This is a genomic window from Pseudomonas zhanjiangensis (genome assembly GCF_041027545.1).
Lineage (GTDB): Bacteria > Pseudomonadota > Gammaproteobacteria > Pseudomonadales > Pseudomonadaceae > Aquipseudomonas > Aquipseudomonas zhanjiangensis.
The window spans coordinates 1-57671 of record NZ_JBFTEG010000018.1 but is presented as its reverse complement, the minus strand read 5'-3'; the positions used below and the strand labels follow the sequence as shown (position 1 = coordinate 57671).

General features: G+C 67.4%; 43 protein-coding genes and 1 pseudogene (1 of these 44 running past the window's edge). 30 read left to right on the top strand and 14 right to left on the bottom strand.

All coding sequences use genetic code 11. The features are described from left to right. The 12 genes from AB5S05_RS18375 to AB5S05_RS18320 form a co-directional block, all read left to right on the top strand. Positions 1-2867 carry the 3' portion of an MdtB/MuxB family multidrug efflux RND transporter permease subunit gene (locus AB5S05_RS18375; RefSeq protein WP_369288974.1) on the top strand. Its footprint begins 232 nt before the window's first position, so 2867 of the gene's 3099 nt are visible here — the last part of the coding sequence; the start codon falls outside the window, past its left edge; it ends in the stop codon at positions 2865-2867. Beyond that, on the top strand, positions 2864-5971 hold the full coding sequence (locus AB5S05_RS18370) for an efflux RND transporter permease subunit (RefSeq protein WP_369288973.1): 3108 nt from the start codon (positions 2864-2866) through the stop codon (positions 5969-5971). Before AB5S05_RS18375 ends, AB5S05_RS18370 begins: the two co-directional genes overlap by 4 nt. 8 nt (positions 5972-5979) lie before the next feature. Further along, entirely contained in the window at positions 5980-7413 is a 1434-nt protein-coding gene (locus AB5S05_RS18365; RefSeq protein WP_369288972.1) for an efflux transporter outer membrane subunit, read from the top strand. Between the two features lie 105 nt (positions 7414-7518). After that, positions 7519-7998 carry a chemotaxis protein CheW gene (locus tag AB5S05_RS18360; RefSeq protein WP_369288971.1) on the top strand — a complete coding sequence of 160 codons (480 nt, stop codon included), beginning with the start codon at positions 7519-7521 and terminating at the stop codon, positions 7996-7998. Continuing rightward, complete coding sequence (locus AB5S05_RS18355) at positions 7982-9553, top strand: CheR family methyltransferase (RefSeq protein ID WP_369288970.1); 1572 nt, start codon at positions 7982-7984, stop codon at positions 9551-9553. Before AB5S05_RS18360 ends, AB5S05_RS18355 begins: the two co-directional genes overlap by 17 nt. Next, a complete protein-coding gene (locus AB5S05_RS18350; protein WP_369288969.1) occupies positions 9538-10146 on the top strand; it encodes a chemotaxis protein CheW in 609 nt (202 codons plus the stop codon). Before AB5S05_RS18355 ends, AB5S05_RS18350 begins: the two co-directional genes overlap by 16 nt. Positions 10147-10163: 17 nt before the next feature. After that, positions 10164-11819 carry a methyl-accepting chemotaxis protein gene (locus AB5S05_RS18345; RefSeq protein WP_369288968.1) on the top strand — a complete coding sequence of 552 codons (1656 nt, stop codon included), beginning with the start codon at positions 10164-10166 and terminating at the stop codon, positions 11817-11819. Between the two features lie 22 nt (positions 11820-11841). Next, positions 11842-13743, top strand: coding sequence for a methyl-accepting chemotaxis protein (locus tag AB5S05_RS18340; protein WP_369288967.1), 1902 nt, complete (start codon positions 11842-11844; stop codon positions 13741-13743). Between the two features lie 57 nt (positions 13744-13800). Continuing rightward, positions 13801-15561 carry a methyl-accepting chemotaxis protein gene (locus AB5S05_RS18335; RefSeq protein WP_369288966.1) on the top strand — a complete coding sequence of 587 codons (1761 nt, stop codon included), beginning with the start codon at positions 13801-13803 and terminating at the stop codon, positions 15559-15561. A 7-nt stretch (positions 15562-15568) separates the two neighbouring features. Beyond that, positions 15569-17767 carry a hybrid sensor histidine kinase/response regulator gene (locus AB5S05_RS18330; RefSeq protein ID WP_369288965.1) on the top strand — a complete coding sequence of 733 codons (2199 nt, stop codon included), beginning with the start codon at positions 15569-15571 and terminating at the stop codon, positions 17765-17767. Positions 17768-17777: 10 nt separating this feature from the next. Next, positions 17778-18830: a chemotaxis protein CheB gene (locus tag AB5S05_RS18325; RefSeq protein ID WP_369288964.1), complete on the top strand. Its 1053-nt coding sequence runs from the start codon at positions 17778-17780 to the stop codon at positions 18828-18830. Between the two features lie 2 nt (positions 18831-18832). Further along, positions 18833-22408 (top strand): EAL domain-containing protein, encoded by a 3576-nt coding sequence (locus AB5S05_RS18320; protein WP_369288963.1) that lies wholly within the window; start codon positions 18833-18835, stop codon positions 22406-22408. 136 nt (positions 22409-22544) lie between these two features. Here AB5S05_RS18320 and AB5S05_RS18315 read toward each other — a convergent pair whose 3' ends face one another. Further along, positions 22545-23552: a TRAP transporter substrate-binding protein gene (locus AB5S05_RS18315; protein ID WP_369288962.1), complete on the bottom strand. Its 1008-nt coding sequence runs from the start codon at positions 23550-23552 to the stop codon at positions 22545-22547. A gap of 410 nt (positions 23553-23962) precedes the next feature. Between AB5S05_RS18315 and AB5S05_RS18310 the strand changes: the two genes are divergently transcribed. Both AB5S05_RS18310 and AB5S05_RS18305 read left to right on the top strand, forming a co-directional pair. Beyond that, positions 23963-24697, top strand: a complete 735-nt coding sequence (locus tag AB5S05_RS18310) for an SDR family oxidoreductase (protein ID WP_369288961.1) — start codon at positions 23963-23965, stop codon at positions 24695-24697. A gap of 47 nt (positions 24698-24744) precedes the next feature. Beyond that, positions 24745-25500 (top strand): substrate-binding periplasmic protein, encoded by a 756-nt coding sequence (locus AB5S05_RS18305; protein ID WP_369288960.1) that lies wholly within the window; start codon positions 24745-24747, stop codon positions 25498-25500. 134 nt (positions 25501-25634) lie between these two features. On the opposite strand, the gene AB5S05_RS18300 is transcribed toward AB5S05_RS18305, so the two are convergent. The 4 genes from AB5S05_RS18300 to AB5S05_RS18285 form a co-directional block, all read right to left on the bottom strand. Further along, positions 25635-27080, bottom strand: coding sequence for an efflux transporter outer membrane subunit (locus tag AB5S05_RS18300; protein WP_369288959.1), 1446 nt, complete (start codon positions 27078-27080; stop codon positions 25635-25637). Further along, positions 27077-30256, bottom strand: coding sequence for an efflux RND transporter permease subunit (locus AB5S05_RS18295; protein ID WP_369288958.1), 3180 nt, complete (start codon positions 30254-30256; stop codon positions 27077-27079). Before AB5S05_RS18295 ends, AB5S05_RS18300 begins: the two co-directional genes overlap by 4 nt. A 13-nt stretch (positions 30257-30269) precedes the next feature. Then, positions 30270-31511: a multidrug efflux RND transporter periplasmic adaptor subunit MexE gene (mexE, locus tag AB5S05_RS18290; protein WP_369288957.1), complete on the bottom strand. Its 1242-nt coding sequence runs from the start codon at positions 31509-31511 to the stop codon at positions 30270-30272. A 160-nt stretch (positions 31512-31671) separates the two neighbouring features. Continuing rightward, entirely contained in the window at positions 31672-32586 is a 915-nt protein-coding gene (locus AB5S05_RS18285) for a LysR family transcriptional regulator (protein WP_369288956.1), read from the bottom strand. A 213-nt stretch (positions 32587-32799) separates the two neighbouring features. Between AB5S05_RS18285 and AB5S05_RS18280 the strand changes: the two genes are divergently transcribed. From AB5S05_RS18280 to AB5S05_RS18260, 5 genes are all read left to right on the top strand, one after another. Beyond that, a complete protein-coding gene (locus AB5S05_RS18280; protein WP_369288955.1) occupies positions 32800-33816 on the top strand; it encodes a zinc-dependent alcohol dehydrogenase family protein in 1017 nt (338 codons plus the stop codon). 276 nt (positions 33817-34092) lie between these two features. Continuing rightward, positions 34093-34431: a hypothetical protein gene (locus AB5S05_RS18275; RefSeq protein WP_369288954.1), complete on the top strand. Its 339-nt coding sequence runs from the start codon at positions 34093-34095 to the stop codon at positions 34429-34431. Between the two features lie 99 nt (positions 34432-34530). Beyond that, complete coding sequence (locus tag AB5S05_RS18270) at positions 34531-35781, top strand: TolC family protein (protein WP_369288953.1); 1251 nt, start codon at positions 34531-34533, stop codon at positions 35779-35781. After that, on the top strand, positions 35778-37259 hold the full coding sequence (locus AB5S05_RS18265) for an efflux RND transporter periplasmic adaptor subunit (RefSeq protein WP_369288952.1): 1482 nt from the start codon (positions 35778-35780) through the stop codon (positions 37257-37259). The genes AB5S05_RS18270 and AB5S05_RS18265 overlap by 4 nt, the downstream gene beginning before the upstream one ends. Next, the gene (locus AB5S05_RS18260; RefSeq protein WP_369288951.1) at positions 37256-40423 is read left to right on the top strand and encodes an efflux RND transporter permease subunit; all 3168 of its coding nucleotides are present in this window, start codon (positions 37256-37258) and stop codon (positions 40421-40423) included. Before AB5S05_RS18265 ends, AB5S05_RS18260 begins: the two co-directional genes overlap by 4 nt. Positions 40424-40601: 178 nt before the next feature. Here the strand turns inward: AB5S05_RS18260 and ytfE are convergent, their stop codons facing one another. Continuing rightward, on the bottom strand, positions 40602-41270 hold the full coding sequence (gene ytfE, locus AB5S05_RS18255; protein ID WP_369288950.1) for an iron-sulfur cluster repair protein YtfE: 669 nt from the start codon (positions 41268-41270) through the stop codon (positions 40602-40604). A 153-nt stretch (positions 41271-41423) separates the two neighbouring features. On the opposite strand from ytfE, the gene norR reads away from it, so the two are divergent. From norR to AB5S05_RS22240, 9 genes and pseudogenes are all read left to right on the top strand, one after another. Further along, positions 41424-42953: a nitric oxide reductase transcriptional regulator NorR gene (gene norR, locus AB5S05_RS18250; RefSeq protein ID WP_369288949.1), complete on the top strand. Its 1530-nt coding sequence runs from the start codon at positions 41424-41426 to the stop codon at positions 42951-42953. Positions 42954-43052: 99 nt separating this feature from the next. After that, a complete protein-coding gene (locus AB5S05_RS18245; RefSeq protein ID WP_369288948.1) occupies positions 43053-44387 on the top strand; it encodes a radical SAM protein in 1335 nt (444 codons plus the stop codon). A gap of 173 nt (positions 44388-44560) precedes the next feature. Next, complete coding sequence (moaB, locus tag AB5S05_RS18240) at positions 44561-45115, top strand: molybdenum cofactor biosynthesis protein B (protein ID WP_369288947.1); 555 nt, start codon at positions 44561-44563, stop codon at positions 45113-45115. Beyond that, positions 45112-46344, top strand: a complete 1233-nt coding sequence (locus AB5S05_RS18235; protein ID WP_369288946.1) for a molybdopterin molybdotransferase MoeA — start codon at positions 45112-45114, stop codon at positions 46342-46344. The genes moaB and AB5S05_RS18235 overlap by 4 nt, the downstream gene beginning before the upstream one ends. Before the next feature lie 82 nt (positions 46345-46426). Then, on the top strand, positions 46427-47422 hold the full coding sequence (ubiU, locus tag AB5S05_RS18230; RefSeq protein ID WP_369288945.1) for a ubiquinone anaerobic biosynthesis protein UbiU: 996 nt from the start codon (positions 46427-46429) through the stop codon (positions 47420-47422). Positions 47423-47432: 10 nt separating this feature from the next. Further along, on the top strand, positions 47433-48320 hold the full coding sequence (locus AB5S05_RS18225; RefSeq protein WP_369288944.1) for a U32 family peptidase: 888 nt from the start codon (positions 47433-47435) through the stop codon (positions 48318-48320). After that, positions 48317-48817: a ubiquinone anaerobic biosynthesis accessory factor UbiT gene (ubiT, locus tag AB5S05_RS18220; protein ID WP_369288943.1), complete on the top strand. Its 501-nt coding sequence runs from the start codon at positions 48317-48319 to the stop codon at positions 48815-48817. Before AB5S05_RS18225 ends, ubiT begins: the two co-directional genes overlap by 4 nt. Positions 48818-48896: 79 nt before the next feature. Continuing rightward, positions 48897-49616: pseudogene (locus AB5S05_RS22245) on the top strand (type IV pili methyl-accepting chemotaxis transducer N-terminal domain-containing protein); the annotation flags it as partial. 21 nt (positions 49617-49637) lie between these two features. Continuing rightward, positions 49638-50486, top strand: coding sequence for a methyl-accepting chemotaxis protein (locus AB5S05_RS22240; protein ID WP_438943595.1), 849 nt, complete (start codon positions 49638-49640; stop codon positions 50484-50486). A gap of 48 nt (positions 50487-50534) precedes the next feature. Here AB5S05_RS22240 and AB5S05_RS18210 read toward each other — a convergent pair whose 3' ends face one another. The 3 genes from AB5S05_RS18210 to AB5S05_RS18200 form a co-directional block, all read right to left on the bottom strand. After that, positions 50535-50954, bottom strand: coding sequence for a putative zinc-binding protein (locus AB5S05_RS18210; protein ID WP_369288941.1), 420 nt, complete (start codon positions 50952-50954; stop codon positions 50535-50537). A 42-nt stretch (positions 50955-50996) separates the two neighbouring features. After that, the gene (locus AB5S05_RS18205) at positions 50997-51674 is read right to left on the bottom strand and encodes a Crp/Fnr family transcriptional regulator (RefSeq protein ID WP_369288940.1); all 678 of its coding nucleotides are present in this window, start codon (positions 51672-51674) and stop codon (positions 50997-50999) included. A 108-nt stretch (positions 51675-51782) separates the two neighbouring features. After that, entirely contained in the window at positions 51783-53006 is a 1224-nt protein-coding gene (locus AB5S05_RS18200; RefSeq protein ID WP_369288939.1) for an alginate export family protein, read from the bottom strand. Between the two features lie 203 nt (positions 53007-53209). Between AB5S05_RS18200 and can the strand changes: the two genes are divergently transcribed. Further along, positions 53210-53836 carry a carbonate dehydratase gene (gene can / locus AB5S05_RS18195; protein WP_369288938.1) on the top strand — a complete coding sequence of 209 codons (627 nt, stop codon included), beginning with the start codon at positions 53210-53212 and terminating at the stop codon, positions 53834-53836. A gap of 28 nt (positions 53837-53864) precedes the next feature. On the opposite strand, the gene AB5S05_RS18190 is transcribed toward can, so the two are convergent. From AB5S05_RS18190 to AB5S05_RS18170, 5 genes are all read right to left on the bottom strand, one after another. Continuing rightward, a complete protein-coding gene (locus AB5S05_RS18190; protein ID WP_369288937.1) occupies positions 53865-54566 on the bottom strand; it encodes an SOS response-associated peptidase in 702 nt (233 codons plus the stop codon). 83 nt (positions 54567-54649) lie between these two features. Beyond that, positions 54650-55045: an MAPEG family protein gene (locus AB5S05_RS18185; protein WP_369288936.1), complete on the bottom strand. Its 396-nt coding sequence runs from the start codon at positions 55043-55045 to the stop codon at positions 54650-54652. Between the two features lie 127 nt (positions 55046-55172). Next, on the bottom strand, positions 55173-55466 hold the full coding sequence (locus AB5S05_RS18180; RefSeq protein WP_369288935.1) for a putative quinol monooxygenase: 294 nt from the start codon (positions 55464-55466) through the stop codon (positions 55173-55175). Positions 55467-55621: 155 nt separating this feature from the next. Then, on the bottom strand, positions 55622-56026 hold the full coding sequence (locus tag AB5S05_RS18175; protein ID WP_369288934.1) for a hypothetical protein: 405 nt from the start codon (positions 56024-56026) through the stop codon (positions 55622-55624). A 94-nt stretch (positions 56027-56120) separates the two neighbouring features. Then, positions 56121-56726 carry a hypothetical protein gene (locus AB5S05_RS18170; protein WP_369288933.1) on the bottom strand — a complete coding sequence of 202 codons (606 nt, stop codon included), beginning with the start codon at positions 56724-56726 and terminating at the stop codon, positions 56121-56123. A 158-nt stretch (positions 56727-56884) separates the two neighbouring features. On the opposite strand from AB5S05_RS18170, the gene AB5S05_RS18165 reads away from it, so the two are divergent. After that, the coding region (locus tag AB5S05_RS18165; RefSeq protein WP_369288932.1) for an IS110 family RNA-guided transposase at positions 56885-57671 on the top strand (787 nt) is incomplete at its 3' end.

Here is a 57671-nt window from a genome sequence, read left to right as displayed (position 1 = left end):
AGCAGATGTCCTCGACCAGTTCCGGTGGCGCCTCGGTGATCACCCTGCGTTTCAACCTGGAGGTGGAGCTGGACGTCGCCGAGCAGGAGGTGCAGGCGGCGATCAATGGCGCAAGCAACCTGCTGCCCGGCGACCTGCCGGCGCCGCCGGTGTACAACAAGGTCAACCCGGCGGACACCCCGGTGCTGACCCTGGCGGTCAGCTCCGCCAGCCTGCCGCTGCCGCAGGTCTACGACCTAGTCGACACCCGCCTGGCGCAGAAGCTGGCGCAGACCACCGGCGTCGGCCTGGTCACCCTGGCCGGCGGCCAGCGCCCGGCGATCCGCATCCGGGTCAATCCCGAGGCCCTGGCCGCCTACGGCCTCAACCTGAGCGACGTGCGCAGGCTAATCACCGCGAGCAACGTCAACCAGCCCAAGGGCAACTTCGACGGCCCGACCCGGGTCTCGCAGCTCGACGCCAACGACCAGTTGACGTCGCCGCAGGAATACCGCGAGCTGATCCTCAGCTACCAGGACGGCGCGGCCCTGCGCCTGGGTAATGTCGCCGAGATCAATGATGGCGCCGAGAACCTGCGCCTGGCGGCCTGGGCCGACCGCAGCGAGACGGTGCTGGTCAACGTCCAGCGCCAGCCGGGCGCCAACGTGATCGAGGTGGTCGAGCGCATCCAGGCCCTGCTGCCGAGCCTCACCGAGGGCCTGCCGGCCAGCATCGAGGTGCGCCTGCTGACCGACCGCACCCAGACCATCCGCGCCGCGGTGAAGGACGTGCAGCACGAGCTGCTGCTGGCCATCGCCCTGGTGGTGCTGGTGACCTTCCTGTTCCTGCGCAAGCTCTCGGCCACCCTGATCCCCTCGATCGTGGTGCCGCTGTCGCTGATCGGCACCTTCGCTGTCATGTACCTGGCCGGCTTCACCCTCAACAACCTGACCCTGATGGCCCTGACTATCGCCACCGGCTTCGTGGTGGACGATGCCATCGTCATGCTGGAGAACATCGCCCGCCACCTCGAGCAGGGCGAGACGCCACTCAACGCCGCGCTCAAGGGCGCCAGGCAGATCGGCTTCACCCTGATCTCGCTGACCCTGTCGCTGATCGCCGTGCTGATCCCGCTGCTGTTCATGGCCGACGTGGTCGGCCGGCTGTTCCGCGAATTCGCCATCACCCTGGCGGTGGCCATCCTGATCTCGCTGCTGATTTCCCTGAGCCTGACGCCGATGATGTGCGCGCGCCTGCTCAAGGCCGAGCAGGGCGAGGGCGAAGGGCGTTTCTACCGGGCCAGCGGCGCCTTCATCGACGGCCTGATCGCGCGCTATGGGACCTGCCTGAAGTGGGTGCTGGCACGCCAGGGCCTGACCCTGCTGGTGGCCATCGCCACCCTGGGCCTGACCGTGGTGCTGTACCTGGCCGTGCCCAAGGGCTTCTTCCCGGTGCAGGACACCGGCGTGATCCAGGGCATCTCCGAGGCGCCGCAGGCGATCTCCTTCCGCGCCATGAGCGAACGCCAGCAGCGCCTGGCCGAGGTCATCCTGCAGGACCCGGCGGTGGCCAGCCTGTCGTCCTACATCGGCGTGGACGGCGACAACCCGACCCTCAACAGCGGCCGCCTGCTGATCAACCTCAAGCCCCATGCCGAACGGGACCTGAGCGCCAGCCAGGTGATCGAGCGCTTGCGCCCGCACCTGGCGCGCCTGCCTGGCATCGAGCTGTATTTGCAGCCGGTGCAGGACCTGACCATCGAGGACCGGGTCAGCCGCACCCAGTTCCAGTTCAGCCTGGAGTCCCCGGACCTGGCCCTGCTCGAACAGTGGGTGCCCAGGCTGGTCGATGCCCTGGCCCGCGAGCCGGTGCTCAGCGACGTCGCCAGCGATCTGCAGAACCGCGGCCTGCAGGTCTACCTGGCGATCGACCGCGACGCCGCCGCGCGCCTCGGGGTGAGCATCGCCGACATCGACGACGCGCTCTACGACGCCTTCGGCCAGCGCCAGATCAGCACCCTCTACACCCAGGCCAGCCAGTACCGGGTGGTGCTGCAGAGCCAGAACGCCGGCAGCATTGGCCCGGCGGCGCTGCGCCAGATCCACGTGGCCGGCGCCGACGGCAGCCAGATCCCGCTGTCGTCGCTGGCACGGGTCAAGGAGCGCGCGGCCAGCCTGCTGGTCAACCACATCGGCCAATTCCCTGCGGCCACGCTGTCGTTCAACCTGGCCCCGGACGTCTCGCTCGGCGAGGCGGTGGCGGCGATCGAGCGGGTGCAGCACGAGATCGGCCTGCCGGCCGGCATCCAGACCCGCTTCCAGGGCGCGGCCCAGGCGTTCCGCGCCTCGCTGTCGAGCACATTGCTGCTGATCCTGGCGGCCATCGTCACCATGTACATCGTCCTCGGCGTGCTCTACGAGAGCTACATCCACCCGATCACCATCCTCTCGACCCTGCCGTCGGCCGGCGTCGGCGCCTTGCTTGCGCTGCTGCTGACCGGCAACGACCTGGGCCTGATCGCCATCATCGGCATCATCCTGCTGATCGGCATCGTCAAGAAGAACGCGATCATGATGATCGACTTCGCCCTGGAGGCCGAACGCCAGCAGGGCATGGACCCGGAAGAGGCAATTTACCGCGCTGCGCTGTTGCGTTTCCGCCCGATCCTGATGACCACCCTGGCCGCGCTGTTCGGCGCCGTGCCGCTGATGCTGGCCAGCGGTTCCGGCGCCGAGCTGCGCCAGCCGCTGGGTCTGGTGATGGTCGGCGGGCTGCTGCTCAGCCAGCTGCTGACCCTGTTCACCACGCCGGTGATCTACCTGTACTTCGATCGCCTGGCGCGGCGCCTGAGCGGGCGCAGCGCGGCGGGCCTGGTCGTCGAGCGATGAACCTGTCCGCGCCCTTCATCCGCCGGCCGGTGGCGACCCTGCTGTTGAGCCTGGCCATCCTCCTGGTCGGCGGCGTCAGCTTCGGCCTGCTGGCGGTGGCGCCGCTGCCGGCGATGGACTTTCCGACCATCACCGTGCAGGCCAGCCTGCCCGGCGCCAGCCCGCAGATCATGGCCTCCAGCGTGGCCACGCCGCTGGAACGCTCGCTCGGCACCATCGCCGGGATCAGCCAGATGAACAGCCGCAGCAGCCAGGGCAGCACGCGGATCATGATCCAGTTCGACCTGGACCGAGACATCAACGCCGCGGCGCGGGAGGTGCAGGCGGCGATCAACGCGGCGCGCGAACTGCTGCCCAGCGGCATGCGCAGCATGCCGAGCTACCGCAAGATGAACCCGTCGCAGGCGCCGATCATGGTGCTGTCGCTGACCAGCGAGGTGCTGGGCAAAGGCCAGCTGTACGACGTCGCCTCGACCATCCTGGCGCAGAAGCTGGCGCAGGTCGGCGGGGTCGGCGAGGTGTCGATCGGCGGCAGCTCGCTGCCGGCGGTGCGCGTGGCGCTGGAGCCGCGCCTGCTCGACCAGTACGGCATCGCCCTGGACGAGGTGCGCCAGGCCATAGTCGCGGCCAACGTGCAGCGGCCCAAGGGCGCGGTGGAGGACGCCCAGCGCCACTGGCAGCTGCAGGCCAGCGACCAGCTGGAGCAGGCCGCCGACTACCTGCCCATGATCATCCGCTACCAGGACGGCGCGGCGGTGCGCCTGGGCGACGTGGCGACGGTCACGGACAGCGTGGAGGATCGCTACAACAGCGGCTTCTTCAACGACCAGCAGGCCGTGCTGCTGGTGATCAACCGGCAGAGCGGGGCCAATATCATCGAGACCATCGCCGGCATCCGCGAGCAGCTGCCGGCGCTGCGCGCGGTGATCCCGGCCAGCGTCGACCTGCAGGTGGCGATGGACCGCTCGCCGGTGATCCGTGCCACCCTGCACGAGGCCGAACGCACCCTGCTGATCGCCGTGGCCCTGGTGATCCTGGTGGTGTTCGCCTTCCTCGGCCGCTGGCGGGCGGCGCTGATCCCGGCGCTGGCGGTGCCGGTGTCGCTGGTCGGTACCTTCGCCGCCATGTACCTGCTGGGCTTTTCCCTCAACAACCTGTCGCTGATGGCGCTGATCATCGCCACCGGCCTGGTGGTGGACGACGCCATCGTGGTGCTGGAGAACATCTCGCGGCACATCGAGGCCGGCGAGACGCCCATGGTCGCGGCCTTCAAGGGCGCCCGCGAGGTGGGCTTCACCCTGCTGGCGATGAACCTGTCGCTGGTCGCGGTGTTCGTCTCCATCCTGTTCATGGGCGGCATCGTCGAGCGGCTGTTCCGCGAGTTCTCCATCACCCTGGCGGTGGCCATCGTCATCTCCCTGCTGGTCTCGCTGACCCTGACGCCGATGCTCTGCGCCCGCTGGCTGCGCGGCGCCCGGGCCGAGCAGCAGCCGGGCCGCTGGCAAGCCCTGGGTGCGCGGCTGCAGGCGCGGGTGCTGGGCGCCTACCAGCGCAGCCTGGACTGGGCCTTGAACCACTCGTTGCTGATGCTGCTCAGCCTGCTGGCGACCATCGCCCTGAACCTCTTTCTGTTCGTCAGCGTGCCCAAGACCTTCATGCCGCAGCAGGACACCGGCCAGCTGATCGGCTTCGTGCGCGGCGACGACGGCCTGTCGTTCCAGGTCATGCAGCCGAAGATGGAAACCTTCCGCCGCGCACTGCTGGCGGACCCTGCGGTGGACAGCGTGGCCGGCTTCATCGGCGGCATCGGCGGGATCAACAATGCCTTCGTGCTGGTGCGACTCAAGCCGGTGGCCGAGCGCCAGCTGTCGGCCCAGGAGGTGATCCTGCGCCTGCGCAAGACCCTGCCCAAGGTGGCGGGCGGGCGGCTGTTCCTGATGCCCGACCAGGACCTGCAGATCGGCGGGCGCGAGGGGCGCAGCTCGGAGAACGAGTTCATGCTGCTGTCGGCCGATCTCGACCTGCTGCGCCAGTGGCTGCCCAGGGTGCGCGAGGTCCTGCGCGCGCTGCCCGAGCTGACCGATATCGACGCCCAGGAAACCGAGGGTGCCCAGCAGATCCGCCTGCAGGTCGACCGCGCCCAGGCCCAACGCCTGGGCGTCGACATGGCCATGGTCACCGGCGTGCTCAACAACGCCTTCAGCCAGCGCCAGGTGTCGACCATCTACTCCAGCCTCAACCAGTACAGCGTGGTGCTGGAGATCAACCCGCAGTACGCCCAGCACCCCGAGGCGCTGGGCCAGATCCAGCTGATCACCGCCGCCGGCGAGCGCGTGCCGCTGTCGAGCTTCGCCCACTGGGAGCGCAGCATCGAGGAGGATAGGGTCAACCACCAGGGCCAGTTCGCCGCCGAGAACATCGGCTTCGCCGTGGCCGAAGGGGTCAGCCTGGAGCAGGCGACCCAGGCGATCGAGCGGGCGGTGGCGCGGCTCAATCTGCCCAGCGAGGTGCAGGGCGTGCTGGGCGGCACCGGCGGCGCCTTCCAGCAGACCCAGCAGAACCAGCCGTGGATGATCCTGCTGGCCCTGGTGGTGGTGTATATCGTCCTCGGGGTGCTCTACGAGAGCTATATCCACCCGCTGACCATCCTCTCCACACTGCCCTCGGCCGGGGTCGGCGCCTTGCTCGCCCTGCAGCTGCTGCATACCGAGTTCAGCCTGATCTCACTGCTCGGGCTGTTCCTGCTGATCGGCATCGTCAAGAAGAACGCCATCCTGATGATCGACCTGGCCCTGCAGCTCGAACGCGGCGAGCGCCTCAGCCCGCAGGAATCGATTCGCCGCGCCTGCCTGCTGCGCTTCCGGCCGATCATGATGACCACCCTGGCGGCGCTGCTGGGCGCCTTGCCGCTGATGCTGAGCAGCGCCGAGGGCGCCGAGATGCGCCAGCCGCTGGGCATCACCATCGTCGGCGGGCTGATCCTCAGCCAGCTGCTGACCCTCTACACCACCCCGGTGGTCTACCTCTACCTCGACCGCCTGCGCCACCGGGTCAACCGCTGGCGCGGCGTGCGCAGCGATGCCGCCCTGGAAACCCCGCTATGAAGCCTGTGATGCCCACCCGACGTTCCCTGGGCCTGATCGCCCTGAGCCTGCTGTTGGCCGGCTGTAACCTGGGTCCGGACTACCGGCGCCCGGACCTGAACACGCCGGCGCAGTTCAAGCCGGTCGCGGGCTGGACCCAGGCCGCGCCCGCCGATGCCCTGGCGCGCGGCGCCTGGTGGGAGCTGTATGGCGATGCCGAACTCAACGCGCTGGTCGCCCGCCTGAACCTGGACAACCAGAACCTCGCCGCCAGCGCCGCCCAGTACCGCCAGGCCCGAGCCCTGGTGCGCGGCGCCCGGGCCGCCTTCGCGCCGACCCTGGCGGCCAGCGCTGCGGCAAGCCGGGGCGGGCAGGGCGCCGGCAGCAGCTCGAGCGACAACGCCGGCGGCGTCGCCAACGGCTACGAGCTGGGCCTGAATGCCGCCTGGGAGCTGGATGTCTGGGGCATGTTGCGCCGCTCGCTGGAATCGAGCCAGGCCGGCTTCGAGGCCAGCGCCGCCGACTTCGCCGCGCTGCGCCTCAGCCTGCAGGCCGAGCTGGTGCAGAACTACCTGCAGCTGCGCGTGCTCGACGAGCAGCGGCGCCTGCTTGACGCCACGGTATCGGCCTATGCCCGTGCGCTGCGCCTGACCGAGAACCAGTACCGCGCCGGCATAGTGCCAAGGTCGGATGTCACCCAGGCACTGACCCAGCTGCGCGGCACCGAGGCCGAGGCCATCGACCTCGAGTGGCAGCGCGCGCAGCTGGAGCATGCGATCGCCGTGCTGGCCGGCGTGCCGCCCAGCGAGCTGAGCATCACCGCCGTCGAGCAGTTGCCGGCGCTGCCCAGTGTCCCGCTGGCCGTGCCCTCGCAGCTGCTGGAACGCCGCCCCGACGTGGCCGCTGCGGAACGCCGGGTGATCGCCGCCAACGCCGAGATCGGCGTGGCCGAGGCCGCCTGGTACCCGGACCTGAGCCTGTCGGCCAGCGGTGGCTACCGCGGCAGCAGCTTCGCCCACTGGGTCAGCCTGCCCAATCGTTTCTGGTCGCTCGGCCCGGACCTGGCCCTGAGCCTGTTCGACGGCGGCGCGCGCCGCGCCGAGCTGGCGCGCAGCGAAGCGGCCTACGAGCGGACGGTGGCGCAGTACCGCCAGGCCGTGCTCGACAGTTTCCGCGAGGTCGAGGACCAGCTGGTGCAGCTGCGCGTGCTGGAGCAGGAGGCGGGCGTGCAGCAGCAGGCGCTGGAGGCGGCGCGCGAGTCGCTGCGCCTGATCGAGAACCAGTACCGCGCCGGCACGGTGGACTTCAACAGCGTGGTCGGCGTGCAGGCCACCACCCTGAGCAACGAGCGCACACGCCTGACCCTGCTCGGCAGCCGCCTGAGCGCCAGCGTGCAGCTGATCGCCGCCCTGGGCGGCGGCTGGCCGGGTCTCCCGCCAACGGTCGGACCGGAGCCGCGCTAGCCGTCTATTCCGGCCGCTGCGCCTTTGTCGTCTGGCCACTGGACGGCGTCCAAGTCTGAGCTAGGGTACTAACTGAGTACTAGAGCACGGTACAAGGACTGGTCTATGGACAGATACCCGGTATTGCCATTCTGGCTCGCCGGTCAGCCTCTCGCGGTCGCCCTCGCCCAGGTGGTGCGGGTACTTCCGGCGCTGCACTGCACCCCTTTACCGGGGGCGCCAGAGACGATTTGCGGCCTGGTCAACCTGCGCGGTCAACTGCTGCCGGTGGTGGACCTGGCCCGTCGTTTCGGCTGGAACGCGCCGCCGCTAGCCTTGTGGCAACCCTTCATCTGGCTGACCAGCAGCACCCGGGAACTGCTCCTGCCGGTGGAGCGGGTGGAAGCGGCCAGCAGCTGCGGGGTCGCCGACTTCACCCCGGCACCTGACCCGCGGGTGCCCTCCGGCCTGTTGCGTGGTGCAGTGCGCAGCGGCGAGGGGCTGCTGCTGATTCAGGATGTCGAGCAACTGCTCAGTCAGGCCGACGAGGATCGGCTGGAGGCGCTGCTGGCGGCCCGGGAGGCTGGCGATGATGGCGCGAGTTGAGGCCGATTGCTCGCCGCGCCTGCTGGCGGCCCTGAGCCACAAGGTATTGCAGCACCTGGGCATGGATTTTACCGGCCCGCGCAGCGCCGACCTGTTGCGCCGCCTGCAGCAGTTGGCGTTCGATCAGCAGGTGGCGGATGTACCGCGCTGGCTGCAGGAGCTGGCCTTCTCCGACTGGGACGCCTCCCGGGTGCAGCAGCTGGTCCCGGCCTTCACCGTCGGCGAGACCTATTTCCGCCGCGACCTCGAGGCATTCGATTGGCTGCGCGTGGCGCACCTGCAACCGCTGCTGGCGCGTCGGCGTGCCGCCGGACGGCACCACCTGCGCCTGTGGAGCGCCGGCTGCTGCACCGGCGAGGAGGCCTATGGCCTGCTGTTCCTGCTTGACGAGCTGCTCGGCGAGGAGCGCGAGCAGTGGTCGCTGGAGCTGGTCGCGAGCGACATCAACACCGGCTTTCTCGCCCGCGCCGAGCAGGCCGTCTATGGCCGCAACGCCTTTCGCAGCAGCGACGAAGGGTTTCGCAACCGCTATTTTCAGGCCGAGGGCCGGCAGTGGCGGGTGCGTCCGGCCTGGCGCGGGCGTATCCGTTTCCTGCCATACAACCTGGCCGATGCGCGGCTGGCGCCGGCCCTGGCCGACGCCGACCTGATCCTGTGCCGCAATGTGCTGATGTACTTCTCGCCGGCCCGGGCCCTGGCCGCGCTGCGGCGTCTGCTGGCCAGCCTGAGCGGCGAGGGGCTGCTGCTGCTGAGCGCGGTGGAGGCGGGCCTGGCCACCCAGGCGGGCTTGAACGGGCACTGGGCAGGTAGCAACTACGCATTGCGGGCCGGCGCTCGCCAAGCGGTTGGCGAGGGACCGCCGGCCTTGCCGGCCGGCTTCGCTCCGGCATTGCCGACGTTGCCCGCGGTTGGTCAGCCGGCGGGCTCTTGCCCACCGCCACTGGCGCCGCTGCCAAGTCCGCCTGCGGCCATCCGCCCCGCCGCCGAGAGCGCTCAGGTGCACAGGCTGCAAGCGCCCCGTGAGGGCCAGGCCGAGCGCGATTGGCAGCTTGCCGGTCAGGCCCAGGCCGCTGGCCGCCCGGTGCAGGCGCGTGAGGCGCTGCTCAGCTATCTACGCGAACCAGGGCTCAGTCAGCTGCAGCAACACCAGGCCTATCTGGCGCTGGCACGGCTTTGCGCAGACCAGCGCGAGCTTGTACAGGCCGGCGACTGGCTGCAGCGTGCCCTGGCCCTGGATTCCAGTGCACCGGCGGCGTATTGGCTGCAGGCGTTACTGGCTCAGCAGCAGGATGAAGTCACGGCGGCCCTGCTGGCAGTGCAAAAGGCGCTGTACCTGGATCCCGCGTTTATCCTTGGCCACTTCCTGCGCGCCCGCCTGTTGCGCGCCTTGGGCCGCGCCGAGGCCAGCGACAAGGCCCTGCGGGTCTGCCGCGAGCTGCTTGAGGCCGAGGACGCGCAAGCGCCGCTGCCGCTGGGCGACGGGCTGAGTTGCGGCCAGCTGCTGCGTCTGTGTCAGCAACTGCAGGAGGGAGGCTGCCCATGTCCGAGTCCCTGAAGGATCAACAGCGCTGGGAACAGATTCATCAACGTCTGGCCCAGTTCGAACGGCGTCTGGCCGAGGGGTTCGCCCTCGACCCCGAGGAACGAGACCGGCGCCTGCAGGCACGCAGCCGGCAATGGGCCGCGCCCCTGGCGCAGGAACAGGACGAAGACTGGCTCGAAGTGCTGAGCTTCAGCCTCGGCGGCGAGCATTACGCCATCGAGAGCGAGCACGTCGCCGAGGTACTGCCGCTGGCGCAGTACACGCCGCTGCCGGGAACGCCGCCCTATGTATTGGGCATCGTCAATGTGCGCGGGCACATCGTCTCCCTGCTGGATCTGCGGGTGCTGTTCGAACTGCCCCTGAGCGGCCTGGCCGACAAGAACTTCATGGCGATACTGCGCGATGCGCAGATGGAATTCGGCCTGCTGGTCGACCGGGTTCAGGGAACTTCGCGTCTGCGCCGGACAGAGTTGCAGACCGAACTGGCCAATCTGACCGGTGTGCGCGCCGCCTACCTGCTGGGGGTGACGGCCGAGCAATGTACGGTGCTCGATGGCGCACGCCTGTTGGCCGATCCCCAGTTGCGGGTGATGGCCGAGGATTAACAATCAAGGAGATCGGGATGGGCAGGTTTCTCAACCTGGGTATCGGCAGCAAGCTGATCGCCGCCTTCGTGGTGCTGATTGTCGGCTTCGGCGCCTTGCTGTTCAGCAGCCTGGAGCGCTTCGCCAGCCTGCAGGATGTCGAGGAACAGCAGTTCCGCCGACACTATCAGCGAGTCTCGGAGGTCAAGGAGCTGCGTCTGAATATCGCGGCTCAGCGTACCGACCTGATGCAGGTCATCAACCAGGAGGCACAGGCCGAGCTGGCGAGCATAGAGGACGCCATCCGTCGACGTACCTCGGAGAACGATCGTTTGGTCACGCGCCTGCAGGAGGCGGCCGGCGAGGACGAGGAGTTCGCCAGTACCCTGGAGGACATGCTGGCGGTGCGCGCCGTCTTGGCGCAGACCCGCGAGCAGCAGCTGAACCTGATCCGTGCGGGCGCCTTCGAGCAGGCTCGCCAGTTGAGTGCGGGCGTGCAACTGGAGCGCATGAACCGGATTCATGAGCTGGGTCTGGAGTTGTCCAGACTCACCGATAGTCGCGTCGCCGCTGCCCTGGCGCACTCCCGCCAGGCGCTGCAGATGCAACGCGATCAGGTATGGCGCCTGAGCCTGCTGCTGGTCGGTGCCAGTGCCTTGCTAGCCTGGCTGCTGAGCAGACATATCGCCCAGCCGCTCGCGCACCTGACCGCCTTGGCCGAGCGCATCGGTCGCGGTGAAATCCCCAAGGAAGTGGCCGCCAGTGAGCGCCGGGACGAGGTGGGGCGCCTGTCCCAGGCGTTCGTCGACATGAGCCAGTACCTGCACGAACTGGTGCGGGAAATGAACGAAGGCATCAGCGTATTGGCCTCCTCCAGCGAGGAAATTCTCGCCGCCACCAGCCAGGTGGCCACCAGCACCCAGGAAACCGCCACGGCCATCAGCGAAATCGTCACCACGGTCGAGGAAGTCAAGCAGACCGCAGTGCTGGCCGGCAGCAAGTCGCAGACGGTGGCCGAGAGTACCGAGCGCACCCGCCAGGTGGCGTTGAGCGGGCGCGAGGCGGTGGAGGAAGCCCTCAGGGGCATGGAGCAGATCCGCGAGCAGATGCAGGCGGTGGCCGAGAGCATCATGCGCCTGGGCGAGCAGAGCCAGACCATCGGCGAGATAGTGGCCACGGTCAGTGACCTGGCCGAGCAGTCCAATCTGCTCGGGGTCAACGCCTCGATCGAGGCGATGAAGGCGGGCGAGGCCGGCAAGGGCTTCTCGGTGGTGGCCCAGGAGGTCAAGGCCCTGGCCGAGCAGTCGAAGCAGGCCACTGCCCAGGTGCGCGGCATCCTCGGTGAGATCCAGAAGGCCATGACCAAGGCGGTGCTGCTGGCCGAGCAGGGCAGCAAGACGGTGGAGACCGGTTACGAACGGGCACAGTCCAGCGGCGAGGCCATTCGCACCCTGAGCAGCAACATCGAGGCGTCCAGCGAGGTGGCCCTGCAGATCGCCGCCACCAGCCAGCAGCAGATGGTCGGCATGGACCAGATCGTCACGGCCATGGCCAGCATCCGCCAGGCCAGCCAGGACAACGTAGGCGGTACCCAGCAGGTCGATCTGGCGGCGCGCAACCTGCATCAGCTGGGCATGAAGCTCAAGGGTTTGGCGGGTAAGTTCACTCTACAGAGCGATGGCAACCATGATTAGCACGGAGTGCGGGGGCGCAGGTGTGGCCCGGCTGAAAGGAGGAGCGAGCATGCTGGAGAGAGTCGCCAATCTGCGAATTGGTAGCAAACTGGTCATCGTTTTCGCTGCCCTTATTCTGGGGTTTGGCGCCCTCCTAATCACCTCGTTGGCACATTTTGCTGAACTGCAAGAGGCCGAGGTCAAGCTATTTCAGCGAAATTTCCAGCGAATATCCAAGGTCAAGGAGTTGCGCATAAACATCACCGCCCAGCGTGCCGAGTTGTTGCAAGCCATGGCCGATATACAGGGCGAGGGCCTGAACGCTCGGGAGAAGACGATCTCGCAGCTGGCAAGGGCTAGCGACCGCCTGTTTGACGAACTTCGCGCCGACATAGCGGCGGATAGTCAGATTCGTGGCCTGCTCGATCAGCTGTTCAGCGTGCTCAGCGCATTCGTGCAGACTCGCGACCAGCAGTTGCTCCCATTCATCCGCAACGGTCAGTTGCGGCAAGCGGAAGCGCTGGCGCTCGGCGTGCAGCTCGAGAGAATGGTGCAGATCAACGAAATTGGACAGCGATTGACCGAACTGACCGAGCGGGCCATGGATCAGGCCGTGGTGCGAGCCAGAGAGCAAGGAGCATATCAGCGTATGGAACTTTCGCTGATCGGGCTGGCCGTACTGGTGTTCGGCATCATCCTGGCCTGGCAACTTAGCCGGCACATCGCTCAGCCGTTGGCGCACCTGACCGAGGTTGCCGAGCAGATAAGTCGTGGAGAAATCCCTGGAGAGCTGAATAGCGGGGGACGCCGTGACGAGGTCGGGCGGTTGGCCCAGGCCTTCGCCCAGATGAGCCAGTACTTGCTAAACCTCGCCGGCAAGGCTGAGTTGCTTGCCCAAGGTCAGTTGGGACGGGACGATCAGCCGGTATCAGGGCGGGATGTACTGGGCTGCGCGTTTGCCACCATGCGCAATAACCTGCAGCGGCTGGCTGAGAGTGCGGAGTGCATAGCCGCCGGCGACTTGACGGTGCAGATCGCCGTATCTTCCGAACGAGACCAGTTGGGGCAGGCTTTCAAACGCATGCTGATGAGTCTCAAGCAAGTCATTCGGGAGCTCCATGAAGGCATCGCCGTACTGGCCACCTCCAGCGAGGAAGTGCTGGCGGCTACCAGTCAGGTGGCCACCAACACTCAGGAAACCGCGACGGCCATCAGCGAGATCGTCACCACTGTGGATGAGGTCAAGCAGACCGCGGTGCTGGCCAGTGGCAAGGCGCGCTCGGTGGCCGACAGCACCGCACATACCCGTGAGGTTGCCCAAGGCGGTCGCCAGGCGGTGGATGAGGCGCTCATGGGCATGGAGCAGATTCGCGAGCAGATGCAGGCGGTGGCCGAGAGCATCATGCGCCTGGGCGAGCAGAGCCAGACCATCGGCGAGATCGTGGCTTCGGTCAGCGACCTGGCCGAGCAGTCCAACCTGCTCGGGGTCAACGCCTCGATCGAGGCGATGCGCGCCGGTGAGACCGGTAAGGGCTTCTCGGTGGTGGCCCAAGAGGTCAAGGCCCTGGCCGAGCAGTCGAAGCAGGCCACCAACCAGGTGCGGGGAATTCTCGGCGAAATCCAGAAGGCCATGACCAAGGCGGTGCTGCTGGCCGAGCAGGGCAGCAAGGCGGTGGAGGCCGGCTACGCACGGGCGCGGTCCAGCGGTGAGGCGATCCGCGCCCTCGACAGCAGCATCGTCGAGTCCAGCGAGATGGCGCTGCAGATCGCGGCCACCAGCCAGCAGCAAATGGTCGGCATGGATCAAGTCGCCAACGCCATGAGCAGCATTCGTGAAGCCAGCCAGAGCAACGTCAGCGGCACGCGACAGATGGATCAGGCCACGCGCAACTTGCATGAGCTGGGCATGAAGCTCAAGGGGCTGGCGGGTCGATTCAAGCTCTGAGCTGGGTCGCAGAGCATCGGTACACGCGGTAATGCCGGGAACTAAGGAGAAACGAGAATGCTGGGAAATATCGCCAATCTACGTATCGGCAGCAAGCTGGTGATGGCTTTTGCCCTACTCATAGTCGGTTTCGGTGCACTGTTGTTCAGTTCGCTGCAGCATTTCACCACCCTGCAGCAGACCGAGGCCCAGCTGTTCCAGAGCAGTTTCGAGCGGGTGGCCAGGGTCAAGGAACTGCGTATCAACGTCATCAGCCAGCGCGCCGAATTGCTGCAGGCGATGGCCAACGGGCGGCAAGATGACGCACTGCGCCAGCACGAGCGCGCGATCGAGGCCTTGTCGCAAGCCAACGATCGTCTGTTCGAAGACCTGTTCGATGGCCTGGGAGATGACAACCAAATTCGCCTGCTGCTCGATCAACTCATCAGCGTCCGTAACGCCTTCGTCCAGACCCGCGACCAACAACTCATACCGCTGATTCGGGATGGCCAGCTGGAACAGGCCAGGGACCTGGCGCTGGGGGTTCAGCGCGAGCGCATGGAGCGCATCGACGCGCTGGGGCGGCGTCTGGCCGAGCTGACCGAGAGCAATGTACGCGCGGGCCTGACCCAGGCGGCGCAGTCGGTGGAGCGCCAGCGCCTGGAGCAGCTGTCGATAGGGGCCGTAGTGCTGTTGTTCGGCATTCTCATGGCCTGGCAGCTGAGTCGGCATATCGCCCAGCCCCTGGCGCACCTGACCCTCATGGCCGAGCGGATCAGCCGCGGAGAGATACCCAGAGAACTGCGCGATGAAAGTCGCCGAGACGAGGTCGGGCGATTGTCTCAGGCCTTCGCACAGATGAGCCGCTATCTGCTGGCCCTGGCTGCCAAGGCCGAGTACCTGGCGCAGGGCCACCTGAGCCAGGACAGCCAGCCGGTATCCGAGCAGGATGTGCTGGGCAATGCCTTCGCCACCATGCTCGGCAACCTGCGTCACCTGGTGGGCGAGCTCAACGAGGGCATCGCGGTACTCGCCTCGTCCAGCGAGGAGGTCTTGGCGGCCACCAGCCAGGTGGCCACCAACACCCAGGAAACGGCCACGGCGATCAGCGAGATCGTCACCACCGTGGACGAGGTCAAACAGACCGCGGTACTGGCCAGTGGCAAGGCTCAGGCCGTGGCCGAGAGTACCACTAGGACTCGCCAGGTGGCCCAGGGCGGACGCCAGTCGGTCGAGGAGGCGCTCAAGGGCATGGAGCAGATTCGCGAGCAGATGCAGGCGGTGGCCGAAAGCATCATGCGCCTGGGCGAGCAAAGTCAGGCCATCGGCGAGATCGTGGCTTCGGTCAGCGATCTGGCCGAGCAATCCAACCTGTTGGGGGTCAATGCCTCGATCGAGGCGATGAAGGCTGGGGATACCGGCAAGGGCTTCTCGGTGGTGGCCCAGGAGGTCAAGCACCTGGCCGAGCAGTCGAAGCAGGCTACCGCACAGGTACGCGGCATCCTCGGCGAGATCCAGAAGGCCATGACCAAGGCGGTGTTGCTGGCCGAGCAGGGCAGCAAGGCCGTGGAAAACGGCTATGCGCGGGCGCAGAGCAGCGGCGAGGCGATCCGCGCACTGGACGGCAGCATCGCCGAGTCCAGCGAGATGGCGCTGCAGATCGCCGCCACCAGCCAGCAGCAAATGGTCGGCATGGACCAGGTGGCCAGCGCCATGAGCAGCATTCGCGAGGCCAGCCAGAGCAACGTCAGCGGCACGCGGCAGATGGACCAGGCCACGCGCAGTCTGCATGAACTGGGGGTGAAACTGCAGGGCCTAGTGGCCCAGTTCAAGCTGTGAGGCCGACATGAGCCTCGACCGTAGTGCCTTGCAGCAGCGTCTGCTGGAGAGTTTCCGTATCGAGGCCGGCGAACGCCTGGGGGTGCTTGCCGATGCCCTGGCCAGCTGGCGCGAGAGCCAGGCCAGCGCCGACGCCATAGAGTCGCTGTTCCGCGAGGTGCACAGCCTCAAGGGCGCCGCCCGCGCCGTCGGCCTGAAGCCGATCGAGCGGCTCTGTCACGCCTGGGAAAGCCTGCTGGGGGCGGTGCGCGGCGAGCGCCTGGCGTTGACCCCCGAGCGGGTGGAACTGTGCCGCGGCGCCTTGCACGCGGTTCAGCAGCTGCATGCCGGCCAGGCGCCGGAGGAGGGGGTGGCCGAGCAGTGGTGCGAGCTGCTGGAGAGTGCCGCGCGGGGCGAGCAGGTGCAGCCACCGACGCCGTCGACGCTGCGCCCGGCTCCGGCAGCCGAATCCGACACATTGCGGGTGTCTGCGCGGCGTCTCGACAGCCTGTTGTTTCACAGCGAAAACCTGTTGCAGCACAAGCTCGAAGCACAGGCCTATGCCCGGCGCCTGCGCGAACACACCGCCGCCATTGACCCCCAGCGCGGCAAGCGCCTGCTCGGCGGCGGCAGCCTGCGACTGTTGCACGACCTGCTGGAAACACTGCCGCTCGTCGCGCGCGATGCGCTCAAGAATCTGCTCGAGTACCAGCAGTGGAGCGAGGCACAACTGGACCGTCTGCATTTCCAGGCGACTCATCTGGAGAAGGCGGGGCGCCACCTGTCCCAGGGCCTGACACAGCTGTGCGATAGCTATACCGGCGAATTGCAGGGCGTTCTGCTGCTGGCCGCCGGCAGCCTGATGGAGGGCTTGCCGGCCATGGTGCAGGACCTCGCCGTTGCGGCCGGCAAGCGTGTCGAACTGCACCTGGAGTTCAGCGACCTGCAGGTGGACAAACGCATCCTCGACGAGCTGCGCAGCGTGCTCACTCATCTGTTGCGCAATGCCATCGACCATGGCCTGGAAACCCCCGATCGGCGCCAAGCAGGCGGCAAGCCGGCGGTTGGACAGCTGCATGTCGAGTTGTTGCAGAGAGCGGCCGACCGCTTCGAGCTGCTGGTGCGCGACGATGGCGCCGGTATCGCCCTGGAAGCGCTCAGAGCCAAGGCCTTGAGCACGGGCCTGATCAGCCAGGAGCAGTGGTTGTCGATGAGCGACGCGGATCGCCAGCGGCTGATTTTTCGCTCCGGGTTGTCCACCAGTTCGTTGATCACCGACCTGTCGGGCCGCGGCCTGGGCATGGCCATCGTCCAGGAGACGGTCGAGCGCCTCGGCGGACGCATCGAAGTGGATTCGCAAGCGGGCCAGGGCACCTGTTTCCGCCTGCACTTGCCCATGAGCCTGTCTACCTTCCGCGCGGTGATAGTGCGCAACGCCGAACGCATCTTCGCCGTGCCGGCGTTGGCCGTGGAGCGCTGCCTGCGGCTGCCGGTCGAGGCGGTCAGGAACCTGGAGAACCGGCCCACGCTGGCATTCGATGGCCGGGTGCTGGCGGTCTGGGCGCTGGCCGACGTGCTCGGTCTGGGTAGTCAGCAGCCCGCCGAAAAGGAGCTGACGCTGCTGCTGCTCAAGGTGCAGGGCGAGCGATTCGCGTTGCAGGTGGACGAATTGCTGGGGGATCAGGAAATCACCGTCAAGAGCCTCGGGCGCCAGCTTGTGCGTGTGCGCAATCTGCTCGGCGCGACCCTGCTCGGCGACGGCCAACTGGTGCCTATCCTGCATCCGGGCGATCTCTATCGCAGTGCCCTGGCCGTCGGTTCCGGCAGTCTCGCCAGCAACCAGGTTCAACGCCAGGGCAACGGGCCGCAGCGGATACTGATCGCCGAAGACTCCTTCACCTCCCGCGGCTTGCTCAAGGCCATTCTCGAAGGTGCCGGTTACCTGGTGACCACCGCCAACGATGGCCTGGAGGCCTGGAACACGCTCAGGCAGGGGGCATTCGATCTGTTGGTGTCGGACGTCGAAATGCCACGAATGGATGGTTTCATCCTGACCAGTCGGATTCGCGGCGACCATGAGCTGTCGCAGCTCCCGGTGGTGCTGGTCACCGCGTTGCACTCGGCCGAGGACCGCGCCCGCGGCCTGGAGGCCGGTGCCAACGCCTACCTGGTCAAGAGCGGTTTCGAGCAGGACAGCCTGCTGGACGCGATTCGTCGATTGATCTGAGGGGGCTGGGATGATACGCGTACTGATCGTCGACGATTCACCGGTCATACGACTGCTGCTGCGCTCGGTGCTCGAGCATGAAGGCTTCGAGGTGCGTGAGGCGAGCAGCGGCGAACAGGCCTTGCGCCTGCTGGAAGGCTACCGACCCGATATCGTCACCATGGATGTGCATATGCCCGGCATGGACGGTTACGAAACCACGGCGCGAATTCTCGAACGCCATGCCTTGCCGGTGGTCGTGGTCACCGCCAGTGCCGACGCCTATGCCGCGGCGACCGCCATGCAGGCCCTGGAGGCCGGGGCGCTGGCGGTGCTGGACAAGCCCAGGGGCCCGGGCGAGCCGAATTTCGAGGCCTGTGTCGCCGAGCTGCTGAGCACCCTGCGCAGCATGGTGCAGGTGAAGATAGTGCGGCGTCCGCGGGGCGCGAAAAAGGCGCTCGTGGTCCCCGCCAGTCCCTCGCCGATTCCTGCGGCTCCGCGGCTGGTGGCCATCGCGGCATCGGCCGGCGGTCCGGTGGCGCTCAAGGCATTGCTGTCGCCGTTGGCCGAGCAGCCCTGGCCCTTGCTGCTGGCCCAGCATATCGCCATCGGCTTTCTGGGCAGTTTTCGTGACTGGTTGGCGAGCATCTGCCGCCTCTCGGTGCGAGTCGCCGAGCACGGCCAGGTGCTGCGGCCCGGCGTGCTCTACCTGGCCCCGGACGGCCACCACCTGGGGGTCGGCCAGGGGCTGCGCGCGCAGTTGCAGGCCGCCAGCGGCGAGCTGTACTGCCCTTCGGCCGACCACCTGTTTCGCCAGGTGGCGCAACAGCTGGGCGTTCATGGGGTAGGCATTCAGTTGTCGGGTATGGGACGGGACGGCGCCGAAGGGCTGGCGGAGTTGCGCCGGCGCGGTGCCCTGACCATTGCCCAGGAGCCTTCCAGCGCGGTGATCGACGCCATGCCGCTGGCGGCGATCAAGCTGCAGGCGGCGTGCCAGGTGCTGCCACCGGAAGGCATGGCGGCGTTGCTCAATTCGATCGCTTTACGCAGTGTGTCCCGCAGCACGGGTCCAGAAGGAGACTGACCATGTTCAGCGAAGCGGAAATCCTCATCGTCGAGGACAGCCCGACCCAGGCCACCGAACTGCAGTTCCTGCTCGAGTCGGCCGGTTGCAAGGTACGCCTGGCGCGCAACGGGGAAGAGGCGCTGGCCTGCATCGCCGAACGCCGACCCACCATCGTCATCAGTGACATCGTCATGCCCAAGATGGATGGCTATGAGCTGTGCCGCCGGCTCAAGGGCGATGAACTCACCGCCAGCATCCCGGTGATTCTGGTCACCAGCCTGGCTGATGCCCGCGACGTGGTACATGGCCTGGCCTGCGGCGCCGACAACTTCATCGTCAAGCCCTATGACGAGAAGTACCTGATGTCGCGCATTCGCTATTTCCTGGTCAATCTGGAGCTGCGCAGCAACGAACGGGTGCAGATGGGCGTGGAGGTGATGCTGGAGGGCGAGCGTCATTTCATCACGGCCGGGCGCCAGCAGATCCTCGACCTGCTGATCTCCACCTACGAGCAGGGCGTGCGCCTGAATCACGAGTTGCTGGCCAAGCACGACGAGCTGACCCGCAGCAACTCGCTGCTCAATTGCCTGTTCCACTTCACCAGCGGCCTGAGCGACGCCAACAGCGAGCGCCACGTGATCGATATGGCCCTGGGACACATTCTCGATTTTCCCAATGCGGCTGGCGCCTGGTTGTTGCTCAGCGCTGCCGACCCGGCTGGCACGAGGCTACGCGTGGCCGGTGCCCAGGGACGCGGCGAGCGTTACAGCCTGGCGCGCCTGAGTGCCTGCTCGGATGACTGCCCCTGCCGCCACGCCTGGTTCAACGATCGTCTTGCGGTGCCGAGCAATATCAGCGGCTGCCCGGTCCTGGCCGGCCTGGGCGAAGGCTGTCATGCCAGCATCCCGCTGCTGCTCGGCGGCGAAACCATCGGCATGCTCAATGTGGCACGCAACCAGGCGCAAAGCTGGCCGCAGGACGCCCTCGATGCCCTGGCCTCGATCGGCCGCCAGCTGGCCATGGCCCTGGGGCGCGTACGCCTGTTCGAGAGCCTGGAGCAGCTGGTGGAGCAGCGCACCCGGGCATTGGTGCAGAGCGAAGCCTTGCTGCGCAAGATTCTCGACAATCTGCCGGTCGGCGTCTCGGTCACCGACAGCCAGGGCCGGCTGATCCTCAGCAACCCCGAGAACGGCCTGATCTGGGCCGGATCCCAGCCCATGGCGCTGAACGAGTATGCCCGTTACCAAGGCGTCTGGGCCGAGAACGGCGAGCCCCTGCAGGGGGACGACTGGCCGATGCCACAGGCGCTGCGCGAGGGTAAGGCGCGGCGCAACGCGGTGATCGACATCCAGGCCTTCGACGCCAGGCACAAGACCATTCTCAACTCGGCAGTGCCTTACTTCGACGACCAGGGCGTGCTGCAGGGGGCTATCGCGGTAACCCAGGACGTCAGCGAACAGCGCGAGCGAGACCTGGAGCTGCGCATCCGCAACCAGGCGATGGAAGCCAGCGTCAACGCCATCGTCATCACCGACCAGCAGCAGCCCGATCAGCCCATCGTCTACGTCAACCCGGCATTCGAGCGGATCACCGGCTACAGCAGAGAGGAAGTGCTGGGGCGCAATTGCCGCTTTCTCCAGGGCCAGGAGCAGGACCAGCCAGAGCTGGGCAACATCCGTCGTGCGCTGGCGGCCGAGGAAGAAGGACGGGCGATTCTGCGCAATTACCGCAAGGATGGCTCGGCCTTCTGGAACGAGCTGCGGGTCGCCCCGGTGGTCAACGATAGGGGCAAGGTCAGCCACTTCTGCGGCATCCTGCACGATATCACCGAGGCCAAGCACTATCAGGAGGAACTGGAGCATCAGGCCAACCATGACAGCCTGACCGGGCTGCCCAACCGCAACCTGCTCAATGACCGCATTCACCAGGCCATCGCCTTCGCCGGTCGCAGCGGCCGTCAGTTCAGCCTGGCATTCATGGACATCGATCACTTCAAGGTGGTCAATGACAGCCTCGGTCACAGCGCCGGCGATCAGTTGCTGGTCCAGGTCGCCAGCCGCCTGAAAGGCTGCGCCCGGGAAGTCGATACGGTGGCACGCCTGGGCGGTGACGAGTTCGTCATTCTGCTGGCCGATGATGGGCAACTTGGCCAGCGCCTCGGCGGCCTGGAACGCTTCATGCGGGCCATCGGCGAGCCCATGATGGTCGACGGTCAGGAGGTGGTGGTCAGTTGCAGCATCGGTTTCTGCTGTTTCCCCGACGATGGCAGCGATGTCGGCAATCTGCTGCGCAACGCCGATACGGCCATGTACCAGGCCAAGCACCAGGGTCGCAACCGCATCTGCGCCTTTACCCCGCAGATGAACGAGCAGATGCAGCGGCGCCTGTTGCTGGAGCGCGATATTCGCCACGCCCTGCAGAACAACGAGTTCCAGGTGGTCTACCAGCCCCAGCTGGATCTGCGCAATGGACGCCTGTGCGGTTTCGAGGCCCTGGTGCGCTGGACCCACGCCGGCAAGACGGTGATGCCCGACGAATTCATTCCCCTGGCCGAGGAGACCGGGCAGATCGTCGGTGTGGATTTCCAGGTGTTCGATGCGGTCTGCCGACAGCTCCGGGCCTGGAAGAGCCTGCTGCTGAACGTCAGTATCGCGGTGAACTTCTCGGCCATCAGCTTCATGGCCGCGGAGTTCGTCGAGCGCGTGCGGCAGACCCTCGAGCTGCACGGGGTGGCCCCGGCGCAGGTCAAGCTGGAGGTCACCGAAACCATGCTGATGACCAACGCCGACCAGGTGCTGGCCAAGATGCGCGCCCTGATTGCCATGGGCCTGCGTTTCTCCATCGACGACTTCGGCACCGGCTATTCGTCGCTGGGCTATCTCAAGCGCTTTCCCTTCAGCGAGCTGAAGATCGATCGCAGCTTCGTCAGCGATGTCCACAATGATCCGGACAGCGCCTCGCTTGTGCGCTCGATGATCTCCATCGGCCACAACCTGGGCTTCAAGGTGATCGCCGAGGGGGTCGAAAGCGCCGAGCAACTGGGCTTCCTGCGTACGGCCGGTTGTGACGAACTGCAGGGCTACTACTATTCGCCGCCACTGCCGCCCCAGGCTTGCCGGCAGTTCCTCGAGGAGGGCAGCGAACTCAAGTTGCCGGCCCTGATGGCCGACGATCGGGAACACTACCTGCTGTTGGTCGACGACGAACCCGGCATCCTCAGAGCCCTGCAGCGGGAATTGCGTCTGGAGCACTACCGGACCCTGACCGCGAGCAGCAGCGTCGAGGCCTTGAGCCTGCTGGCGACCCACCCGGTGGATGTGGTGCTGACCGACCTGCGCCTGGCCGATATGAGCGGGGTGGATTTCCTGCGTCAGGTCAGGGGCATCTACCCGGATGTCATCCGCATGGTCCTGAGTGGTTCGACCGAGGTCGTCAACATCCTCAAGGCCGTCAATCAGGGCGTGGTCTACCGCTTCCTGACCAAACCCTGGGACGCCGACGACCTGCGCAGTCAGCTGCGCGAAGCGTTCAGCCAGCGGCAGTTGCTGGAGGACAACCTGAGGATGCGCCAGCAATTGATGGCGCAGAACCGTTGAAGGCGATCGCCCGGTAGGTGGATGAATCCCACACACCGGCCGGCTCGATCACGCGGGCAGTCCAGCCGCCCGGGCCGGGCCCAGTGCCAGGATCGGCAGGTTGTACCCTGCCGCTGCGCCCGGTGGTTGGGCCGACTCATTCGCGGCGCTTGCGGTTGGCCGCCTGGGCCGCGTTCACTACGTCGGCGCCGATCGCCGTCTCGAACTGCTGCCACACCGGGCGCATGGCCTGGCGCCAGGCGTCGCGCTGCTGGGAATCGAGGACGATTATCCGGCTCTTGCCCGAAGCCTCTATGCGCTGGCGGTCCGCCTGGTTGGCGGCTTCGGCCTGCTGGTTCACCACATAGGTCACCTCGTCGATGATGCCTTCCAGCTCCACGCGGATTCGGTGCGGCATGCCGAACCAGAAGCGCGGGTTGCTCACCAGCATGTAATCGAGCACGCCGTGGTTGGTCTCGGTGATATAGGGCTGCACGCTGTGCAGCTGCTTGCTGTAGAGGTTCGACCAGGGGTTCTCCGCCCCCTGTACCTGGCCGCTGCGCAGGGCCTCGAAGACTTCGGCGAACGGCAGCTTGCGGCTGCTGGCGCCGACCTGGTCGAACTGCGCTTCGAGGACCCGGGACGGCTGAATGCGAAAGCTCAGGCCGGCGGCATCGCCCGGCTGCAGCAGTGGCTTGCTGGCCGAGAGCTGCTTCATGCCGTTGTGCCAGTAGGCCAGGCCGACGATGTTCTGCGTCTCCATCGAGCGCAGCAGCTGGCGGCCCTTGGCACGTTTCTGGAAGCGGTTGACCGCCTCCAGGTCATCGAACAGGAAAGGCAGGTCGAAGACCTGCAACTGAGGGGTGTACTGCTCGAACTTGGCCAGCGACGGCGCCAGCATCTGCACCTGGTCGTTGCGCAGCGCCTCGAGCTCGTCGGCATCGCCATACAGCGAGGAGTTGGCATAGACCTCGACTTCGACCTGGCCAGGCAGCCGCGCCTCGACCAGCTGCTTGAACAGCTGTGCGCCCTGGCCCTTGGGCGTATTGTCGGCGACCACATGGGAGAACTTGATCAGGATGGGGGCTTGCTCCTGTCCGGCATTGGCCAAGGTGCAGCTGAACGCCAGGGCGCAGGCGCCGATGGCGGCGATCGACTTGAACATGAAGTGTCCTTTCTTGTTAGGAGTTCCAGTGAACGACCCGGCCGTCAACCGGGGTGGTCATCCGTGATTCGGCCAAGCGGCGTTGGCCGCTGCTGGCACGCGTGGCGCGGCGGGCTGTCGCAAACCCTGTGCCAAGCGCCGCGCTGGGCGCGTGCTCAGGTGTGTCGGGCAAAGGGCTGTGACGCGGTTCACAGAGGGTGGCGGTGTACCGCCACCGGCGCTTCGGCAATAGGCGGAAACTCGCTCGTTGCCGTCGGCCACCACGGCGAGGGCCGCGCGGCGGCCTGCGTGGCAGGACGGCCGGTCGCACAGGATCGGCGAATGGCGGCTATACCAGAGAAAAGGCCCGGGGCGATGCGGGCGCTCGCCGCGTACCGGGTTTGCAGCTGGTCCGAGCCACAGGAGTTGCCATGTCAAAAGTAGCCATAGTCACTGGCGCCTCGCGGGGCATAGGCGCGGCCGTCGCCAAACGCCTGGCCGCCGACGGTATCCGGGTAGTGGTCAACTACAGTTCACGGCCGGCGGAAGCCGAGCAGGTGGTGCGCGATATCGTCAAGGCGGGCGGCAAGGCCTATGCGGTGCTCGCCGACATCAGCGACCCGGTGGCGGTCGAGGCCCTGTTCGACCAGGCCGAAATGAAATACGGCGGCGTCGACATCCTGATCAACAACGCCGGGGTGATCCAGCCCGGCATGGTCGACCTGGCCGACAGCGACGATGCGCTGTACCAGAAGATCTTCGCGATCAACACCAAGGGCACCTTCAACACCCTGCGCCTGGCGGCCAGGCACCTGCGCGAGTGCGGGCGCATCGTCAACTTTTCGACCAGCGTGATCGGCCTGGCCCTGCCCGGCTATTCGGTGTACGCCGCATCGAAGGCGGCGGTGGAGTGCTTTACCGCGATCCTGGCCAGGGAGCTGCGCGGCCGCAAGATCTGCGTCAATGCCATCGCCCCGGGGCCGACCGCGACCCGGCTGTTCCTCGACGGCAAGAGCGCCGAACAGATAGAGCGCCTGGCCAAGCAGCCGCCGCTGGAGCGGCTGGGTACCCCGGAGGACATCGCCAACACGGTGGCCTTCCTGGTCGGCGAGGAGGGGGGCTGGGTCAACGGCCAGGTGCTGCGGGTCAATGGTGGTATCGTCTGAACGACCCTCGATCGCAGCAGGTTTGGCCCGAGGGCCGGAGAATTGCCATGCCGACGCCCCGTCTTGTTCGTGCCGTACTCTTCTCGCTGTCACTGTCGATGCCGGTGATGGCCGGTGCGGAAACGGTTCGCCTGGCCAATGGCGAGTGGGCGCCCTATATGTCGCAGACGCTCAGGCATGCCGGCGTCATGTCGCATATCGTCGAAGAGGCCTTTGCCCGCCAGGGTATCCAGGTCGAGTACAGTTTCTCGCCCTGGAAGCGGGCCTACGAAGACGCTAGGCACGGCCGGGCCGATGGCACCCTGATCTGGGGGCGCACGGATGAGCGCGAAGCCGAATTCCTGCTCAGCGACCCGGTGATCGAACTGAATACGGTGTTGTTCTATGCCACGGACCAGGGCTTCGACTGGAGCGATACGGCCAGTCTGAGCGACAAGACCCTGGGCGGCGTGATCGGCTACTCCTATGGCGTCGATGCCGAGGAGCGGGCCGGTCTGCTCAAGATCGAGCGCATTGCGGTGCCCGAGGGCAACTACGCCAAGTTGCTGCAGGGGCGCATCGATGCGGTCCTCGAGGATCTGGACGTGGGCCTGGACAGCATTGCCAAGCTCGGTCTCGGCGACAAGATCACGTACCACCCGAAGCCCATCTTGGAACGACCTTACTTCCTCCTGATGAACAGGATAAATCCGGCCAACCCCGCCTATCTGGAGGCTTTCAACAAGGGCCTCAAAGCCCTGCGCGCCGATGGCAGCTACAGGCGCATGCTCGATGCCTCGCGGGCCGGCGAGTACCGCCAATAAGGCGCAGGTCGCTGTACAGCGCCCAACCCTGCGTCAGTTCGGCGGCTCGAAACAAAAAAAGCCCCACGACCGGGAGCGGCATCGTGGGGCTGGAAAAGGTTGGCGAGCGACACCAACCAAGGAGAGGGGATCGTTCAGGCGCTGGGCTGCGAGCCACCGGGGTGCCGGCCACCGGGGTGCCGACCACCGGTCTGCCAGCCACCACCCAGGGCCTTGTAGATCGCGACTATGCCGCGGTACAGCTCGACCTCTGCCTGGGCCTGGGCATCTTCGGCGGCCAGGCGTTCGCGCTCGGCGTCCAGCAGCACCAGGAAGTCCACCGTGCCCTCGCGGTAGCGCACGGCGGCCTGCTGCGCCGCGGCGCGGCTGGCTTCGGACTGGCGCACCCGGGCGAGCAGGCGCTGCTGGCGCTTGCCGTAGTCGCTGAAGGCGTTCTCGGACTCCTCCAGGGCCAGCAGCACCTGCTGTTCATAGTTGGCCAGGGCGCCGTCGGCCTCGGCTTCGGCGCCGCGCAGACGGGCGCGCACGCTGCCCAGGTCGAAGGCCGCCCAGCTGATGCTCGGCGCCACGCCCCAGGCGCGCGCCGCCGAGGCGCCGAGCTGCGAGCCGCGCCCGGCGGTGAAGCCGAGGAAACCGCTGAGGCTGACCCGCGGGAACAGGTCGGCGGTGGCCACGCCGATAGTGGCGGTGGCCGCCGCCAGCTGGCGTTCGGCCGCCTGCACGTCCGGCCGCCGGCGCAGCAGCTCGGCCGGGTCGCCGATCGGCAGGGCCTTGGAGATCGCCGGCAGTGGCTGCGCCGATAGATCCACGCCGAGCTGCTGCGGACGTTGACCGAGCAGGGTGGCGATACGGTTGCGCGCGCGCAGCTGTTCGGCCTGCAGCTGCGGCAGGCTGGCCTCGGTGGCGGCCAGACGCGCGTCGCTGCGCAGCACGTCCAGCTCGCTGCCGACTCCGGCATCGCGCAGCTGCTCGGTGATGCCGCGCGACTCGCGCTGGTTGTGCAAATTGTCGCGGGCAATTCGTTCCCTGAGCTGCGCGCCGCGCAGGTTGCCGTAGGCGTCCACCAGTTCGGCGATCAGGCTGACCTGCAGTTGCAGGTAATCGGCCTCGGCTACCTCGATCTGCGCCTCGCTGGCTTCGATCTGGCGCTGGATGCGGCCGAACAGGTCGAGTTCCCAGGCCATGTCCAGACCCAGGTCGTAGCGTTCGCTGCGCACCCGCTGCTCGCTCACGCCGGGCTGCTGGGCCTTGCCGAACGCGCCGCTGGCGCGGCTGGTGACGGTGGGCAGGCTGTCGTTGGCGGCGTCATCGCGGATCGCGCGGGCGGCGCTCAGGCGGGCGAAGGCCACGCGCAGCTCGCGGTTGTCCTGCAGCGAGCGTTCGACCAGCTGGTTCAGGGTCGGGTCGTCGAACTGCTGCCACCACAGTGCCTCGAAGCGCGAGCGGTCATAGGCGCTGGCCACGGCGCTGGCCAGCTCGGCCGCTGCGGTGGCCGGAGTTCGGTAGTCCGGGCCGACGGCGCAGGCGGCCAACATCAAAGCGGGAACGAGGGCGAGCAGGGCGGGGATGAACGGCTTCATGCCGGCACCTCCTGTGCCCGCAGGGCTTTGCTGGCCGCGCGTTTCTCCACCAGCGCGCGGATCAGCACATAGAACAGCGGGGTCAGCAACAGGCCGAAGAAGGTCACCCCGAGCATCCCGCTGAACACCGCCACGCCCATGGCATGGCGCATCTCGGCGCCGGCCCCGGACGACAGCACCAGCGGCACCACACCCATGATGAAGGCCAGGCTGGTCATCAGGATCGGGCGCAAGCGCAGGCGGCAGGCCTCGAGCACCGCGGCCACGCGGTCCAGCCCTTGTTCCTGCTTCTCCTTGGCGAACTCGACGATCAGGATGGCGTTCTTGCACGCCAGGCCCACCAGCACGATCAGGCCGATCTGGGTGAAGATGTTGTTGTCGCCGCCGGACAGGATCACCCCACTGATGGCCGAGAACAGTACGGTCGGCACGATCAGGATCACCGCCAGCGGCAGGCTCCAGCTCTCGTACTGGGCGGCCAGGACCAGGAAGGCCAGCAGCACGCAGAGCGGGAAGATGAAGACCGCACTGTTGCCGGCGAGGATCTGCTGGTAGGTCAGGTCGGTCCACTCGAAGGTCATGCCGTTGGGCAACTCCTCGTCGAGCAGCCTGGCGATGGCCGCCTCGGCCTGGCCGGAGCTGTAGCCGGGCGCCGCCGCACCGTTGATCTCGGCGGTGAGAAAGCCGTTGTAGTGCATCACCCGGTCCGGGCCGGAGCTGTCTTCGACCTTGACGAAGGTCGCCAGCGGGATCATCTCGCCGCGGTTGTTGCGCACCTTGAGCTGGCCGATCTGCTCGGGCTCCAGGCGGAACTGCTGGTCGGCCTGGACGTTGACCTGGTAGGTGCGGCCGAAGCGGTTGAAGTCGTTGGCATACAGCGAGCCCAGGTACACCTGCAGGGTGTCGAAGATGTCGCTGATGGCTACGCCGTGGGTCTTGGCCTTGTCGCGGTCGAGGCTGGCATCGACCTGCGGCACGTTGACCTGGTAGCTGGTGAACAGCGACATGGGGTTCAGCTCCGGCAATTGCCGGGCCTTGTTGAGGATGTTCTGGGTCTGCTGGTACAGCGCCTCGTAGCCCAGGTTGCCACGGTCCTCCAGCTGCAGGCGGAAACCGCCAATGGTCCCCAGCCCCTGCACCGGGGGTGGCGGGAAGATGGCGATGTAGGCGTCCTGGATCTCGGCGAACTGCTGGTTCAGCTCGGCCGCGATGGCACCGGCGCTCATGCTCGGGTCCTTGCGCTCGTCGAACGGCTTGAGCGGGGTGAAGACGATGCCGCTGTTGGGGCTGTTGGTGAAACCATTGATCGACAGGCCCGGGAAGGCCACGGTGTTCTCCACGCCCGGATGCTTGGCGGCGATATCCGACATGCGCTTGATCACGTCCTCGGTACGGTCCAGGGTGGCGGCGTCCGGCAGCTGGGCGAAGGCCACCAGGTACTGCTTGTCCTGCTGTGGTACGAAGCCGGTCGGGGTGCTGGCGAAGCCCAGGTAGCCCAGGCCCAGCAGGCCGGCGTAGACGAACAGGGCGATGCCGCTGCCGCGCAGCACGCGCTTGACGGTGCCGACGTAGCCGTGGCTGGCACGGTCGAACAGGCGGTTGAACGGGGCGAACAGCCAGGCGCCGAACAGCTTGTCGAGCAGCCGGGAGAAGCCGTCCTTGGGCGCCTGGTGATCCTTGAGCAGGACCGCGGCCAGGGCCGGCGACAGGGTCAGCGAGTTGAACGCGCTGATCACCGTGGAGATGGCGATGGTCAGGGCGAACTGCTGGTAGAACTGCCCGGACAGGCCGGAAATGAACGCAGTCGGCACAAACACCGCGCACAGCACCAGGGCGGTGGCGACAATCGGCCCGGTGACCTCCTTCATCGCCTGGCGGGTGGCCTCCACCGGTGATTTGCCCAGGCCGATGTTGCGCTCGACGTTCTCCACCACGACGATGGCGTCGTCCACCACGATGCCGATGGCCAGCACCAGGCCGAACAGCGACAGGGCGTTGAGCGAGAAGCCGAACAAGTGCATCACCGCGAAGGTGCCGATCAGCGACACCGGCACCGCTGCCAGTGGGATGATCGAGGCGCGCCAGGTCTGCAGGAACAGGATCACCACCAGCACCACCAGGACGATGGCCTCGAGCAGGGTGTGCACCACCGCCTCGATCGAGCCGCGGACGAAGATGGTCGGGTCGTAGACGATCTCGTAGTCCACGCCCTGGGGGAAGTTCTGCTTCAGTTCGGCCATGCGCGCACGCACCGCATCGGAGATCTCGATGGCGTTCGAACCGGGTCGCTGGAACACCGGGATGGCCACCGCCGGCTTGTTGTTCAGCAGCGAACGCAGGGCGTACTGGCTGGAGCCCAGCTCGATGCGGGCGATGTCCTTGAGGCGGGTGATCTCGCCGTTGTCGCCGGCGCGGATGATGATGTTCTCGAACTCCTCCTCGCTGACCAGGCGGCCCTGGGTGTTGATCGACAGCTGGAAGCCGTTGCCGGCGTCGGAGGGCGGCGCGCCGAGGGAACCGGCGGCGACCTGGCGATTCTGCTCGCGGATCGCGGCGACCACGTCGCTGGCGGTGAGGCCCCGCGAGGCCACCTTGTTCGGGTCGAGCCACACCCGTAGCGAGTAGTTGCCCATGCCGAACAGCTGAACATCGCCGACCCCGTCCAGGCGTGCCAGCTCGTCCTTGACGTTGAGCGCGGCGTAGTTGGACAGGTAGAGCATGTCGTAGCGGTCGTCCGGCGAGGTCAGGTGCACGACCATGGTCAGGTCGGGCGAGGCCTTGTCGACGGTCACCCCGAGGCGCTGCACCTCGGTGGGCAGGGTCGGCATGGTGCGGGTCACGCGGTTCTGCACCTGCACCTGGGCGTTGTCCAGATCGGTGCCCAGGGCGAAGGTGATGGTCAGGCTCAGCTTGCCGTCGGCAGTGGACTGCGACGACATGTAGAGCATGCCCTCGACCCCGGTGATCGCCTGCTCCAGCGGCGAGGCCACGGTCTCGCCGATGACCTTGGGGTTGGCCCCGGGGAAGCTGGCGTGCACCACCACGGTGGGCGGCACCACTTCCGGGTACTCGCTGATCGGCAGCTGGAACAGCGAGATGGCCCCGCCGATCAGGATGATCAGCGACAGCACCGCGGCGAAGATCGGCCGCTGAATGAAGAATTGCGAGAAGTTCATCGTCGATTACCTGTTAGCCGCGTGGCGCGGTGGAAAGCGGGGCGGCGTGGTCGGCGACCCGCTGCGCATCGCGTCGTTCCACCGCCTGACGCTGGCGGGCGAGGGTGGCCAGGGTTGCGGCATCGGCCATCGGCACCTCCTGCGGATCGACCGGCGCGCCGGGCAGGGCGCGCTGCAGGCCGTTGACCACGACCTTTTCGCCCTCGCTCAGGCCGCTGCGGACGATACGCAGGCCCGCAACCTTGGGCCCCAGTTCGATGGCCCGGTAGGCGACGCTGTTGTCTTCACCCAGCACCAGGACGAACTTCTTGCCCAGGTCGGTGCCCACGGCGATGTCCTGAATCAGGGTGGCGTCGTAGGTGGCGCTGCCGACCAGCTTGAGCCGGGCATAGAGCCCGGGGGTGAAGCGCCCATCGGCGTTGTCGAATACCGCGCGGCCACGGATGGTGCCGGTCTGCGGGTTGACCTGGTTGTCGAGGAAGTCCAGCTGGCCCAGGTGCGGATGGCCGTCCTCGTTGCTCAGGCCGAGGTACACCGGGCTGGCGCCACGGGCATCGCTGCCCGCCTGCCGCGCCAGCTCCAGGTACTTGAGGAACACCCGCTCGTCGGCGTCGAAGTAGGCGTAGACCTGGTCGGTGCTGACCAGGCGGGTGAGCAGGCTCTGGCCAGCGCTGACCAGGTTGCCGGCGGTGATCTCGGCGCGGCTGACCCGGCCGTCGATCGGCGCGGTGACGCGGGTGAAGCTGAGGTTGAGGCGGGCGTTGTCCAGCTGCGCCTGGATCCCGGCGACGGCCGCCTGGGCTTCGGCCGCGGCGCTGGCACGGGCATCGGCCAGTTCGGCGGAAATCGCGTTGCTCTGGCGCAGGCGTTCGCCGCGGCGCGCTTCGCTGGCGGCACGGGTCTGCGCGGCGCGGGCCTGCTGCAGCTGGGCTTCGAGGCGCTTGACCTCGGCCTGGAACGGCCGTGGGTCGATCTGGAACAGCAGGTCACCCTGCTTGACCAGGCTGCCTTCGGTGAAGGCGACCCGGTCGATGAAGCCGGAGACGCGCGGGCGGATCTCCACCGATTCGGGGGCCTCCAGGCGCCCGGTGAACTCGTCCCATTCGTTGAGCGGCTGGGCGATGACTTCGGCCACGCTGACCTTGGGTGCGGGCATCTGTTGGGTGGCTTGTGGCTCCTGGCCGCAGGCACTGAGCAGCAGGGTCGCGGCCAGCGCCAGGGGCAGGTGCCAGAGGTGGGGGTTCGGCTGTTCCATGGGTAATTCCGCCAGTCGGTTTTATCGATGGGCGGAGTCTGCGCGGCGAGCGGGCGCGGGACGAATCGAACGCCGCGAAGTTAAATATCATCGGCAATGATGATGGGGGCTGTTGTATCAGTTGCGGATGATGGTCGTGGGCGCCCGGACCATGCAGGGATTACAGGCTGTCCGGGTCGCCGACGAACATCTGGATGCGCGAGCGCAGCCAGCGCTCGGCGGGGTCGTTGTCCTGGGCGCCGCGCCAGGCCATGTGCAGCTCGAAGGTCTGGGTCTCCAGCGGCAGGTCCTCGGCGCGCAGGCCGCCGGCGGCGGTCAGTGCGGCGGCGGTGTAGTCGGGCACACTGGCGACGATGTCGGTGCCGCTGAGCAGCGGGCCGAGGCCGTTGAACTGCGGTACGGCCAGCACCACCCGCCGCTTGCGGCCTATTTTTTCCAGCTCGCGGTCGATAAAGCCGCCCAGGTCGCCGGCGAAGGACACCAGGGCATGGGGGCGGGCGCAGTAGTCGTCGAGGCTCAGAGGGCCGGGGATGCTGTCGGCGCGCAGCAACTTGGCCTTGCTACGGCGCATCACCTTGCGCTTGGCGTTGGCCGGCAATTCGTCCGTGTAGCTGACCCCTACGGATATCTCGCCGGACGCCAGCAGGCCCGGCATCAACAGGTAGTTGGTGCGACGGATCACCAGCACCACCCCCGGCGCCTCGGCGCGCAGGCGCTTGATCAGCGGCGGCAGCAAACCGAACTCGACGTCGTCGGACAGGCCGATGCGAAACACCGCGTTGCTGGTGGCCGGGTCGAAGTCGGCGGCGCGGCTGACCGCGGTGGAGATCGAGTCCAGTGCCGGCGAGAGCAGGGCGAAGATTTCCTGGGCCCGCGCCGTGGGCTCCATGCTGCGGCCGGTGCGGACGAACAGCGGATCGTCGAACAGATTGCGCAGGCGCGCCAGGGCGGCGCTGATCGCCGGCTGGCCGAGAAACAGCTTTTCCGCCGCGCGGGTCACGCTGCGCTCGTGCATCAGGGTTTCGAACACGACCAGCAGGTTGAGATCGACTCGGCGGAGATCGTTGCGGTTCATCCGGTGTCCATTCTGGAGAGTTGGCGCGGCAGGCGGCGGCCTTCAGGCTAATGCCGATTTGCCTCGCTAGGCAATATCAGCCGCGGCTCTGTTGATGATTGGCCGGATTATTATCATCCACAGGCATGGTGAATATCAGGCCCGGCTGGTGGTATTGCCGATAAAGCCCGGATAAAGTCGAGGGCAATAAGGGGTCAACCGACGAGGTTTGCGATGTCCCGCATCATCCGTTTTCATCAATTCGGCGCCGCCGACGTGCTCAAGGTCGAAGAGCGCGCGGACCCAGCGCCCGGCGCCGGCGAGGTGCTGATCGGCGTCGAAGCCGTAGGTGTCAGCTGGTACGACGTGCTCTGGCGGCAGAACCTGGCCAATCTTCCGGTGCAGTTGCCGGCGGGGCTGGGGCATGAGCTGGCCGGCACCGTGCTGGCGGTGGGACCCGGTGTCGAGGATCTCGCGGTGGGTGACCGGGTGGCCGGTTTTCCGGGGCACAGTGCCAATCGCTATCCGGCCTATGCCGAGCAGGCGGTGCTGCCACGCACCTCGCTGACCCGCTACCCGGATAGCCTGAGCCCGCAGCAGGCCTGCGTGCACTACCTGCCGTCGCTGGTCGGCTGGTTCGGCTTCGTCGAGCTGGCGCGCCTCAAGCCCGGTGAGACCGTGCTGGTGACCGATGCCAGCCGTTGCTGGGGCCCCTATATCGTGCAGATGGGCAAGGCCCTGGGGGCGCGGGTGATCGCCGCCAGCGAGGATGCCGAGGACGTCGACTTCCTGCGCGAACTGGGTGCCGAGCAGGTCATCCTCACCGAAGAGCAGGACCTGGTCAGCCGGGTCGGCAAGCTTACCGATGGACGCGGCGTGGACATCGTCATGGACGCCCTCGGCGGCCCGCAGATGTGCCTGCTCGGCGATGCCCTGGCGCCCCGCGGGCGCCTGGTGCTGTATGGCCTGCAGGGCGGCAACGAGACGCCGTTTCCGGCCTGTGCGGCGTTCCAGAAGAACATCCAGTTCTTCGTCCACTGCGTCAGCAACTTCACCGGCAAGGAAGAGCTGGGCATTCCCCAGGATCGCGAGGCGGTGGCCAAGGCCCTGCAGGGCATCAACCAGCTGACGCGCGACGGCCAGTTGCGTCCGCTGATCGCCAAGACGTTCCCCTTCGACCAGGCCGTCGAGGCCCACCGCCTGATGGAAACCTGTCCGAAACGCGGTCGCCTGGTGCTTGATCTCTCCTGATCCGACGCTCGGCTTGCCTGCGCTCCTGTGGCCATGGATCGGCCTGCCATGGGTTGAGATCGCAGACTCGCTTCGGGCTGAGCAGGTCGCCTGGCCGTCGCGGTGCAGCTCTTCGAACAGTTGCTGAACGCCACCTCGATGTTCAATCACAGCAAGCTGCGCCTGCCACCAGGCTCTGCCCTGTGGCTATCAGTCGCAGAGCCAGCCTTGCTAGCGCCGCGAAATGGACCCGCCGGCGGATTGTCCGGTGCAGGGGCGTGGGCTAGACTGCGCCGCATGAAACCACACCTGCGCCTGTTTCTGCTCCTGCTACTGAGCTTCGCGCTTCCCTTGAACGGGATGGCGAGCATGGGCGCATTTGTCGAGCCATGCCCGATGGAGCAGCAGGACCTCGCCATGGCCGACATGGAACATGCCTGCTGCGACCAGCAGATGGAACAACCGGCCGCCGGCAAGACCTGCAAGTCCGGCCAGGAGTGCAAGACCGGCTGTACCTTGCAAGTCTGCGTCATAAAATCCTCGATCGAGCCTTCGGCCCAGACCGTCCCCTCGTATTCCCTCGATTTCGTTCCCGTCCCGACGCCGTTCGGCGTCTGGCGCCCCCCCCGCGCCTGATTCCCGTCCCTAGCTGAGCTGCGTTTCGCCCTTTGCCGGCGAGACGTTGTGCGCGCGCCCGTCTGGGTGTGCGCCGGATCATCCACAGGAATCGTGACCATGAAACTCCGACGCTTTGGGCGCCCAGGCCTGGCCGCCCTCACAGTGTGCGCGCTGGCCGCGCCCGGCCTGGCCGCCGCCCTGACCCTGGACGAGGCCCTGCGCCGCGCCGAACGCGACGCCCCGTCGCTGGCCGCCCAGGTGGCCAACCGCGAGGCCGCTACCCAGGCGGCCATTCCCGCCGGCGAACTGCCGGACCCCAAGCTGGCCCTGGGCCTGCAAAACGTGCCCATTGAGGGCGACGACCGCTGGCGACTCGGTCGCGAGCCGATGACCATGCAGATGGTCGGGGTCATGCAGGAGGTGCCCAATCGCGCCAAGCGCCGCGCCCGGGTCGACGCCGCCCAGGCGGGCATCGACAGTGCCGGCGCGCTGGAACGGATCGAGCGCCTCAGGGTGCGCCGGGAAACCGCGCTGGCCTGGATCGACGGCTTTGCCGTCGAGCAGAAACTGCAGCTGTTCCAGGCCCTCTATGAGGAGAACCGTCTGCTGGCCAAGGCCGTGCAGGCGCGCCTGGCCGGCGGCCGTGGCCAGGCGGCCGACAGCCTGGCGCCCAAGCAGGAAGCGGCGCTGCTCGCCGAGCAGGAGGATGAACTCGAACGCAGCCGTGTGCAGGCCCGTGCGGCGCTGCGCCGCTGGATCGGCGCGGCGGCCGAGGAGCCGCTGTCTGGCGCCTGGCCGAACTGGTCGGTCGATGACCTGGGCTATCGCCACAGCCTGCCACTCCACCCGGAGCTGCAGGCCTTCGACCCCATGACCGAGGAGGCACAGGCGCGCATACGCCTGGCCGAAGCCGACAAGCGGCCGGACTGGAGCTGGGAGCTGGCTTACCAGAAACGCGGCGAGGCGTTCGGCGACATGGTCTCCGTGCGCTTCAGCGTCGACCTGCCGCTGTTCGCCGCCAGCCGCCAGGATCCGCAGATCGCCGCCAAGCGCGCCGAGTTGCTGCGCCTGGAGGCCGAGCGCGAAGCCCTGAGCCGCGATCACGCTCAACAACTGGACGACGACCTGGCCGAGTACCGCCGCCTGGAACGCGCCCTGGAGCGCAGCCGGCAGACCCTGGTGCCGCTGGCCGCGGAGAAGGTGCGCCTGGCGCTGGCCGACTACCGTGCCGGCAGCGGCGAGCTGATGACGCTGGTGGCTGCGCGCCGTGAACTCATCGAGGCGCGCCTGAAACAGATCGACTTTGCCCAAGCGCGCGCGCTGACCAGCGCCCGCCTGTATTTCGCCTACGGAGATGGCAGCCAATGAATGCTCGAATTTGCAAAGGCGCGGTGCTGACCGCCCTGGCGCTCGCGATTGGCGCGGCCGGCGGCTACTGGTTCGCCCAAGCGCCCAGGCACGCCGAACCTGAGCCGGCCAAGGCTGAGCAGGTCCCGGCCCAGGAACAGCGCGAAGTGCTCTACTGGTACGACCCCATGGTCCCGCAACAGAAGTTCGACCAGCCCGGCAAGTCGCCCTTCATGGACATGCAGCTGGTCCCGCGCTATGCGGACGAATCGGGCGACAGCGCGGCGGTCAGCATCGACCCGAGCGTCACCCAGAACCTCGGCATGCGCCTGACCAGCGTCTCCCGCGAGAGCCTGGCCAGCGAGCTGGAGGCGTTCGGCAGCCTGACCTTCAACAGTCGCGACGTCGCGCTGGTGCAGGCGCGCAGCGGCGGCTTCGTCGAGCGCGTCTACCGCCGTGCGCCCGAAGACCTGCTGGCGGCCGGCGACCCGCTGGTCGACCTGCTGGTGCCCGAATGGACGGCCGTCCAGGAGGAGTTCCTGGCTCTGCGCGATCTCGGCGATACGGCGCTGCTGGCGGCGGCGCGTCAGCGCCTGCGCCTGGCCGGCATGCCGCAGCGGTTGATCGAGCGGGTCGAGCGCAGCGGCAAGGTCCAGCCGCTCTGGACGGTGACCAGCCCGATCGCCGGCGTCCTGCAGGTGCTCGACGTGCGCGAAGGCATGACCCTGGCCGCCGGCCAATCGCTGGCCCGCATCAACGGCCTGAGCAGCGTCTGGCTCGAGGTGGCGGTGCCCGAGGCGCAAACCACCGGGGTCAGCCTGGGCCAGAAGGTCGAGGCCCGCCTGCCGGCGTTTCCGGGCGAGGTGCTGGACGGCAAGGTCGGCGCCTTGCTGCCGCAAGCCAACCTGGACAGCCGCACGGTCCGCCTGCGGGTCGAGCTGGACAACACCGATGGCCGGCTGCGACCGGGGATGAGCGCCCAGGTGCGGCTGACGCGCCCGAGCGAGCAGAGCGCGCTGTTCGTGCCCAACGAGGCGGTGATCCGTACCGGCCGCCGCGCCCTGGTGATGCTGGCCGAGGCCGAGGGTCGCTACCGTCCGGTGGAGATTCGCCTGGGCCGGGAGTTCGCCGACAAGGTCGAGGTGCTGCAGGGCCTGGAGGAGGGCCAGCAGGTGGTCGCCTCGGGGCAGTTCCTGCTCGACTCCGAGGCCAGCCTGCGCGGCGTGCAGGCCCAGGCGCTCGGGCAGCCGATGCCGATGGCGCAGCCGGCGCTGCACGAGTCCGAAGGGCGCATCGATGCCATCGACGAGGACGGGCTGCTGCTCACCCATGGGCCGTTCAAGACCCTCGGCATGCCGGGCATGACCATGACCTTCCCGTTGGCCGATCCGGCCCTGGGCGAGGGCCTGGAAGTCGGCGACCGGGTGCGTTTCGGCGTGCGCGAGACGGATGACGGGCTGCTGATCGAACGCCTGCACAAGCTGGAGGTGCAGCCATGATCGCCGCCCTGATCCGCTGGTCGGTGGCCAACCGCTTCCTGGTACTGCTGGCCACCCTGTTCGCCGTCGGCTGGGGCGTCTGGTCGGTACAGAGCACCGCCATCGACGCCTTGCCGGACCTGTCCGACGTGCAGGTGATCATCCGTACCCCCTATGCGGGGCAGGCGCCGCAGATCGTCGAGAACCAGGTCACCTATCCGCTGGCCACCACCATGCTCTCGGTACCGGGGGCGCGCACCGTGCGTGGTTACTCCTTCTTCGGCGACAGTTTCGTCTACGTGCTGTTCGAGAACGGCACCGACCTCTATTGGGCACGTTCGCGGGTGCTGGAGTACTTGAGTCAGGTGCAGAACCGCCTGCCCGCCGGCACTGCGCCGGCCCTGGGTCCGGACGCCACCGGGGTCGGCTGGATCTATCAGTACGCCCTGGTCGACCGCAGCGGCAGGCACGACCTGGCGCAGCTGCGCGCGCTGCAGGACTGGTTCCTCAAGTTCGAGTTGAAGACCCTGGCCAACGTTGCCGAGGTGGCCACCATCGGCGGCATGGTCAAGCAGTACCAGGTGCTGCTCGACCCGATCAAGCTGGCCAGCCGTGGCATCACCCAGCAGCAGGTCGCCGAGGCAATCGCCAAGGCTAACCAGGAAACCGGCGGCAGCGTCCTGGAACTGGCGGAAACCGAGTTCATGGTGCGTGCCTCCGGCTACCTGCAGACCCTCAACGACTTTCGCACCATCCCCCTGCGCCTGGACGCCGGCGGTGTGCCGGTGACCCTCGGTGAGGTGGCGCATGTCCAGCTCGGCCCGGAGATGCGTCGCGGCATCGCCGAGCTCGACGGCGAGGGCGAGGTGGTCGGCGGTGTGGTGGTCCTGCGCAGCGGCAAGAACGCCCGGGAGGCCATCGCCGCGGTCAAGGTCAAGCTTGAGGAGTTGAAGAAGAGCCTGCCCGAGGGGGTGGAGATCGTCACCACCTACGACCGCAGCAAGCTGATCGACCGCGCCGTGGAAAACCTCAGCCACAAGCTGATTGAGGAATTCATCGTGGTCGCCCTGGTCTGCGTCCTGTTCCTCTGGCACCTGCGTTCCTCGCTGGTGGCCATCGTCTCGCTGCCGGTCGGGGTGCTGATTGCCTTCATCGTCATGCAGCAGCAGGGGATCAACGCCAACATCATGTCCCTCGGCGGAATCGCCATCGCCATCGGCGCCATGGTCGACGCCGCGGTGGTGATGATCGAGAACGCACACAAGAAGATCGAGGCCTGGCGCGAGGAGCACCCGGGCGAGGAGCTCAAGGGCGAACATCACTGGCAGGTGATCACCGCTGCGGCGGTGGAGGTCGGCCCGGCGCTGTTCTTCTGCCTGCTGATCATCACCCTGTCGTTCATCCCGGTGTTCACCCTGCAGGCCCAGGAGGGCCGGTTGTTCGGCCCGTTGGCCTTCACCAAGACCTATGCCATGGCCGCCGCGGCCGGGCTCTCGGTGACCCTGGTGCCAGTATTGATGGGCTACTGGATTCGCGGTCGGATTCCCGATGAACAGCACAACCCGCTGAACCGCTGGCTGATCCGCCTCTACCAGCCGGCCCTGGACGCCGTATTGCGGCGGCCGAAGATTACCCTGCTGGTCGCAGTGCTGATCTTCCTCAGCGCGCTCTGGCCGATGACCCGCCTCGGCGGCGAGTTCCTGCCGCCGCTGGACGAGGGCGACCTGCTCTATATGCCCACCGCGCTGCCGGGGCTGTCCGCGCAGAAGGCCGCCCAGTTGCTGCAGCAGACCGACCGCCTGATCAAGACGGTGCCCGAGGTCGCGCGGGTGTTCGGCAAGGCGGGGCGCGCCGAGAGCGCCACCGACCCGGCGCCGCTGGAAATGTTCGAGACAACCATCCAGTTCAAGCCCCGCGAGCAGTGGCGCGAGGGCATGACCCAGGAAAAGCTGGTGGAGGAACTGGATCGCGTCGTACAGGTGCCGGGCCTGGCCAACCTGTGGATTCCACCCATCCGCAACCGCATCGACATGCTCGCCACCGGGATCAAGAGCCCGATCGGGGTCAAGGTCGCCGGCAGCGACCTGGCGCAGATCGACGCGGTCACCCAGGCGGTGGAACGGGTGGCCAAGACGGTGCCGGGTGTCGGCTCGGCCCTGGCCGAGCGCCTGACCGGCGGCCGCTATGTGGATGTGCAGATCGACCGCCAGGCCGCCGCGCGCTACGGACTGAACATCGCCGAGGTGCAGGCGATAGTCGCCGGCGCCATCGGCGGCGCGAACGTCGGCGAGACCATCGAGGGCCTGGCGCGCTTCCCGATCAGCCTGCGCTATCCACGGGAGTGGCGCGACTCGCTGGCCGGCCTGCAACAGTTGCCGATCTACACCCCGCAGGGCAGCCAGATCACCCTGGGCACCGTGGCGCAGGTCAAGATCAGCGACGGCCCGCCGATGCTCAAGAGCGAGAATGCGCGGCCCTCGGGCTGGGTCTATATCGACGTGCGTGGTCGCGACCTGGCCTCGGTGGTGGCCGATCTGCGCGCCGCCATCGATGCGCAGGTCGAGCTGCAGCCGGGCATGAGCCTGAGCTATTCGGGGCAGTTCGAGTTCCTCGAGCGGGCCAATGCCCGGCTCAAGCTGGTGGTGCCGGCCACTCTGATGATCATCTTCGTGCTGCTTTACCTGTGCTTCGCCCGCTTCGGCGAGGCCCTGCTGATCATGGCCACCCTGCCGTTCGCCCTGGTCGGAGGGGTCTGGTTCCTCTACCTGCTCGGCTACAACCTGTCGGTCGCCACTGGGGTGGGCTTTATCGCCCTGGCCGGGGTGGCCGCCGAGTTCGGCGTGATCATGCTGCTGTACCTGAAGAACGCCTGGGCCGAGCGCGAAGACGCCGGCGACAGCAGCGAGCGCGCGCTGCTCGAGGCGATCCGCGAAGGCGCGGTGCAGCGCGTGCGGCCCAAGGCCATGACCGTGGCGGTGATCATCGCCGGCCTGCTGCCGATCCTGCTCGACAGCGGCACCGGCAGCGAGGTGATGAGCCGGATCGCCGCGCCCATGGTCGGCGGCATGGTCACCGCACCGCTATTGAGTCTGTTCGTCCTGCCGGCGGCCTATCGGCTGATGCGCCGTCGGCAAACCCGGCCGCGCGCCGCCCTCGACCAGGCCCTGCCGCTGGCGGGCGACTGACAGGGGCAAGGGCCCGGGGCGGGCGGCATTGTCGCCACCCGCCCAGGCCTCAGCGCTGTGCAGTCATGCCATGCCGGTGCTCGACCGCCGCAAGGCCTTCGGCCTGTTCGTCTGGGCCTATGGGCCGATGCTCTGCCGGGCGCGGGTCGACGGCCATCCGGGCTAAGCGAACCTCGGCCTAGGGCGCCAGAGCCGCGGCGAACAGCACGTTGTTCTCCAGGTGAATGTGCTGCACCAGGTCGTCGTTGAGTTCGTTCAGGCCGCGGTACAGGGCGCGCCAGGTGTTGCAGGCATCTTCCGGCGGGGTGAGGCCGCCGCTCAGGCGCTGCAGCTGTTCCAGAGCTGCGCCATGCTGGTCGTGCTCCAGGCGCATCACCGCGATCGGTGCACTGGCCTGCCTGGCATAGCCGGCGAGGAGCATGGGAAAGAGGATCTGCTCCTCCTTGAGCATGTGGCTCTCCAGTTCCTGCAGCATGGCGCGCAGGTGGTCGGCCAGGCCCCTGGGGCAGTCGGCGCGGTCGCCGTGGACCTGCTCGACCCGATAGGCCAGCGCGATCAGTTCCGGCAGCTGCTCGCGATGGCGAGCGTGGTAGCGGTTGAGGATGTGCTCGATCAGCTGGTCGCTGGGCTCGCTGCGCCAGTCGTGGTGCAAGCCGCCCTGGTTCTGCAGCGCCGCGAGTTCGCTGGCGATTGGCTGCGGGTCAATGCCGCGCCTATTGGCCTCCTCGCGCAGGCTGCGCTGGCCGCCGCAACAGAAATCCAGGTTGAAGGCGTGCAACAGCCGGCTGGCGCCGGGGATCTCGCAGGCCAACTGGCCCAGGGGTTGGTCGAGCAGCTTCAGGCTCATGACGCTTTCCTCTACAGGAAACTAAGGGTAAGCGGGGGGTAGCAGCCGGCGTGCCAGGCGCAGGTCATTGAAAAGCCTGATCTATTTTTCCAGCATGGTGGTTATGACCCTGATTTGTTAGGGTGGCGTCAACCACAGAGGGTCAAATACACCATGCTCGAAGCCAGCCTGCTCGCCGACCTGATCGTCGAACTGCCCAATGCCGTGCGCCTGCAGCGCCTGGTGCAGACCCTGCGCGAACACTTCAGCTGCGGCGCGGTGGGCCTGCTGCGCCTGGACGGCGACAGCCTGCGCCCGCTGGCGGCCGTCGGCCTGGCCCAGGAGGCCCTCGGCCGGCGCTTCGTGATCGCCCAGCACCCGCGGCTGGCGGCGATCATGGCCGCGCGCGAGCCGGTCTGGTTCGAGCCGGACAGCCGCCTGCCGGATCCCTACGACGGGCTGCTCGACAGCCATGCCGGCGAACCCCTGCCGGTACACGACTGCATGGGCGTGAGCCTGTTCGTCGATGGCCAGCTGTGGGGCGCGCTGACCCTCGACGCGCTGCATGCCGGCACCTTCGGCAGCGAGGCGCGGCGCGCCCTGCAGCGCTATTCGCTGATCATCGAGGCAGCGCTGCGGATGACCCGCCTGGAGCAGGAGAACCGCGGCCTGCGCCTGGCCCGCAGCGATGTGGCGGGCGTACCGACGGCGCTGGAGCAGGGCGAGATCCTCGGCCAGAGCGCGGCGATCCGCGAGTTGCTGGCCGAGCTGGACGTGGTCGCCGACTCCGAACTGCCGGTGCTGCTGCTGGGCGAGACCGGCGTCGGCAAGGAGCTGTTCGCCCGGCGCCTGCACAGCCTGTCGCGGCGGCGCCACAAGCCGCTGATCCAGGTCAACTGCGCCGCCTTGCCCGAGTCGCTGGCCGAGAGCGAGCTGTTCGGACACGTCAAGGGCGCCTTCTCCGGCGCCAGCAGCGATCGCCCCGGGCGTTTCGATGCGGCCAACGGCGGCACCCTGCTGCTCGACGAGGTCGGCGAACTGCCGCTGAGCGTGCAGGCCAAGCTGCTGCGCACCCTGCAGAATGGCGAGATCCAGCGCCTGGGCGCGGACAAGCCGCTGCGCGTCGATGTACGGGTGATCGCCGCGACCAACCGCCACCTGCCCGAGAGCATCCGCGACGGCCGGTTCCGCGCCGACCTCTACCACCGCCTGTCGGTCTACCCGGTGCCGATTCCGCCACTGCGCGAGCGCGACAGCGATGTGCTGATGCTGGCCGGCCATTTTCTCGAGCTCAATCGCGCCCGTCTGGGCCTGCGCAGCGTACGCCTGTCGCCGGCGGCCGAGCGGGCGCTGCTCGACTATGCCTGGCCGGGCAATGTGCGCGAGCTGGAACACGTGATCAGCCGCGCCGCGCTCAAGCTGCTCAGCCGCGGCGCCAGCAGGAGCGAGATCCTCACCCTGGAGCCCGAGCAACTGGATCTGGATACCAGGCTGCGCCGTGGCGAGCCGGCATCCGCGCCGGTGGCGGACGCGGACGCCGCCGGCCCCCCGGGCTCGATGCGTGAGGCGGTCGAGGCCTGCCAGCGCCAGAGCATTCAGCAGGCTTTGCAGGCCAGTGGCGACAACTGGGCCAGCGCCGCGCGCCTGCTCGAGCTGGACCCGAGCAACCTGCACAAGCTGGCCCGGCGCCTGGGCCTGAAGTAGCCCGGGGCGGTGCTGGCGAGCGCCTTTGACTCAGGTCAATGAGCTCCGCCGGCCCTGGCCGGACACTGCAGCGACCGCAGGCCATGCCGGGAGAGGCCGATGCTCGATGCGATTCGCTGGGATTGGGGGTTGGTCCACCGTTACGGCCACGCCCTGTCGCACTACGGCTGCTACCCGCCGCCACGCCAGTTCGTTGCCGGGGTCGGCGCCTTCGAGCTATTGCGCGCCTTGCGCAGCAGCCGCCTGGCGCAGCGCCCGCTGTCGTTGTACCTGCACCTGCCATTCGCCGCCGTCGGCGACGCCGGCTGGCGCAACGGCGTGATCGGCCGGGATCGCCGCCATGGCCTGGCTTATCTGCAGCGGCTGGAACGCGAGATCGAGCGGGTCGGCCATCACCTCGGTCCCGGCCAGCGGGTCGAGCAGCTGTACTGGGGCGGCACCCCGACCTTTCTCGATCACCAGCAGCTGCGCCGGCTGATGACCCAGCTGCGCCAGCGCTTCGCGCTGCTGGAGGACGACAGCGGCGACTACGCCATCGACATCGATCCGCGCGAGGCCGACTGGCCGACCCTGGGCCTGCTGCGCGAGCTGGGCTTCAATCGCCTGAACATCGGCGTGCACGACCTCGACCCGCAGGTGCAGCAGGCGACCCGGCGGCGCTACAGCCCGCGGCAGCTGGGTTCGCTGCTCGAGGCCGCGCGCACCCTGCATTACCGTGCGGTGAATCTGGAACTGCGCTATGGCCTGCCGCAGCAGAGTGCGGCCAGCTTCGCCCGGACCCTGGCCGCGGTGCTGGCCCTGCAGCCCGATCGCCTGACCCTGCGCGCGGCGGCCGGCTGGCCGGGGGTGGGCCAGCGCGAGCGGCTCGAGCGGCTGCGCGAGGCCAGCGAGCGGCTGAACGCCGCCGGCTACCGCTACATCGGCCTGGGCCAGTTCGTCCTGCCCGACGACGAACTGGCCATGGCCCAGGAAGGCGGCCGCCTGCGGCGCGACCTGCAAGGCTACAGCGGCCACGCCCGCGGCGACCTGATCGGCCTGGGCCTGTGCGCGATCAGTCGGGTCGGCGCGCTCCATGCGCAGAACAGCGACGATCCCGCGCGCTATCAGGCGTGCATCGACAGCGGCCAGCTGGCGACCCGCCGCGGCCTGCGTTGCACGGCCGACGACCAACTGCGCCAGGCGCTGATCGAGACCCTGGTGTGCGACTTCCAACTGGACATGCGCGCCATCGAGGCGCGCTTCGACCTGGACTTTCGCGACTACTTCGCCGCCCAGTGGCCGGGCCTGGAGCAATTGGCGGGCGACGGCCTGATCGAGCTGGGCGAGGACTTCATCGACGTGCGCCCGGTCGGCCGCCTGCTGGTGGGGGCGCTGTGCCGGCTGTTCGATCGCGACCCGCCGGCAGAGGCAAGGCCGCTGTCGCGGGTCGTCTAGCGCCCGCGGGTACTGCGGCGCTACGCCGCAGCAACACCTGGCCGCGCGCAAAGCCGCGCCCTTGCTGGCTCGCGGCGTTTTCCCCCGGTGGGTAGTACCTCCAACGAGGAATGGGCGCGGTGCCGGGCCCAGGTGCAGGCTGCACTCGGCAGACACTCAACGGAGACTTTCCCATGGCGCACCTGTCCAGCAGCGCATTTCAGGCCTTACGCATCGCGGTTCTGACCGTCAGCGATACCCGGACCCAGGCCACCGACAGTTCCGGGCAGACCCTGATCGACGGCCTGGAGGCGGCCGGCCATGCCTTGGCCGCGCGCGCCCTGGTGATCGATGACATCTGGCAGATCCGCGCCCGGCTCTGTGCCTGGATCGCCGACCCGCTGGTGCAGGTGGTGCTGATCACCGGCGGCACCGGCTTCACCGCCCGCGACAACACTCCACAGGCGGTGGCGCCGCTACTGGACAAGCAGGTCGACGGCTTCGGCGAGCTGTTCCGCCAGGTCTCGCTGGCCGAGATCGGCACCTCCAGCCTGCAGTCGCGAGCCCTGGCCGGGATCAGCGACGGCACCCTGGTCTGCTGCCTGCCGGGCTCGCCCAACGCCTGCCGCACCGCCTGGGACAAGATCCTCCGCGAACAGCTGGACAGCCGCACCCGACCCTGCAACTTCGTGCCCCATCTCAAGCAACTGGCCGAGCAGCCGCGGGCGCTCTGCGGAGCCCGCCCATGAGCGCCTGTGGCTGTACCGGCAACAACCTGCGCCCGGTCGACGAGGCCATCGAGGAACTGCTCGGGCGGATACCGGCCTTGCCGCCGGTGGAGCGGGTGGCCCTGGGCGACGCCCTCGGCCGGGTCCTGGCCGAACCGCTGCGCGCGCCCTTCGCGGTGCCGGCCTGGGACAACAGCGCGATGGACGGTTACGCCCTGCGCGCCGCCGATCTGCCGGCCGGCGGGGGCAGCCTGCCGCTGGCCGGGCGGATTCCCGCCGGCGATGGGGCGCAGCAGGTCCTGGCGGCCGGTCATGCGGTGCGCATCTTCACCGGCGCGCCGCTGCCGCCGGGCGCCGACAGCGTGGTGGCGCAGGAACAGTGCCGGGTCGAGGAGGGCCGGGTCTGGTTGCCCGCGGTCAGCGGCGGCGAGCATGTGCGCCGGTGCGGCGAGGAGCTGGCGGCCGGCGCTCCGGTGCTGGCCGCCGGGCAACGCCTGCGCGCCCAGGAGCTGGGTCTGCTGGCCAGTTTCGGGGTGGCCCGGGTGGCGGTCTACCGGCGCCTGCGGGTCGGCCTGCTGAGCAGCGGCAACGAGCTGCGCGAGCCCGGCGAGCCGCTGCAGCCCGGGCAGATCTACAACGCCAACCGCTACAGCCTGGCCGCGCTGCTCACCGGCCTGGGCCTCGAGGTACACGACTACGAGATCATGGCCGACGAGCTGGCGGCCAGTCGCGATGCCCTGAGCCTGGCGGCCTCCGAATGGGACCTGCTGATCACCTCCGGCGGCGTCTCGGTGGGGGAGGAGGACCATCTCAAGCAGGCGATCCGCGAACTGGGCCAACTGCACCTGTGGCGTCTGGCGATCCAGCCGGGCAAGCCGCTGGCCTTCGGCGAGGTGGGCGGCAAGCCCTGGCTGGGCCTGCCGGGCAACCCGGCGGCGGCCCTGATCACCGCCCTGGTGGTGGCGCGGCCGTTCCTGCTGCGCGCCCAGGGCTGTCGCGAGGTGATGGCGCAGCCGCTGCGGCTGCCGGCGGGCTTCGCCTGGCCCCGGGCCAACCCGCGCCGCCAGTACCTGCGCGCGCGCCTCGAGCAGCACGGCGGCCAGCAGCGGGTGTGCCTGCACCCGCAGCAGGGCTCGGCCATGCTCGCCTCGGCCTGCTGGGCCGATGGCCTGGCCGTGGTCGAGGTCGGCCAGACCCTGGCGCCAGGGGAGGCGGTCGACTACCTGCCGTTTAGCGCCTTGCTCGGATGAACAGGCTTGTTGACCGCCATCAATGCGCCGCGCCGACCAATCCCTAGAGTGACGCGCTCTATCGCGCCTGCAAGGAGTTCCCATGCAACTGATCTGCCCGGCCGGCAGCCTGCCGGCCCTCAAGGCCGCCGTTAGGCAGGGCGCCGACGCCGTCTACGTCGGCTTTCGCGACGACACCAACGCCCGTCACTTCGCCGGCCTCAATCTCGACGACAAGCAGCTGGAAAGCGGCCTGCAGCTGATCCGCGACAACGGCCGCCAGCTCTACGTGGCGGTCAACACCTATGCCTTGCCCGATGGCTGGGCGCGCTGGCAACGGGCGGTCGACCGGGCCGCGGCGCTCGGCGTCGACGCCCTGATCGCCGCCGATCCCGGGGTGCTGGCCTACGCCAGCCGGCGCCATCCCAACCTCAACCTGCACCTGTCGGTGCAGGGCTCGGCGACCAATGCCGCGGCCCTGACCTTTTACCAGCAGCGCTACGGGATTCGCCGCGCGGTGCTGCCGCGGGTGCTGTCGCTGGCCCAGGTGCGCCAGGTGGCGGAGAAGAGCCCGGTGCCGATCGAGGTGTTCGCCTTCGGCAGCCTGTGCATCATGGCCGAGGGCCGCTGCCACCTGTCCAGCTACCTGACCGGCGAGTCGCCCAACCTGTGCGGGGTCTGCTCGCCGGCCAAGGCGGTGCGTTGGCAGGAGGACGCAGACGGCCTCAGCTCGCGGCTGGGCGGGGTGCTGATCGACCGCTACGGCAAAGGCGAGGCGGCCGGCTACCCGACCTTGTGCAAGGGCCGCTTCCTGGTGGGCGGCCAGCGCTTCCACGCCCTGGAGGAGCCGACCAGCCTGAACACCCTGGACCTGATTCCGCAGCTGGCCGCCATGGGCGTCAGCGCGGTGAAGATCGAGGGGCGCCAGCGCAGCCCGGCCTACGTCGAGCAGGTCACCAGGGTCTGGCGCGCGGCGCTGGACGCCTACGCCGCAGCGCCCCAGGGCTACAGCGTGCAGCCGCACTGGCGCAGCGCCCTGGCCGGACTGTCCGAGGGCAGTCAGACCACCCTGGGCGCCTACCACCGTTCCTGGCAGTGAGGAGAAAGCCATGAAGCTGAGCCTGGGACCCGTGCTGTTCTACTGGAGCCGGGAAAAACTGCTGGATTTCTATGCCGAGATGGCCGAACAGCCACTCGAAGCCATCTACCTCGGCGAGACGGTCTGTTCCAAGCGCCGTGCCCTGAGCCTGGACGACTGGCTGGGGCTGGCCCGCGAACTGCGCGAGTGCACCAAGGCCGAACTGGTGCTGTCGGGCCTGGCCCTGGTCGAGGCGGCCTCCGAGCTGTCCAGCCTGCGCCGGCTGTGCGACAACGGCGAACTGCTGGTCGAGGCCAACGACATGGGCGCAGTGCAGTTGTTGCGCGAGCGCGGCCTGGGGTTCGTCGCCGGTCCCGCGCTGAATCTGTACAACGGCTATGCCCTGGCCGAGTTGCTCGACTGCGGCCTGCGCCGCTGGGTGCCGCCGGTGGAGTGTTCCGGCGCCCTGCTGCGCAGCACCCTGGCCCAGCTCGACGAACTGGGCCGGGCGCGCCCGGAGGTCGAGCTGTTCGCCTACGGCCACCTGCCGCTGGCCTACTCGGCGCGCTGCTTCACCGCGCGGGCGGAGAACCGGCCCAAGGACGACTGCCAGTTCTGCTGCCTCGGCTACCCGGAGGGCATCGCCCTGCACAGCCAGGAGGGCGAGCCGCTGTTCACCCTCAACGGCATCCAGACATTGTCGGCCAAGGTCAGCAACCTGCTGGCCGACTACCCGCAGCTGTGTGCCGCCGGCGCCGACCTGCTGCGCCTGAGCCCGCGCGCCGAGGGCATGGCCGAGGTGATCGGCGCCTTCGACGCGGTGCGCGGCGGGGCGCTACCGCCGCTGGCGGTGCAGGGCTGCAACGGCTACTGGCATGGCCGCCCCGGCATGCTCAGGGCCGAGCAGGTGGGCCTATGAAGCGCCTGGCGCGCCTGGCCATGCGCGCGGCCGATCCGCTGCTGCCGCTGGGCCGGCATGTGCCCTTCGCGTTGCAGCGTCTGGTGCTGGAGAAGGTCATCGCCCGGCTGTTCGCCGAGCCGCTGGCCGAGGGCCAGTTCGACCTGCTGGAGGGACGCTGGCTGCGCCTGGAGGTCAGCGACCTGGGCCTGGCCTGGTGCCTGACCCGCGACTGGTGCGGCCTGCGCGTGGCGCGCCGGGCCAACTGCGATCTGTGCATCCGCGGCAACTGGCGCGAGTTCCTGCTGCTGGCCAGCCGTCAGGAGGACCCGGACACCCTGTTCTTTCGCCGTCGCCTGAGCATCGAGGGCGACACCGACCTGGGCCTGGGGATCAAGAACCTGCTCGACAGCCTGGATCCCGACGGCCTGCCGCCGCGGCTCTGGCAACTGATCTGCGCCCTGGGCGAGGCGATCAAGCCGGCAGACCCCGAGGGCGCCCCCGCGCCCGCCCACTGAAAATTCGGGCGGCCATGGCCGCCCAATCCCTATCCAGCCTATCGAAGAGCGAACCACGCCATGCAGTCGAGAACCCACCATGTCTGACACCCTGGCCCATGCCACCCAGGCGATCCTGCGCCGCCTCGGCCTGCGCAGCATCAACCTGCAGTTCCTGTTTTCCTACGGCCTGATCTTCCTCTGCGCGGCCCTCACCGCCGGCGTGCTGTTCCTCTCCGGGCGCGATGCCGGCCAGCTGGATCGGGCCGGGGCGCAGCGCATGCTCAGCCAGAAGATGGTCAAGGAGGGCCTGCTGGTCGGTCAGGGGCTACTGCCGGCGGCGACCCTGGACGCCACCCTGGAGCGCTTCGACCAGGCCCATCGCCTGCTGCTGCAGGGCGACGCCGAACACCCCGCCATCCAGTTGGCCGAGGCGCGCCAGGGCCTGGAGCGGGTCGACCGGCTCTGGCAGCGTCTGCGCCCCGGCGTGCAGCGCCTGGCAGGCGGCGACAGTGCCGAGCTGCCAAGCCTGGTCGCCGATGGCGATGAGCTGCTCAAGGAGATGCACGCGGTGGTCGGGCTGCTGGCCGCCGACGCCAATCGCAGCGCCGCGCTGCAGCGCTGGGTGGCCCTGGCCTCGAGTCTGGTGATCCTGCTGCTGGCGGTGCTCGGCCGGCTGGTCGGGATGAACTGGCTGATGGGCCAGATCGAAACCCTGCGCGGGCGCCTGCAGCTGGTCAGCCAGGGCGACTTTTCCCAGCCGCTGCCGGTGGGCTATGCCGACAACGAACTGGGCCAGATCGCCACGGCCTACAACCAGCTACTGCAGCAGGTCGGCAGCATGATCCGGGTGGTGCGCCAGGCCGCCGAGGAGGCCGATGGCCATTGCAGCTACATGGCCGGTCTGGCGGCCGAGAGCGCCCGCAGCGTGGTCGGCCAGCAGGCCGAGATCGACCAGGTGGCGAGCGCCATGCAGCAGATGCTCAGCACCTCCCAGGAGGTGGCCCGCAGCACGGTGGAGGCGGCGGGCGCGGCCGACATCGCCGAGCGCGAAAGTTGCGCCGGTCAGGCGGTGATGAGCGGCTCGGTGAGCGCCATCCGCGACCTGTCCGGCCGGGTCGAGGGGCTGTCGACGCTGATGCAGCAGCTGGCCAGCGACAGCCAGGAGATCGGCCGGGTGCTGGAGGTGATCAGCGGCATCGCCGACCAGACCAACCTGCTGGCCCTCAACGCGGCCATCGAGGCGGCCAGGGCCGGCGAGCAGGGTCGCGGTTTCGCCGTGGTGGCCGACGAGGTGCGCAGCCTGGCCGCACGCACCCAGACCTCGGCGGGCGAGATCAGCCTGCTGATCGAGCGCCTGCAGCAGCAGGCCAGCCGCGCCAGCGAGGCCATGGCCGAGTCGCGCCGCGGCAGCGACAGCACCCTGGAGCAGATCGAGTCGGCCCAGGGCGCTCTTGAACAGATCGTCGGCGCGGTGCGCACCATCCGCGGCATGACCAACCAGATCGCCACCGCGGCCGAGGAGCAATCCCAGGTCGCCGACGACATGCACCGCTCGCTGACCCAGATCGCCGGCGTGGCCACCCAGGCGGCCGCCTCGACCCGCGACACCGAGTCGACCAGCCAGACCATCACCCAGCGCATGGAAGGGTTGCAGAGCCTGACCGCACGCTTCCGCCTGCAGGCCTGAGGCGCCGGCCCCGGGGCTGCAACGGCCCCGGGCGCGCTGTGGCGGGGCTCAGTCCAGCGAACGCAGGGTCGGCCGCGCAGGCGCCGGACGGCGCGGTTGCAGGCGGTCGCTGGCAATCAGCTCGCTGAGCTCGGCGAACAGCGCATCGGCATCCGCGGCGCTGCAGTCTTCGCCATAGCGTTTCTTCAGGCCGTACTGGCTGAGGATCAGGTGCTCGCTGGGCATCACCTGGTGCTGGTCCAGGCAGCCGCGCACGCATTGCAGCTGGCAGCCGTCGATGGCCAGGATCGGCCGCCCGGAGTTGGCCTTGCTGATCAGCGAGGCGACTCGCCCGCCGACCCCGGCGATGCAGGACATTTCCGCCAGGCCGGCGCGATCCAGGCGCACCGCCAGGGTATTGGCCAGCTGCGCGACGTTGGAGCAGCCGGAGCAGGAGTAGACCAGCGGCAGGGTTGATCGATCGGACATGATTGACTCTCCAGGGTCGGGGCTGAGGGCGGCCGTGGCCGCTCACTCGGAATAGCTGGCCAGGGCGGGGCGGTCGAGCACGCGAATGCTGCGCCGCTCCATGGCGATCAGGCCGGCGTCGATCAGGCGATGGAGGATGCGCGAGAAGGTTTCCGGCTGCATGCCCAGCTGCGAGGCGATCAGCCGCTTGGGCACGCTGAGCCTGATCTGGCCGTCGGCCGCTTCCTGCTCCTGGCAGAGAAAGCGCACCACCCGGCGGCTGGCGTTGGCCAGGGTCAGGGTGTCGATCTCGTTCAGGCGCTGGTGCAGGCGGATGCTGAAGCTGGCCAGCAGTTTCAGGCAGATGCTCGGCTGGGCTTCCAGCAGGCGCCGATAGTGGGCGCCGTCGATGCTGATCAGGCTGCTGGCCTTCATCGCCCGGGCGGTCACCGGGTAGTGGCGGGTGCCGCTGAACAACAGGGCCTCGGCGAAGCTGTGGCCGGGGCGGATGGCCTCGACCAGTTTCTCGTTGCCTTCGAGCAGGACCCGGGTGAGGACGATCTGGCCTTCGAGCAGCAGGTAGAAGCGGTCGGCCGTCTCGCCTTGGTGGAACAGGGTGTCGCCGCCCTCGAGGCGTCGGTGGTTGGCCAGTTGGGCCACTTCCTGGAAGGCCCCGGGGGGCAGCTTGTCGAACAGGTGATGCCGGCGCAGGGCGTCGAGGGTGGTGGGATCGGTCAGCATGGTGCACCTCCATGACCGCATCTTAGGGACGCCGGCGCAGGGCGCCCATTCCTCCTCGGCACTACCTCCAAAGAGGCAGCAGCGGCGCTGCTGCCCGCGCAGGGTTCGTCAGTAGCTGTACTGCGCCTGCAGCCACAGCTTGTCGGTGTCGACGGCGAAGTCGTCGGCGTCGTAGCCGGCGTATTTCACCAGGCCGCTCAGGCCCTTCACCCCCGGAATCGGGTGGCCGTAGGCCAGGTCGAGTTCCTCGCCGTACTGGCTGCTGCCCTGCTCGGCGCGAAAGTCGTGGTACCAGGCCTGCAGGCTGCCGCCGAACAGCGGGATGACCGCACCGACATAGTCGTCCTTGACCCCGTCGGCCGGGGTGGCGAGAAACAGGTCGGCCCAGCCCTGGAAGGCGTGCTTGGTCGCCAGCGGGGTCTGGAAGGCGCGATTGCCCGGCCCGGAGTCGCCACCGAGCACCTCGTAGCCGGCCTTGAGCGCCACCCCTTTGACCGTGTAGCCGATCTCAGCGAGGCGGTAGTCGCTGTCCAGGTCCAGCGGGTTGTCGGCGTAATCCCGCTGCTGGGCGTACTCCAGGGCATAGCTGACCCCGGCGATGGCGCCGCTGGCGCGCAGGCCGGTGGTCTGGCTCGACTGGTTGCCGCCGAGCAGGTTGTCCAGCCCCAGACGGTACTGGTAGGCGGTCAGGGTCAGCTCGGGCATGAGCACGTACTGGGCATTGAGCAGGTGGCTGTGGCCCTCGATGTTGGCCGGGTTGCCGGCGCTGTCGTACTGGCCGTTGCCCGGGCCGAACACGCTGTTGATGTTGTCGAGGTAGGCGTAGCTCAGGGTCAGGCCGTCGAGCGGCTTGAGCTGACCGAGCACGCCGTCGTAGGTCTGCTCGTTCTGCCGCCAGGCGACGCCGCCGACGAAGCGCTGGTTGTCCAGGTTGATGCGCTGGCGGCCGACCACCGCGCTGCCCAGGGCATGGTCGTAGCGCAGCAGGGCCTGGTTGATCTCGCTGCCGTCCGGGTCGGCGACCACCGAATACTGGCTCTGGCCGTTGCGGGTGCTGTTGTAGCTGGCCTCGCCGAGGCGGCTGACGTTGTCGGCCTCGATCAGCGCCGACAGGCCGTACCACTTGCCGCTCTGCAAGCCGACGCGGGTGCGCAGGGTCTGGGCGTTGGCGTGCTTGAGGGCGTTGTCCTGGTCGACGTGCTCGTAGCGGTAGCGGGCATCGAGGATCGGCTTGCCCTGGGTCAGCAGGTCGGCGATGTCTTCGCCGGCCAGCAGGGGGCCGCTGAGGCAGAGCAGGGCGAGGCACAGGGGGCTGAGGGGGAGTGCTTGCATGGCGGGACTTCCACAGTGTTGGGATGCCCCGGACGATAGCGGGCGGCACCGATCGGCGATTGACCATCATCAAGATTGCCCGGGCAGTTGCGCGGCGCCGGCAGCGGGGCAGCAGGGCGCGGATGTTGACCGGCGACAAGTTGCGCCCGCGATTGCGCGCCTATGCTGCATCAGCCGTACGTAGTCGGCGCTGATCAGGAGGCGTGATGGACGTCGAACAGCTGTTGAACAACAACCGTTTCTGGGCCGAGTCGCTGCGCGCCCGCGACCCCGAGTTCTTCGCCCGCCTGGCCGCCCAGCAGCGCCCGGAGTTCCTCTGGATCGGCTGCTCGGACAGCCGGGTGCCGGCCAACGAGGTGGTCGGCCTGATGCCGGGCGAGCTGTTCGTGCACCGCAACGTGGCCAACATGGTGGTGGCCACCGACATGAACTTCCTCTCGGTGCTGCAGTACGCGGTGGACGTGCTGCAGGTCAAACAGGTGATCGTCTGCGGCCACTACGGCTGCGGCGGCGTGCGCGCGGCGCTGGGCCACGAGGAGCTGGGCCTGATCGACAACTGGCTGCGTGCGCTCAAGGCGCTGTATCACCAGAACCTGGAGCGTTTTTCCGGGCTGGGGCACGAGGCCCAGGTCGACCTGCTGTGCGAGCTGAACGTGCAGCGCCAGGTACGCAACGTCTGCCACACCACCATCGTCCAGCGCGCCTGGGCCCGCGGCCAGGCGCTGGCGGTGCATGGCTGGATCTATGGCCTGAGCGATGGCCTGGTCAAGGACCTGGGCGTCACCGTCAGCAGCGCCGCCCAGCTCGACCAGACCTTTCTCTACGAGTGAGGCGAAACAGATCACGCGCTGGCAAGGCTCATTCTGGCTGGGTCAGTGGCTGTAGCAGCTGCGGATAGTCGTTGCGGGTGTTGTTGACCTCGGTGCTGACCGGATAGCCGACGATCTGCGGCCCGGTGCTCGCCACCAGCGCGTCTAGGTCCTGGACGGGCAGCTCGGGCGACAGCCAGCGATCGAACTGCTCGGGGGCCAGAACCACCGGCATGCGCGCGTGGATGGCGCGAATGCTCGGCAGCGCCGCCCGGGTCAGCAGCGCGCAGGACAGCACCTGCTGCGCATCCGGCCCCTGCCAGGTGGACCACAGGCCGGCGAAGGCCAGCAGCGAATCGTCCGGCGCATGGATGTAGTAGGGCTGCTTGACCTCGCGCCCGCTGGGGCTGCGCGCGGTTTCGCGGGCATTCCACTCATACCAGCCCTGGGCCGGCATCAGGCAGCGCTGGGTCCGGTAGCTGTGCCGCCACATGGGCTTGACCGCCGCCTCCTCGCTGCGGGCATTGAAGGTCAGGGTCGGCAGGCCGGGCTTCTTCCACCAGCCGGGAATCAACCCCCAGCGCGCCGCCACCACCTCGGCTTCGCCCTGCTCGCCGAGGATGACCATGGGCACGGTCATCGACGGGGCGACGTTGTACAGCCGGCGAATCCACCGCCCCGAGTCGCGCGCGCCTATGTGCCAGTAGCGCTCCATGGCCGCTTCATCGGGGCTGACATATCGACCGCACATGGGCACCTCTGCGGATTCGGCTGATTTCAGGTTAGCCCGGAAAGGGGCCGGCAGGCGCTCCCGCAAGGCCGCAGGCCGCGGTGCTAGACGGCGTTCAGGGCAACCATTGCCCAGAGGCCGAGGACCGCAACGAAGTTGATGGTGAACACCAGGCCGCGCAGTCGGACGTTGCCGGTGAGTATCTGCACCAGGCTGTGCAACACCCGGCCAGCGACGAAGATCCACGCCAGCACCAGTGCCAGCCGGTTGCTGTCGGCCTGCAGCAGTATCAGACAGGCGACGTGGAAGAACAGCGGCCACTCGAACTGGTTGGAGAGGTTGGCGCCTATGCGCGGCTCGATCGTTGCCCAGGGATTGCTGCCGTCAACCCGACGACCCAGGCCCCAGACGGCCGGGGCGCGCGCCACGGTGAGCAGCACGTACAGCAAGGCCGTCAGCGCAACATGTGCCGCCATGGGAATGATCAGGGGATGGGCCATGGGGATATGAGACTCCAGCGGTATGCCACTAGCTTAAGTCAAGGGGTCGACCCGGGCCGGCCCCGCCGAGCGAGGCCAGCCATTTCAGGGCGGTATGGGCTGCGCTTGCATCGCACCGCTTTGGTGATCAAAGAACAGGGCTGATCCGGGTCACCCGCGCCGGGTCGGCACGGAACCTCGGGTTATGTGCATCGGCGGCCAGCATATGCTCGGTATTGTCATGAGCATCCAGAGCCGCTTGCGACGCCCATTTTTCAATCAGGAAGAACCTGTTCTCATCGTGCTCGTCGCTGAGCAGTTGGTACTGGAGACAGCCGGGCTCGGCCAGGACAAGTGGCTTGAGCCTTGTGTACGCAGCAATTTGCTCGGCCCTCTTGCCTGGCATTACCTCGATCTGTATCAGCAAATTAACTTCTTCCATGACTTGCTTCCTTGTGAATGTTGGTTGTCGATCTTTTGCGTTTGGTCTTGCATTTGGTACAGCTCGGATATGGGCGTGCAACCGCACTGACGACAGGGCTGGAAGGCTATTGCTCACCGCTTGTGGGGAGCGTCCATATACCAGTTGTTATGCGCTTATTGCTCATGGCTAAGTGCTTGTTTTATTTCAAGCTCAGGTTCACTTGGTGAGCCAAACCGCCACTTCGGCAACGGCGCTATGATTAGCGCAGCCCAGCCTCCCATGGTGGTTATTTTGAAGGTTCCTAGCACGATTGCTTCCTGCTGATCTGTGGTGGGAGCGGCGCTTGAGACACTATATGTATTTACGCAGTGGGTTGGAATTAGCCCAAGCGTGAGTGCAAACATCATTGGTTCAAAGCACTGAAACCCTTCGGGGTATGAGTTTTCTTGTTTGACAGTGATGGGGTCGCTTGCGGCAATTGCTCTTCTTATCGAAGGTGCTTCTTCTATTACTTCAACCTTGTAACTTGCGCAGCCGCTTAAGAGAGCTGCCAAGGTGGTGCTGACTATCTTATTCATAGTGTATAACGTTTGGTTAAGGGGCGGGGTTTAGCCCGTCCCAATGAGCGAAGCGAACGATTTGAACCAGTTGTTATGCAATGCGCGAGTGAAACTAAAAGCCGGTATTTTCAAAGGCGTTTTCCACGGCAAGTTTAATGCCATGCTTTAGTTTTTCTACAATTTTAACCTTGTTCAATTCGTCAATTTCAGACCACTTTTCTGATGACTCATCAATGGTTAGTGTTGTCAGGCTCTTCCCAAAACAAGTATCGCAGCGGCTCCAGCCATTTTTCTCTGGCATTAGGTTAAGAGCTACATAAGTTCCTTCAAAGTCCTTGATGTTGAGCATCGATCTTCGATAAAAGCCATAACCGTTCGTTGCCGGCATGCCATAAATATCGCGAGGGATGATTACAACAACTAAGTCAAATTCTTTTGCGAACTTTTTGTCTGATATTTCTGTTACGGCGTAGCCCCTTGATTTTATTCTTGAGATAACCTCGGTGGAGATAAGTTTTTTAATTGAGGGATCTTTAATCTCATCGTGGCTGTTGTTGAATATTGTTGTGCCAATAATTGTGAAATTTGGGTTTTCGGGAAATTCGTTGATGACACCTACTGAGCGAGTCGCCTCTAATTCCTTTGTTGTCAGGGGCGAGGCGCATCCAGTAAGTAAAAGTAGGCAACTGATGATTAGTAGGTTAATTCCCGTTTTCATGTATGACTCCCTTAGTTTCAGTGCATAACGTTTGGTTAAGGGGCGGGCTTTAGCCCGTCCCAGTGAACGAAGCGAACGGTTTGAATGCTGTAATGGACGCTCCCCGCACCCCGGTTCTATACCGATAACGGTGTTGACTGTTCGCTGGGAGAGCGCTGATGAAACGCATAGCAGTTGATCTGGCCAAGTCCGTTTACCAAGTTGCCGAGAGTGTCCGTGCCGGCGCGGTGAGTCAGCGCAGGCGGCTGAGTCGTGAGGCGTTCCGCCGATATATACAGGAGCAGGTCGAGCCGGTCGAGTGGCTGATGGAAGCCTGCGGCACGGCGCATCATTGGGGCCGTTTCGCCCAATCGCTGGGCCACCGGGTGGTGCTGCTGCATCCACGCTATGTGCGGCCCTACCGGCGGCGCAACAAGACCGACCGCAACGACTGCGACGCCATCCTCGAAGCGGCGCGCTGCCAGGGTATCCGGCCGGTGCCGGTGAAGAGCCACGAGCAGCAGCAACTGCAGCAGTTGCACGGCCTGCGCGAGACCTGGAAGAAGAGCCGTACCCAGCGCATCAACCTGCTGCGTGGCCTCCTGCGCGAAGCCGGTATCGAGGCGCCAGCAGCTACCGCCGCTTTCCTGCGCCGCGCCAACGAACTGATCGAGCGCCCTGAACTGGCGCGTTTGCGCGGCCTGCTGCAGATCGTCCTGGGCGAGATCAACCTCTACCAGCAGTGCATGGCCGACTGCGAGCGGCAGCTGCAGCAATGGCATGCCGAGGATGAGATCGTGCGCAAGCTGGACGAGGTCAGCGGCATCGGCCTGCTCACCGCCAGCGCCTTGCAGGCGGCGGTGGGCCAGCCGGAACGATTTGCCAATGGTCGCCAGCTCAGTGCCTGGCTGGGCCTGACCCCGCGCGAGTTCAGCAGCGGCAACAGCCGCAAGCTGGGGCACATCA

What these genes read in the sequence shown, in the direction of transcription:
- ytfE (WP_369288950.1), bottom strand. Translation starts at nt 41,270, where the DNA reads ATGAGCCTGAAGCTGCTCGACCAACCCCTGGGCCAGTTGGCCTGCGAG.
- AB5S05_RS18245 (WP_369288948.1), top strand. Translation starts at nt 43,053, where the DNA reads ATGCTCGATGCGATTCGCTGGGATTGGGGGTTGGTCCACCGTTACGGC.
- AB5S05_RS18345 (WP_369288968.1), top strand. Translation starts at nt 10,164, where the DNA reads ATGGGCAGGTTTCTCAACCTGGGTATCGGCAGCAAGCTGATCGCCGCC.
- ubiU (WP_369288945.1), top strand. Translation starts at nt 46,427, where the DNA reads ATGCAACTGATCTGCCCGGCCGGCAGCCTGCCGGCCCTCAAGGCCGCC.
- AB5S05_RS18190 (WP_369288937.1), bottom strand. Translation starts at nt 54,566, where the DNA reads ATGTGCGGTCGATATGTCAGCCCCGATGAAGCGGCCATGGAGCGCTAC.
- AB5S05_RS18180 (WP_369288935.1), bottom strand. Translation starts at nt 55,466, where the DNA reads ATGGAAGAAGTTAATTTGCTGATACAGATCGAGGTAATGCCAGGCAAG.
- AB5S05_RS18360 (WP_369288971.1), top strand. Translation starts at nt 7,519, where the DNA reads ATGGACAGATACCCGGTATTGCCATTCTGGCTCGCCGGTCAGCCTCTC.
- AB5S05_RS18330 (WP_369288965.1), top strand. Translation starts at nt 15,569, where the DNA reads ATGAGCCTCGACCGTAGTGCCTTGCAGCAGCGTCTGCTGGAGAGTTTC.
- AB5S05_RS18315 (WP_369288962.1), bottom strand. Translation starts at nt 23,552, where the DNA reads ATGTTCAAGTCGATCGCCGCCATCGGCGCCTGCGCCCTGGCGTTCAGC.
- AB5S05_RS22240 (WP_438943595.1), top strand. Translation starts at nt 49,638, where the DNA reads ATGATCCGGGTGGTGCGCCAGGCCGCCGAGGAGGCCGATGGCCATTGC.
- AB5S05_RS18175 (WP_369288934.1), bottom strand. Translation starts at nt 56,026, where the DNA reads ATGAATAAGATAGTCAGCACCACCTTGGCAGCTCTCTTAAGCGGCTGC.
- AB5S05_RS18270 (WP_369288953.1), top strand. Translation starts at nt 34,531, where the DNA reads ATGAAACTCCGACGCTTTGGGCGCCCAGGCCTGGCCGCCCTCACAGTG.
- AB5S05_RS18300 (WP_369288959.1), bottom strand. Translation starts at nt 27,080, where the DNA reads ATGAAGCCGTTCATCCCCGCCCTGCTCGCCCTCGTTCCCGCTTTGATG.
- AB5S05_RS18280 (WP_369288955.1), top strand. Translation starts at nt 32,800, where the DNA reads ATGTCCCGCATCATCCGTTTTCATCAATTCGGCGCCGCCGACGTGCTC.
- AB5S05_RS18170 (WP_369288933.1), bottom strand. Translation starts at nt 56,726, where the DNA reads ATGAAAACGGGAATTAACCTACTAATCATCAGTTGCCTACTTTTACTT.
- AB5S05_RS18370 (WP_369288973.1), top strand. Translation starts at nt 2,864, where the DNA reads ATGAACCTGTCCGCGCCCTTCATCCGCCGGCCGGTGGCGACCCTGCTG.
- AB5S05_RS18310 (WP_369288961.1), top strand. Translation starts at nt 23,963, where the DNA reads ATGTCAAAAGTAGCCATAGTCACTGGCGCCTCGCGGGGCATAGGCGCG.
- AB5S05_RS18205 (WP_369288940.1), bottom strand. Translation starts at nt 51,674, where the DNA reads ATGCTGACCGATCCCACCACCCTCGACGCCCTGCGCCGGCATCACCTG.
- norR (WP_369288949.1), top strand. Translation starts at nt 41,424, where the DNA reads ATGCTCGAAGCCAGCCTGCTCGCCGACCTGATCGTCGAACTGCCCAAT.
- AB5S05_RS18265 (WP_369288952.1), top strand. Translation starts at nt 35,778, where the DNA reads ATGAATGCTCGAATTTGCAAAGGCGCGGTGCTGACCGCCCTGGCGCTC.
- AB5S05_RS18365 (WP_369288972.1), top strand. Translation starts at nt 5,980, where the DNA reads ATGCCCACCCGACGTTCCCTGGGCCTGATCGCCCTGAGCCTGCTGTTG.
- AB5S05_RS18260 (WP_369288951.1), top strand. Translation starts at nt 37,256, where the DNA reads ATGATCGCCGCCCTGATCCGCTGGTCGGTGGCCAACCGCTTCCTGGTA.
- AB5S05_RS18225 (WP_369288944.1), top strand. Translation starts at nt 47,433, where the DNA reads ATGAAGCTGAGCCTGGGACCCGTGCTGTTCTACTGGAGCCGGGAAAAA.
- AB5S05_RS18295 (WP_369288958.1), bottom strand. Translation starts at nt 30,256, where the DNA reads ATGAACTTCTCGCAATTCTTCATTCAGCGGCCGATCTTCGCCGCGGTG.
- AB5S05_RS18305 (WP_369288960.1), top strand. Translation starts at nt 24,745, where the DNA reads ATGCCGACGCCCCGTCTTGTTCGTGCCGTACTCTTCTCGCTGTCACTG.
- AB5S05_RS18320 (WP_369288963.1), top strand. Translation starts at nt 18,833, where the DNA reads ATGTTCAGCGAAGCGGAAATCCTCATCGTCGAGGACAGCCCGACCCAG.
- AB5S05_RS18285 (WP_369288956.1), bottom strand. Translation starts at nt 32,586, where the DNA reads ATGAACCGCAACGATCTCCGCCGAGTCGATCTCAACCTGCTGGTCGTG.
- AB5S05_RS18275 (WP_369288954.1), top strand. Translation starts at nt 34,093, where the DNA reads ATGAAACCACACCTGCGCCTGTTTCTGCTCCTGCTACTGAGCTTCGCG.
- mexE (WP_369288957.1), bottom strand. Translation starts at nt 31,511, where the DNA reads ATGGAACAGCCGAACCCCCACCTCTGGCACCTGCCCCTGGCGCTGGCC.
- AB5S05_RS18335 (WP_369288966.1), top strand. Translation starts at nt 13,801, where the DNA reads ATGCTGGGAAATATCGCCAATCTACGTATCGGCAGCAAGCTGGTGATG.
- AB5S05_RS18210 (WP_369288941.1), bottom strand. Translation starts at nt 50,954, where the DNA reads ATGTCCGATCGATCAACCCTGCCGCTGGTCTACTCCTGCTCCGGCTGC.
- AB5S05_RS18350 (WP_369288969.1), top strand. Translation starts at nt 9,538, where the DNA reads ATGTCCGAGTCCCTGAAGGATCAACAGCGCTGGGAACAGATTCATCAA.
- AB5S05_RS18185 (WP_369288936.1), bottom strand. Translation starts at nt 55,045, where the DNA reads ATGGCCCATCCCCTGATCATTCCCATGGCGGCACATGTTGCGCTGACG.
- AB5S05_RS18325 (WP_369288964.1), top strand. Translation starts at nt 17,778, where the DNA reads ATGATACGCGTACTGATCGTCGACGATTCACCGGTCATACGACTGCTG.
- AB5S05_RS18355 (WP_369288970.1), top strand. Translation starts at nt 7,982, where the DNA reads ATGATGGCGCGAGTTGAGGCCGATTGCTCGCCGCGCCTGCTGGCGGCC.
- AB5S05_RS18200 (WP_369288939.1), bottom strand. Translation starts at nt 53,006, where the DNA reads ATGCAAGCACTCCCCCTCAGCCCCCTGTGCCTCGCCCTGCTCTGCCTC.
- moaB (WP_369288947.1), top strand. Translation starts at nt 44,561, where the DNA reads ATGGCGCACCTGTCCAGCAGCGCATTTCAGGCCTTACGCATCGCGGTT.
- AB5S05_RS18235 (WP_369288946.1), top strand. Translation starts at nt 45,112, where the DNA reads ATGAGCGCCTGTGGCTGTACCGGCAACAACCTGCGCCCGGTCGACGAG.
- ubiT (WP_369288943.1), top strand. Translation starts at nt 48,317, where the DNA reads ATGAAGCGCCTGGCGCGCCTGGCCATGCGCGCGGCCGATCCGCTGCTG.